This window comes from Paenibacillus timonensis (assembly GCF_022427145.1).
Lineage (GTDB): Bacteria > Bacillota > Bacilli > Paenibacillales > Paenibacillaceae > Fontibacillus > Fontibacillus timonensis.
On record NZ_JAKSXN010000005.1, the window covers coordinates 57,672 to 115,342 of the forward strand.

General features: G+C 53.3%; 55 protein-coding genes and 1 riboswitch (2 of these 56 cut by a window edge). Of the genes, 40 read left to right on the forward strand and 15 right to left on the reverse strand.

The window, feature by feature from the left end; translation table 11 throughout:
- The 5 genes in view from MJ257_RS03065 to MJ257_RS03085 are tightly spaced (at most 28 nt apart) and all read left to right on the forward strand, a layout consistent with a single transcriptional unit that may run on beyond the window.
- Window positions 1–1,159, forward strand: the 3' portion of a protein-coding gene (locus tag MJ257_RS03065; protein ID WP_240267847.1) for a hypothetical protein. 905 nt of this gene lie to the left of the window's left edge; the window shows 1,159 of its 2,064 coding nt (coding positions 906–2,064); its start codon lies beyond the left edge, outside the window; its stop codon occupies window positions 1,157–1,159.
- 22 nt (window positions 1,160–1,181) lie between these two features.
- A complete protein-coding gene (locus tag MJ257_RS03070) occupies window positions 1,182–1,673 on the forward strand; it encodes an ABC transporter permease (protein WP_178019380.1) in 492 nt (163 codons plus the stop codon).
- Between the two features lie 28 nt (window positions 1,674–1,701).
- Window positions 1,702–2,166, forward strand: a complete 465-nt coding sequence (locus MJ257_RS03075) for a hypothetical protein (protein ID WP_240267848.1) — start codon at window positions 1,702–1,704, stop codon at window positions 2,164–2,166.
- 10 nt (window positions 2,167–2,176) lie between these two features.
- On the forward strand, window positions 2,177–2,719 hold the full coding sequence (locus MJ257_RS03080) for a hypothetical protein (RefSeq protein ID WP_240267849.1): 543 nt from the start codon (window positions 2,177–2,179) through the stop codon (window positions 2,717–2,719).
- Window positions 2,706–3,698, forward strand: a complete 993-nt coding sequence (locus MJ257_RS03085) for a hypothetical protein (protein ID WP_240267850.1) — start codon at window positions 2,706–2,708, stop codon at window positions 3,696–3,698. The genes MJ257_RS03080 and MJ257_RS03085 overlap by 14 nt, the downstream gene beginning before the upstream one ends.
- Before the next feature lie 52 nt (window positions 3,699–3,750).
- Here MJ257_RS03085 and MJ257_RS03090 read toward each other — a convergent pair whose 3' ends face one another.
- Window positions 3,751–4,500 carry an SDR family NAD(P)-dependent oxidoreductase gene (locus MJ257_RS03090; protein WP_240267851.1) on the reverse strand — a complete coding sequence of 250 codons (750 nt, stop codon included), beginning with the start codon at window positions 4,498–4,500 and terminating at the stop codon, window positions 3,751–3,753.
- A 142-nt stretch (window positions 4,501–4,642) separates the two neighbouring features.
- On the opposite strand from MJ257_RS03090, the gene MJ257_RS03095 reads away from it, so the two are divergent.
- From MJ257_RS03095 to MJ257_RS03105, 3 genes are all read left to right on the forward strand, one after another.
- Entirely contained in the window at window positions 4,643–5,521 is an 879-nt protein-coding gene (locus MJ257_RS03095) for a LysR family transcriptional regulator (RefSeq protein ID WP_240267852.1), read from the forward strand.
- Between the two features lie 32 nt (window positions 5,522–5,553).
- Complete coding sequence (locus MJ257_RS03100) at window positions 5,554–6,606, forward strand: thiazole biosynthesis adenylyltransferase ThiF (protein ID WP_240267853.1); 1,053 nt, start codon at window positions 5,554–5,556, stop codon at window positions 6,604–6,606.
- 95 nt (window positions 6,607–6,701) lie between these two features.
- Window positions 6,702–7,379: a winged helix-turn-helix transcriptional regulator gene (locus MJ257_RS03105; RefSeq protein WP_240267854.1), complete on the forward strand. Its 678-nt coding sequence runs from the start codon at window positions 6,702–6,704 to the stop codon at window positions 7,377–7,379.
- 114 nt (window positions 7,380–7,493) lie between these two features.
- On the opposite strand, the gene MJ257_RS03110 is transcribed toward MJ257_RS03105, so the two are convergent.
- Both MJ257_RS03110 and MJ257_RS03115 read right to left on the reverse strand, forming a co-directional pair.
- Window positions 7,494–8,003, reverse strand: a complete 510-nt coding sequence (locus tag MJ257_RS03110; RefSeq protein ID WP_240267855.1) for a C40 family peptidase — start codon at window positions 8,001–8,003, stop codon at window positions 7,494–7,496.
- Between the two features lie 281 nt (window positions 8,004–8,284).
- Window positions 8,285–8,926 (reverse strand): thiamine diphosphokinase, encoded by a 642-nt coding sequence (locus tag MJ257_RS03115; protein ID WP_240267905.1) that lies wholly within the window; start codon window positions 8,924–8,926, stop codon window positions 8,285–8,287.
- 145 nt (window positions 8,927–9,071) lie between these two features.
- Between MJ257_RS03115 and MJ257_RS03120 the strand changes: the two genes are divergently transcribed.
- Window positions 9,072–9,758 (forward strand): trimeric intracellular cation channel family protein, encoded by a 687-nt coding sequence (locus MJ257_RS03120; RefSeq protein WP_240267856.1) that lies wholly within the window; start codon window positions 9,072–9,074, stop codon window positions 9,756–9,758.
- A 98-nt stretch (window positions 9,759–9,856) separates the two neighbouring features.
- Here MJ257_RS03120 and MJ257_RS03125 read toward each other — a convergent pair whose 3' ends face one another.
- Window positions 9,857–10,585 carry an alpha/beta hydrolase gene (locus tag MJ257_RS03125; protein WP_240267857.1) on the reverse strand — a complete coding sequence of 243 codons (729 nt, stop codon included), beginning with the start codon at window positions 10,583–10,585 and terminating at the stop codon, window positions 9,857–9,859.
- A gap of 257 nt (window positions 10,586–10,842) precedes the next feature.
- On the opposite strand from MJ257_RS03125, the gene pdhA reads away from it, so the two are divergent.
- The 5 genes from pdhA to MJ257_RS03155 all read left to right on the forward strand — a co-directional run bounded on the left by pdhA (window position 10,843) and on the right by MJ257_RS03155 (window position 17,017).
- Window positions 10,843–11,910, forward strand: a complete 1,068-nt coding sequence (gene pdhA / locus MJ257_RS03130) for a pyruvate dehydrogenase (acetyl-transferring) E1 component subunit alpha (protein ID WP_178019356.1) — start codon at window positions 10,843–10,845, stop codon at window positions 11,908–11,910.
- Between the two features lie 49 nt (window positions 11,911–11,959).
- On the forward strand, window positions 11,960–12,940 hold the full coding sequence (locus MJ257_RS03135; RefSeq protein WP_240267858.1) for an alpha-ketoacid dehydrogenase subunit beta: 981 nt from the start codon (window positions 11,960–11,962) through the stop codon (window positions 12,938–12,940).
- 90 nt (window positions 12,941–13,030) lie between these two features.
- Window positions 13,031–14,659 (forward strand): 2-oxo acid dehydrogenase subunit E2, encoded by a 1,629-nt coding sequence (locus MJ257_RS03145; protein WP_270406327.1) that lies wholly within the window; start codon window positions 13,031–13,033, stop codon window positions 14,657–14,659.
- 3 nt (window positions 14,660–14,662) lie between these two features.
- Window positions 14,663–16,078: a dihydrolipoyl dehydrogenase gene (gene lpdA / locus MJ257_RS03150; RefSeq protein WP_240267859.1), complete on the forward strand. Its 1,416-nt coding sequence runs from the start codon at window positions 14,663–14,665 to the stop codon at window positions 16,076–16,078.
- Window positions 16,079–16,261: 183 nt separating this feature from the next.
- Window positions 16,262–17,017, forward strand: a complete 756-nt coding sequence (locus MJ257_RS03155) for a carbonic anhydrase family protein (RefSeq protein ID WP_240267860.1) — start codon at window positions 16,262–16,264, stop codon at window positions 17,015–17,017.
- Between the two features lie 2 nt (window positions 17,018–17,019).
- On the opposite strand, the gene MJ257_RS03160 is transcribed toward MJ257_RS03155, so the two are convergent.
- The 5 genes from MJ257_RS03160 to MJ257_RS03175 all read right to left on the reverse strand — a co-directional run bounded on the left by MJ257_RS03160 (window position 17,020) and on the right by MJ257_RS03175 (window position 21,918).
- On the reverse strand, window positions 17,020–17,838 hold the full coding sequence (locus MJ257_RS03160; protein ID WP_240267861.1) for a class I SAM-dependent methyltransferase: 819 nt from the start codon (window positions 17,836–17,838) through the stop codon (window positions 17,020–17,022).
- 101 nt (window positions 17,839–17,939) lie between these two features.
- Entirely contained in the window at window positions 17,940–18,902 is a 963-nt protein-coding gene (locus MJ257_RS03165) for an ABC transporter substrate-binding protein (protein WP_240267862.1), read from the reverse strand.
- A gap of 211 nt (window positions 18,903–19,113) precedes the next feature.
- On the reverse strand, window positions 19,114–19,569 hold the full coding sequence (locus tag MJ257_RS24950; RefSeq protein ID WP_372489732.1) for a DsrE/DsrF/DrsH-like family protein: 456 nt from the start codon (window positions 19,567–19,569) through the stop codon (window positions 19,114–19,116).
- 9 nt (window positions 19,570–19,578) lie between these two features.
- Window positions 19,579–21,627, reverse strand: a complete 2,049-nt coding sequence (locus MJ257_RS03170) for an FAD-dependent oxidoreductase (RefSeq protein ID WP_372489733.1) — start codon at window positions 21,625–21,627, stop codon at window positions 19,579–19,581.
- Window positions 21,628–21,630: 3 nt separating this feature from the next.
- Window positions 21,631–21,918: an ArsR/SmtB family transcription factor gene (locus MJ257_RS03175; RefSeq protein WP_240267863.1), complete on the reverse strand. Its 288-nt coding sequence runs from the start codon at window positions 21,916–21,918 to the stop codon at window positions 21,631–21,633.
- 187 nt (window positions 21,919–22,105) lie between these two features.
- Here MJ257_RS03175 and MJ257_RS03180 point away from each other — a divergent pair, with 187 nt between their 5' ends.
- Complete coding sequence (locus tag MJ257_RS03180; RefSeq protein WP_240267864.1) at window positions 22,106–23,053, forward strand: hypothetical protein; 948 nt, start codon at window positions 22,106–22,108, stop codon at window positions 23,051–23,053.
- A gap of 16 nt (window positions 23,054–23,069) precedes the next feature.
- On the opposite strand, the gene MJ257_RS03185 is transcribed toward MJ257_RS03180, so the two are convergent.
- Complete coding sequence (locus MJ257_RS03185) at window positions 23,070–23,840, reverse strand: hypothetical protein (RefSeq protein ID WP_240267865.1); 771 nt, start codon at window positions 23,838–23,840, stop codon at window positions 23,070–23,072.
- Between the two features lie 260 nt (window positions 23,841–24,100).
- Here MJ257_RS03185 and MJ257_RS03190 point away from each other — a divergent pair, with 260 nt between their 5' ends.
- The 12 genes from MJ257_RS03190 to MJ257_RS03240 all read left to right on the forward strand — a co-directional run bounded on the left by MJ257_RS03190 (window position 24,101) and on the right by MJ257_RS03240 (window position 37,770).
- The gene (locus tag MJ257_RS03190) at window positions 24,101–25,252 is read left to right on the forward strand and encodes an alkaline phosphatase family protein (protein ID WP_308193149.1); all 1,152 of its coding nucleotides are present in this window, start codon (window positions 24,101–24,103) and stop codon (window positions 25,250–25,252) included.
- An 80-nt stretch (window positions 25,253–25,332) separates the two neighbouring features.
- Window positions 25,333–25,788 (forward strand): hypothetical protein, encoded by a 456-nt coding sequence (locus tag MJ257_RS24895; RefSeq protein WP_308193147.1) that lies wholly within the window; start codon window positions 25,333–25,335, stop codon window positions 25,786–25,788.
- Window positions 25,789–25,803: 15 nt separating this feature from the next.
- Complete coding sequence (thyA, locus tag MJ257_RS03195; protein WP_240267866.1) at window positions 25,804–26,598, forward strand: thymidylate synthase; 795 nt, start codon at window positions 25,804–25,806, stop codon at window positions 26,596–26,598.
- A 25-nt stretch (window positions 26,599–26,623) separates the two neighbouring features.
- Window positions 26,624–27,112, forward strand: a complete 489-nt coding sequence (locus tag MJ257_RS03200; RefSeq protein WP_240267867.1) for a dihydrofolate reductase — start codon at window positions 26,624–26,626, stop codon at window positions 27,110–27,112.
- A 162-nt stretch (window positions 27,113–27,274) separates the two neighbouring features.
- A complete protein-coding gene (locus MJ257_RS03205; protein ID WP_240267868.1) occupies window positions 27,275–28,762 on the forward strand; it encodes a glutamate synthase subunit beta in 1,488 nt (495 codons plus the stop codon).
- A gap of 135 nt (window positions 28,763–28,897) precedes the next feature.
- Window positions 28,898–31,192, forward strand: a complete 2,295-nt coding sequence (locus MJ257_RS03210; RefSeq protein ID WP_240267869.1) for a type IA DNA topoisomerase — start codon at window positions 28,898–28,900, stop codon at window positions 31,190–31,192.
- A gap of 156 nt (window positions 31,193–31,348) precedes the next feature.
- Window positions 31,349–32,026, forward strand: coding sequence for a response regulator transcription factor (locus MJ257_RS03215; protein WP_240267870.1), 678 nt, complete (start codon window positions 31,349–31,351; stop codon window positions 32,024–32,026).
- Complete coding sequence (locus MJ257_RS03220) at window positions 32,023–33,849, forward strand: sensor histidine kinase (protein WP_240267907.1); 1,827 nt, start codon at window positions 32,023–32,025, stop codon at window positions 33,847–33,849. Before MJ257_RS03215 ends, MJ257_RS03220 begins: the two co-directional genes overlap by 4 nt.
- Before the next feature lie 140 nt (window positions 33,850–33,989).
- Window positions 33,990–34,667, forward strand: coding sequence for a GDSL-type esterase/lipase family protein (locus tag MJ257_RS03225; RefSeq protein ID WP_240267871.1), 678 nt, complete (start codon window positions 33,990–33,992; stop codon window positions 34,665–34,667).
- Window positions 34,668–34,714: 47 nt separating this feature from the next.
- Window positions 34,715–36,121 (forward strand): MBOAT family O-acyltransferase, encoded by a 1,407-nt coding sequence (locus MJ257_RS03230; RefSeq protein WP_240267872.1) that lies wholly within the window; start codon window positions 34,715–34,717, stop codon window positions 36,119–36,121.
- A gap of 24 nt (window positions 36,122–36,145) precedes the next feature.
- Window positions 36,146–37,282: a DHHW family protein gene (locus MJ257_RS03235; RefSeq protein ID WP_308193148.1), complete on the forward strand. Its 1,137-nt coding sequence runs from the start codon at window positions 36,146–36,148 to the stop codon at window positions 37,280–37,282.
- On the forward strand, window positions 37,279–37,770 hold the full coding sequence (locus MJ257_RS03240; protein WP_240267873.1) for a DUF4358 domain-containing protein: 492 nt from the start codon (window positions 37,279–37,281) through the stop codon (window positions 37,768–37,770). Before MJ257_RS03235 ends, MJ257_RS03240 begins: the two co-directional genes overlap by 4 nt.
- 59 nt (window positions 37,771–37,829) lie before the next feature.
- On the opposite strand, the gene MJ257_RS03245 is transcribed toward MJ257_RS03240, so the two are convergent.
- On the reverse strand, window positions 37,830–38,597 hold the full coding sequence (locus tag MJ257_RS03245; RefSeq protein ID WP_240267874.1) for an HAD family hydrolase: 768 nt from the start codon (window positions 38,595–38,597) through the stop codon (window positions 37,830–37,832).
- Between the two features lie 106 nt (window positions 38,598–38,703).
- Window positions 38,704–39,621 (reverse strand): winged helix-turn-helix domain-containing protein, encoded by a 918-nt coding sequence (locus tag MJ257_RS03250; RefSeq protein ID WP_240267875.1) that lies wholly within the window; start codon window positions 39,619–39,621, stop codon window positions 38,704–38,706.
- A gap of 165 nt (window positions 39,622–39,786) precedes the next feature.
- On the opposite strand from MJ257_RS03250, the gene MJ257_RS03255 reads away from it, so the two are divergent.
- The 6 genes from MJ257_RS03255 to MJ257_RS03280 all read left to right on the forward strand — a co-directional run bounded on the left by MJ257_RS03255 (window position 39,787) and on the right by MJ257_RS03280 (window position 45,851).
- Window positions 39,787–40,983, forward strand: a complete 1,197-nt coding sequence (locus MJ257_RS03255; protein ID WP_240267909.1) for an MFS transporter — start codon at window positions 39,787–39,789, stop codon at window positions 40,981–40,983.
- A gap of 113 nt (window positions 40,984–41,096) precedes the next feature.
- A complete protein-coding gene (locus MJ257_RS03260) occupies window positions 41,097–41,831 on the forward strand; it encodes a phosphonate ABC transporter ATP-binding protein (protein ID WP_240267876.1) in 735 nt (244 codons plus the stop codon).
- 8 nt (window positions 41,832–41,839) lie between these two features.
- A complete protein-coding gene (locus tag MJ257_RS03265) occupies window positions 41,840–43,102 on the forward strand; it encodes a hypothetical protein (protein ID WP_240267877.1) in 1,263 nt (420 codons plus the stop codon).
- A gap of 29 nt (window positions 43,103–43,131) precedes the next feature.
- A complete protein-coding gene (locus MJ257_RS03270; protein WP_178019309.1) occupies window positions 43,132–43,830 on the forward strand; it encodes a response regulator transcription factor in 699 nt (232 codons plus the stop codon).
- Window positions 43,827–45,272, forward strand: coding sequence for a sensor histidine kinase (locus MJ257_RS03275; RefSeq protein ID WP_240267878.1), 1,446 nt, complete (start codon window positions 43,827–43,829; stop codon window positions 45,270–45,272). Before MJ257_RS03270 ends, MJ257_RS03275 begins: the two co-directional genes overlap by 4 nt.
- A 36-nt stretch (window positions 45,273–45,308) precedes the next feature.
- Window positions 45,309–45,851, forward strand: coding sequence for a GNAT family N-acetyltransferase (locus tag MJ257_RS03280; RefSeq protein WP_240267879.1), 543 nt, complete (start codon window positions 45,309–45,311; stop codon window positions 45,849–45,851).
- 82 nt (window positions 45,852–45,933) lie between these two features.
- Here the strand turns inward: MJ257_RS03280 and MJ257_RS03285 are convergent, their stop codons facing one another.
- The gene (locus MJ257_RS03285; RefSeq protein WP_240267880.1) at window positions 45,934–47,154 is read right to left on the reverse strand and encodes a glucose-1-phosphate adenylyltransferase; all 1,221 of its coding nucleotides are present in this window, start codon (window positions 47,152–47,154) and stop codon (window positions 45,934–45,936) included.
- 183 nt (window positions 47,155–47,337) lie between these two features.
- On the opposite strand from MJ257_RS03285, the gene glgB reads away from it, so the two are divergent.
- Both glgB and glgA read left to right on the forward strand, forming a co-directional pair.
- Window positions 47,338–49,269: a 1,4-alpha-glucan branching protein GlgB gene (gene glgB, locus MJ257_RS03290; protein WP_240267881.1), complete on the forward strand. Its 1,932-nt coding sequence runs from the start codon at window positions 47,338–47,340 to the stop codon at window positions 49,267–49,269.
- A complete protein-coding gene (gene glgA / locus MJ257_RS03295; RefSeq protein WP_240267882.1) occupies window positions 49,266–50,696 on the forward strand; it encodes a glycogen synthase GlgA in 1,431 nt (476 codons plus the stop codon). Before glgB ends, glgA begins: the two co-directional genes overlap by 4 nt.
- Before the next feature lie 30 nt (window positions 50,697–50,726).
- Here glgA and MJ257_RS03300 read toward each other — a convergent pair whose 3' ends face one another.
- The gene (locus tag MJ257_RS03300) at window positions 50,727–52,475 is read right to left on the reverse strand and encodes an alpha-glycosidase (RefSeq protein ID WP_240267883.1); all 1,749 of its coding nucleotides are present in this window, start codon (window positions 52,473–52,475) and stop codon (window positions 50,727–50,729) included.
- A 274-nt stretch (window positions 52,476–52,749) separates the two neighbouring features.
- On the opposite strand from MJ257_RS03300, the gene MJ257_RS03305 reads away from it, so the two are divergent.
- The 4 genes from MJ257_RS03305 to MJ257_RS03320 all read left to right on the forward strand — a co-directional run bounded on the left by MJ257_RS03305 (window position 52,750) and on the right by MJ257_RS03320 (window position 56,315).
- The gene (locus MJ257_RS03305; protein WP_240267884.1) at window positions 52,750–53,601 is read left to right on the forward strand and encodes a transporter substrate-binding domain-containing protein; all 852 of its coding nucleotides are present in this window, start codon (window positions 52,750–52,752) and stop codon (window positions 53,599–53,601) included.
- Between the two features lie 97 nt (window positions 53,602–53,698).
- The gene (locus tag MJ257_RS03310; RefSeq protein WP_240267885.1) at window positions 53,699–54,361 is read left to right on the forward strand and encodes an amino acid ABC transporter permease; all 663 of its coding nucleotides are present in this window, start codon (window positions 53,699–53,701) and stop codon (window positions 54,359–54,361) included.
- Window positions 54,348–55,070: an amino acid ABC transporter ATP-binding protein gene (locus MJ257_RS03315; RefSeq protein ID WP_240267886.1), complete on the forward strand. Its 723-nt coding sequence runs from the start codon at window positions 54,348–54,350 to the stop codon at window positions 55,068–55,070. Before MJ257_RS03310 ends, MJ257_RS03315 begins: the two co-directional genes overlap by 14 nt.
- Before the next feature lie 365 nt (window positions 55,071–55,435).
- Window positions 55,436–55,606, forward strand: a riboswitch (cyclic di-AMP (ydaO/yuaA leader).
- 7 nt (window positions 55,607–55,613) lie between these two features.
- A complete protein-coding gene (locus tag MJ257_RS03320) occupies window positions 55,614–56,315 on the forward strand; it encodes a 3D domain-containing protein (RefSeq protein ID WP_240267887.1) in 702 nt (233 codons plus the stop codon).
- A 44-nt stretch (window positions 56,316–56,359) separates the two neighbouring features.
- On the opposite strand, the gene MJ257_RS03325 is transcribed toward MJ257_RS03320, so the two are convergent.
- On the reverse strand, window positions 56,360–57,187 hold the full coding sequence (locus MJ257_RS03325) for a polysaccharide deacetylase family protein (RefSeq protein ID WP_240267888.1): 828 nt from the start codon (window positions 57,185–57,187) through the stop codon (window positions 56,360–56,362).
- Window positions 57,188–57,381: 194 nt separating this feature from the next.
- Between MJ257_RS03325 and MJ257_RS03330 the strand changes: the two genes are divergently transcribed.
- Window positions 57,382–57,671: the 5' portion of a dihydroorotate dehydrogenase electron transfer subunit gene (locus MJ257_RS03330; RefSeq protein ID WP_240267889.1), read on the forward strand. 406 nt of this gene lie beyond the right edge of the window; 290 of the gene's 696 nt are visible here — the first part of the coding sequence; its start codon is at window positions 57,382–57,384; its stop codon lies off the right edge, out of view.

Sequence of the window (57,671 nt, forward strand, 5' to 3'; positions counted from 1 at the left end):
GATCAAGGCCGGGCTTTTTCTGATCATTCTGTTCAGTTACGTGCTGCTGCAGAAGTTGAGGAGCGAAGAAGAATCGGCTTATCGGGCCAAACCGACGAAAATGCCGTGGGAGGCGAGGGTGTATGCCCATGAAGTACTTGGCCGTTTTTGCCGCCGCTTTGTTCCGTCGGCCGATTCCCTGGTTTATCATCGATGCTCCCAACTGCTAAAGGAGACGAATTGTCGGTTGCGGGTCGAATGGTTTCAGGTCCGACGGATCAGTGCCTTTGTCCTAAGCCTAACCATTACGCTTGGTGCGTTCCTTACGCTTCACCATCTTGTGCAACAGCGCATCCTAACCGAACCTCCCGCCGCGGCCTCTTTCTTCGGCGCTTTACCCAGCGATGCAGTCGAGGCCGGGCGCTTGGATGCCGAAAAAGATGCTGCGGTGATGCGGGAGTTAAACATGTCCGCTAACGCTGACTATGACGCGATTGCACATTCGGTATCCACGTTGCAGACGAATGCCGAGGGCGGGATTACCCATGAAGAAATATCCGAGGCGGCCCGCCGGATTATGGACAAGTTGGAGCGCTGGAACCGGGAGAATCTCAAATGGTGGGAGGTTGGCTTGGCTTTTTTAGCCGGGGTGATCGGTTACCAGCTGCCGCTGTGGACGCTGCAATTCCAACGTTGGATGCGGCTGATGGACATGCGCCACGAGGTGTATCAACTCCTGACGATGATTGCCATTTTGCGGGAGTTGGAACGGATCTCCGTGGAAGAAATCCTGGATTGGTTGGCTTCTTACGCCGTGATCTTTCGGTTGCCATTGCAAAAATGCCTGCTGAACTACGCACATAGCCCTGAAGATGCGTTGCTTGAACTGAAAAGGGAGGTTGTGCTGGAGGAATTCCAGCGATTGGCGGACAAGCTGCTGTTGGCTTCGGAGAAGCTTACGGTTGCCGACGCTTTCGACGACCTCGACAGCGACATGTCCTATCAATTCGAGCGGCGGCGGTTGGAATATGAGAAATCCCTGGATGTCAAAGCCGGATGGGGCCGGATGATCGGGTTTACCCCGATGTATGCTCTGGTGTTCGCCTATTTGGTCGTTCCGCTGATCTGGATGAGCTTCGAACAAATGAGCTTGTACTTTGAACAGCTTCAAAAACTGTGAAGATTAAGGGAGGTTTTTATCGATGAATAACGCTTCATCCGCTTTAAAAGTCGCAGCCGGTATTTTCTTGACGATCGCTTTGATCACGATTGTCGTCATTTTGTTCGTATCCGCGCAGGAAGCCACGAAAACGGCGCAGAACAGCTTTTCCGACATCCAGACCGAATTGTCCCAGGCTTCGTTTACCGTTTATGACGATACGACGGTCAGCGGCTCGCAGGTGACCAATGCGCTGCGAAAATTTAAGGATCGCGATCAGTTCGGGATCTTGGTGAAAACCGGGAAAAACAGCGGCGGGGAATGGTATGGGGATGTGCTCGTTATCAATGAGCCCGTATCCTCGGAACGTTACGGTTCCGTTAACGGACAAAGTTATGCCGCGATCAGCAACGCCTGGGACGAGCGGCTGAATGAATACGTCAATCCCAGCGGCAAATTTAAGGCGATGGTCGTCAAGGACAGTTCCAACGTGGTTCGAGGCTTGATCTTTACGCAAACGACGCTGATTCCTTAAGCCTTGCAGGATGGAGGCGCAGGCCAAGATGTTTAATCATGTGAAAAGCTTGATATGGCTGCTCGTTTCCGTCAGTTGTTTCCTGGCAGCCACCCTCTATACGCTTGAAATCGGGGCAGAGCAAAACGAATCCTACGATGGGGTAGCGGCACAGCTTCACGGCGTTGGGCGGAGCGTTTATGCCCGCGAGGGGATGGGGCGCTCTCCGGAAACGGCGGGAAGCCACGGCATTGACGATGTGCTGGAATTGGCGGGCGAAAGATATACGGGAAATGAAATCTTGCACCGTCTTCCGGATTGGATCGACCTCGGCGTAACTACCGAAGTGGAAGGAGAAATATTGAACGCCACCTCGATTGGCCCGCTGGAGGACGTATTGGAGCTAAGCCGAGAACGCGCTTTGGCCGTGCTGGATTTAAGGGCTGAATATCGAACTGAACACGTTTTTGATTCAACCGGAGAAGTGGTTCGCGTTATTTTTCGCAGAAAGTAGGTGGCAGCGGATGACGAATGCCTTGTCCAAAATCACAGCCGCCCTGCTTGCCGTGCTGCTCCTGTTCCTGTTTCCGGCCTTGCAGGCGGCGCAGCGGCAGGAGGATATCCGGTATTTGGCGGCGTATCGCGTTATGGTGCAGTTCACCGACGCTGTTCGGAACAAGGGGGTTGTGACGCCGACCATGTACGAGGATTTTATCCGCGAGTTGGAGACGACCGGGGGAGGGTATGAAGTTGAATTGGAGCATCGGCATAAAACCTATCATCCGGAATACGGCGATCCGGCCGATCCCGCTACCTTCCTGAATGGTTTTAGCGTCGTTTATGATTCGTATTATACCTCGGATATCCTGGAGGCGATGTTTCCAACCGGAGCAGGGCAGGAGGGAGAAGCCTACAAGCTTCAGGAAGGTGATTTCATCGCCGTTACGGCGCTTAATCATAACCGCAGCCCGTATGATATTCTATCGGAGTTTCTCTATCCCGGTGCGGACAAAGCGAATTCGTCTCTGCTCACGTATGGGGGGATGGTGTTAAATGAAGATTACTGACTGGGCGGTCATTTTTGTGTTGATCGTCGCCCCTATCCTATGGCTGAGCGGCCTGCGGGCGGAGAACCTACGGGAAGTGAATCGCCTCGAAACGCGGTATACCGCCGCGATGCGCACGGCAGTCCAAGATGCGGCGGTCGCGTTGAACCGGAACGAGCTGCAGCAATTCGAAAGCGGGTACGGATCCGAGAAATGGATGCGCGCCGATAAAGAGCAAGCGTTAGCCGCTCTGCTTCGGAGTTTGTACTTGAACTTTGGCGTCGCGGACGATCCGGCTGGGCAGCAGACGCTCCTGGGCTATATCCCGGCGGTTGTCGTCATGGATTACGACGGCTATTACCTCTATGCAGCGGACGTGGAACCCGGCAGCGATGCGTTCGCTTACCACTGGCAGGATAAAAAGCCCTATACATACGTTGATGCGAGCCGGAACAGCATTGCTTTTACCTTGGATAGCCAAGTGACGGCCTATGATGCGACGGCGAACCGCTGGGTTAGCGGACCGCAAAGCGAGATCCGATCGGAGGTTTCCATCCCGCTGCTGCAGAACGGGGAAGAATTTGACGCCGTACGGCGTGCTACGATCGTCCGCCGGATCGAAGAGGATCTGGCTCGGGCGATTCGTCTCCATAATCTGTTCGCGAAAAAACAAGGCGTGGATTACACGTTTACGCTGCCGACGATTCCGCAGGAGGCGTGGAATAACACGCTGGATGATGTAGGCATTCTAGTGTTTCTGCAAGGCATACCGGTGGGAGATCGCCATTACAACAATTATGCGTTAGGCGGGGGGAGGCTGGATCGAACGCCAAGCGTTCTGGGAACGGTGGATCCGTTGACGGGATTGAAATACGCTTACAGGGAGTCCTGTGCAAGGGCTCAAGGGTTTGGTTATCGCATCGAGGAAATTTTCGCGAATGAACGCGCTGCGGCCGAAAACGGGTATTTCCCGCTGGATTGTCGAACTAGCGGGCCTTAATAAAACGAAGAAGAGGCCGTTCAACGAACGGTCTCTTCTTTCGTGGGCGGGCTTATTTGAAGGAGGCATACCCTTCGTCGGCCATGACGACGCTGCCGTTAATGGCGCTGGCTTCGTCCAGCGTTAGCAGATAAACCGTATCGGCGACTTGTTCCGGTAAAGTTAATTTGTTGCCCATCACTTTGGATTTCATCGAATCGATCATCCCTTTGTCTTTGTACCCTTGGATAATCGGCGTATCGACGGCCCCTGGCGCCACGGCAATGACGCGGATGCCCAAGTCCGCCATTTCCAGAGCGGCGGATTTCGTCATCATGATCACCGCCCCTTTGGAAGCATGGTAAGCGAAGGTGCCGGGGGAGGCCAGGAAGCCGAACACCGAGGCGGTGTTGATGATCACGCCTTTGATCCCCAACTCGCGCATTTTTTTACCGGCGGCGATGATGCCATAAGCAACCCCGTGCTGGTTTACCTGAATCACGTTATGATAGTCGTTCAGATTCTGATCCAGCACCGGCGTGACCCTTCCGATCCCGGCATTATTGAACATGACGTCGATTCTTCCGAACGTGTCCACCGCTTTTTCAACCAATGCCTCTACATCCTCATATTTCGAGACGTCCGTCTTCACAAAAATCGCTTCGCCGCCATGGGCGACGATGTGGTCGACAACGGCTTGTCCGCCTTCCGCATTGAAGTCTGCCACAACGACGCGGTCTCCCTTGGAGGCAAACTTGTAAGCGGTTTCCTTTCCGATTCCGCTGGCTCCTCCGGTCACGACGGCTACTCTGTTTTGTTGCATGAGCGCTTCTCCTGCCTTTCTTTGATCTTTATTAAGTTCTGTACTATGATTGTATCAAATGTCATTGTTAAACAAAATTTATATATAATTATTATCAAATTAGAATTACTTAAGAAGTTGCTCGCCTCCGGGAGGGGATGCCATGAATCTCGAGCAGTTGGAGTATATAGTCGATGTAGCCAAAACACGATCCTTGACAAAAACGGCGCAAAATGCGCATGTGACTTTGTCTGCGGTCAGCCAGTCCATCTCTTTGCTGGAAGCGGAACTTGGGCTCGTCTTATTCAACCGTTCGCGGGGCGTCGGCGCCGTACCGACGCAAGAAGGCCAGGCGATCATTGGCCGGGCTGCGGAGATCTTGGCCAAACTGGATGCGCTTCGTTCAGAAGCGAATTCCTATAGTGACAGGTTGAGCGGCGAGCTAAACATTGCGACGATTCCCGGCCCGATGCATTTATTGATGGAGACGATTGCAGGCTTCAGAAGGGATTACCCCGATGTCAAGATCCGTATCTACGAGCAAGGCCCTAAAGAAATACTTGACGAGCTGCACCACGGCGGCATTGACCTCGGTTTTATTGCAATCACTGCGGATCTGCTCGCCCAAAATAAAACGCTGCAGTTTGAGAAGCTTTTGACAGGGAAAATGGTCGTCGGCGTGCCGAAAACTTCGCTGCTGGCCCTGGAGAAATCGATGAAACCGGAACAGCTTGCCGGCTACTCGCTCGTGTTGTATGACGATGCGTTGATTCGGGATTATTTGACAACTAAACTTGCGGAATACGGAGAGCCGGATATCTTATTCGCCACCAATAACGTGCAGGCGATTCAAAACGCGGTGAAGGAAGGGCTTGCGCTTACGGTCGGAGTGGATTATTCTTTCGAAAGCGGCAGGCAGGCGGAGATCGTGCCGGTTGAGCTGGAGCTTCCGGATTTTCACCCGGTCTATTACGGCTGGGCGATCCCTAGAGGCAAACAGGCTTCAGCGATCACGAAGAGCTTTGTTCGCCGATTACAGTAAAGCATAGATAGCAAGTCGGAAAGGAGACCAAAATGAAACTCGATTTGGAACAACATAAAGAACAACCCGACCGTTATTCACGGCAAAGGTTGTTTTCTCCCATAGGCAACGCCGGACAAGACAAGCTTGAGCAAGCGAAGGTACTGGTCGTCGGAGCGGGGGCCCTTGGCACCGGCATCGCTGAGACGCTGGTGCGCGCAGGCATCGGCCATCTCGTGATCGCCGATCGGGATTACGTGGAATGGAGTAATTTGCAGCGTCAGCAGCTGTTTTCCGAAGCGGATGCGGCAGGACGGGTACCGAAAGCGATCGCTGCGAAACGGCGATTAGCCGCTATCAACAGCCAGGTTCGGATCGATGCTCACGTGATGGATGTTGACCCGGAAGAGCTGGAGAGTTTAATTTCCGGAGTCAACCTGATTATGGATGCGACGGATAATTTCGATACGCGGCTGATGATTAACGATATTTCGCAAAAATACCGCATTCCCTGGATTTATGGCGGATGCGTCGGCAGTTACGGGATTACCTATACGATTTTGCCCGGTGTTACGCCTTGCCTGAACTGTTTGCTGGGTACCATTCCGCTCGGCGGAGATACCTGCGACACGGTAGGCGTGATTCCCCCGGCCGTGCAAATGATCGTGGCCCATCAAACAACGGAAGCGCTGAAGCTATTGACCGGGCATCCCGAGGCGCTGCGCGGCACATTGCTCACCTTTGACCTGTGGCGAAACGAACAAGCCTCGATCAAGGTGGGATCGGCCAAGCGGGACGACTGCCTTTCGTGCGGGAGCGGGGCGACCTACCCCTATTTGTCAACAGCCAACCATCGGAAAACGGAGGTGCTTTGCGGAAGGGATACGGTCCAGATCCGACCGGCGGCTAAACGGAAGATCCAGCTTCAAGAGATGGCGGAGAAGCTGGGACGATTGCAGGAAGGAACGGTCGAAGTAAATCCGTTTTTGCTTTCCTTTTCGCTCGGCGAACGCCGATTGGTCTTGTTTGCGGACGGAAGGGCGTTGATCCACGGCACGCAAGATCCGGCAGAGGCCAGAACCATGTATGATCGATATTTAGGGTAAGAGGAAGCAGGTTGAATCCGAAACGACCGAATGGTTTGCCGAAGGAATGACCATCTTAATAATGGATTGGTAGATGCAAGTAAGGTGGTCGCGCGATGAAAAGGTACATCATGTTGGTTTTGGAAGATCCCACAGAGGGCGAGCGGCTGAAAACCGGACTGGAGGAAGCCGGCTATCGGGTCAGCTGGAAGCGAAGCAGCGCTGGCGTGCTTCGGTTGCTGGAGGAAGAGCTTCCGGATTTGCTGCTGCTGGGGACGGATTTGCCGGGCGAAAACTCGCCGGTCCTTCAGGAGGAAATCGGGCGATTCGCTCCGTTTCCGATCCTCCTTCTGCTAAAGGAGTGGAGCTCGGAGGCGGTCGTCGCCGGCTTTGTTCGGGGAGCCAACGACGTGGTCCAGGTCACGATTCCCATGGCTGAACTATATGCCCGTGTCGGCCACTTGATTTCATTGTTTAAGCGGTTGGGGGACGGCTCTTTAACGGAGTTGTCCTTTGAGGATTTACGAATGGAGCTGCGCAGCCGCAAGGCGTGGAGAGACGGGGAACCCATCAAATTGACGCCGAAGGAATTCGATCTGCTGCTTTTTTTAATGAAACGGGCCGGGAAAGTGTGTGGGCGGGAGATGATCCTGCAGCAAGTCTGGGGGTATGATTTCGCGACAGGGACGAATGTGGTGGATGTTTATATCCGGCATTTGCGCAAAAAAATCGACAGCGGTCATTCGAAAAAGCTGCTTCATACCATCCGCGGCACCGGATACATGCTGGGTTAAACGACAAATATCCCGGTTTTAGTTATACCAGGGTTATCTTGGGGGGTCAAAAAGCCGCTGCGATCAGAGATCTAGGCAACGACTTCTTGATGAAATTGATTTCGGCTTGTCCGACTACAGGACGCGACGAGCCTTCAGATACGTTCTCTTCCAGTTGCCGGAGTTCAGATTGGAGATCGTAACTCCTGGTTTCCCGTAGGTGTGCAGAATTTTTCCGCTGCCCATGTAGATGGCCACGTGCGTTACGTTTCTCCCGTTTGCCCGGCTGCCGCTGGAGAAGAAGACCAGATCGCCGGCTTTCAGATTCGACTTCGATACGGCATATCCTACTTTAGCTTGTGCAGCGGAAGTGCGCGGCAAAGTGACGCCGTATTTTTTGAATACATATTTCGTAAACGAAGAGCAGTCGAAAACTCGGGTCGTGGATGTGGATGCTCCGAATTTGTAAGGCGTGCCCAAAAAATTCTTACCGTAGTTTACGACCTGCGTTCCTTTGGAAACGGCAGTGCTTGTTGCAGACTGGGCTTGTACAGGTTCAGCCCCGCTAGCAAGCAGCGTACTGAAACCGATGGCGGACACCAGTCCGACCGTCAATACTTTTTGGAAAATGGTGCGTTTATTCATGTTGTAGTACCTCCAAAGTTATTGTTTTTTGACCGGTTCGTAAATGAAGTATAACAGATCTGTAATCTCCTAAAACTTGGTATGATCTCCTAAAAACCATGTGTCCCAACGCTTTGAAGGTGATTATTAAAATCTCATTAAAGTTTACATTTTTTTAAGATATCGAGATTTTTCTTCAAAATTGAAATGTAAAAAACCCTTGAAAAATCAAGGGTTTTTGCATTTGTTTCACGTATCATCAAGGTATCAAAAAGGTTACAAAAATGAAATAAATATCGAAACTAATCCCGGCTTTGAATGACGAGCAGCCATCCCTCACCGACCTGCACCGATCCGACGGGGGCTGCTAATTGGTTGCTCACGGCCAGGGATTGTCCAATCCGTAGAGTCGCGTTATGTAAAGGGTACATGAATCCTTCCAGCGTAATGCCGGTGACGACGGGGGTGAGCGGGAGCAGGGAGACATAGGTATATCCGCGATCCTCGACCCGGCAGATAGATCCGCACAGCGTGACGTAATTAAATTCGTCCCAAATCGAGCAGGTGATCCCTTGTTCCGCCGCGCGCAGCAACATATGCAGATTGGCCAACGTATGGTCCAGACGGGTTCCGATCACACCGGTAAGCACGATTTCCGCCGGGCTTCTTCGCACGGCCAGATCAAAGGCCAGCTCCGTATCCGTCAGGTCTTTGTCGATCGGATCAAAGGCTAGAATCTCCTTACTATGTTTACGAATAAGAGCTAACTCCTCTTGGCTCACGGAATCGAAATCGCCTACTGCTAAATCCGGCTTAAATCCATGCTCCACCAGGAATAAGGCTCCGCGGTCAGCCCCGATCAGCACATCGTCCGAGCGGACCTCCCGAAGCATTCCCGGATCTAAACGCCCGCCGGCAAAAATGAGAACCCGGTTCACGGTCATTTCTACTTCTTCCTTTCGCGCCACAAAATCCTTTGCTCCAGTTAGTATAATTCAGATTTTAGGGTTGCACAATTTCACCTTGTGGGCCTAAAATGGGGATTGACGAATTATAGCTGACAGAGAAAGGCAGAGAAGGACGGAAGAGATGCATATCTTTGATATTTTTAGCATCATCGGGACTGTGGCTTTCGCGATGTCCGGCGCCTTCGTGGCCATGGAAGAGGAATACGACATCCTTGGCGTGCTGGTGCTGGGCCTAGTGACGGCGTTTGGCGGCGGGATCATCCGCAACGTATTGATCGGCGTCCCGGTTACGACGTTATGGGCGCAGGGGGATTTGATTTTGCTGGCCGTATTGTCCGTTTTTGTCGCCTTCGTGCTGCCGATGCCATGGGTTCGCCATTGGAAACGGACAGAGGTTTTGTTTGATGCCATCGGTTTGTCGGCTTTTGCTATTCAAGGAGCGTTATACGCGACGGAGATGAAGCATCCGATGAGCGCGGTGATCGTTGCGGCGGTGCTGACCGGCATCGGGGGAGGGATCATCCGCGATCTGCTGGCCGGGCGTAAACCCCTGGTGCTGCGGGACGAAATTTATGCGGTCTGGGCGATGCTGGCGGGTTTGGCGGTTGGCATGGGATGGTTCAAGTCGACGTTGGAATTGATTTTGCTGTTTGCAGCCGTCGTCTTCTTCCGGATGTTGTCCGTTCATTATAAATGGAAGCTGCCTAGACGGTCTTTGGCAACGGGAGATATTTACATCGGGACGGAACCGAAGAATCACCCGGAACCCAACGCCGAACGGGCCATCGTACAGGACCAGACTCCCTAACGCGCAGTCAGTCGGAATCGAAACGACACCAAGAGAGGCTGTCCGAAGTAGAGAAGCATCTACCAGGACAGCCTCTGATTTTCGACGAAATGAAAGCGCTATTTTAGAAAATGCACCAGCGCATCGGGCAGTTCTTGCTGCCAAAATCCCCATAAATGTTTGCCGTCCTTCTCGAAATAGGCGACTTGGGCACCGCGTTCCTCTAGCAGCGTTCTGGCTCTGCGGTTCAACTCGACGAAATTATAGGTACCTGTATCGGTGGTGTAATGATCCTCTTGCAATCCGACGATCATGAAGAGCGATAAATAGGAAAGATCGGTCTCTTCGGCTAGGATATTCAGGGACGGTTCATAGAAAGCGCCGGACAAGCTGATGATTTTGGAAAACAGTTCCGGGTTTTTCATAGCGAGATGAAGGGAGACGGTTGCCCCTAAAGAATCCCCGGCCAGCACCCTTTCCGAGGGTTCGCGGCGTACGGGATAATTGCGTTCGATAAAGGGAATAATTTCTTCCGTAAAACAGCGCGTATAGGCGTCAAAGCGGTTGCCAAAAGGGGCATATTCCTCTGTGCGAACCGCGGTGTTCACCTCCACGCCTACGATAATGAAGGGTTCGAGGCCTTCGTCCAGGATCAGGCGATTGGCGTGCGTCGCGATACGTCCGAAGTTGAAGAATTCCTCGCCGTCCTGGCAGTAAATGACGGGATAGCTGAGGATTTCGTTGTACCCGGGAGGAAGGTAAACGCGCAGATATCTTTTTTCCCCCAAGAACTGGCTTTGAATTTCCTCTTTAATGATGGTTCGTTTTAAATAGTTCGAATCCGTCATGGTTCTACACACACTCCCAGCTGGTTGATTTTGCTTTTGCTTTTCGAATCAAGTAACATTTACCATGAAATAGAGATAACGCTAGCTTACCACAATATGGGTTTGTGTTATACTATTTTTGAAAATCTGTTACATACACAAAAATAAAAATATAACACAATAAACCTTAATTCCTTTGACTTCTAGAATGAAACAGGAGTATAATAATTCTATAACAGAGGAACAAGTTAATCAAATTTTCAGTCGAGGTGAAAAAAATGAGCAAGATTCCTTATGAAGTATACACGGAAGAAGTTGAAGCTTTGACCGTGCTCTCGCCAGACGGTGAAATCGTTAACAAAGATAAAGTACCGGCGCTGTCCGACGATCAATTGAAAGAACTGATGTATCGCATGGTATTTACGCGTACTTGGGATGAACGTGCGATCAACTTGGGCCGCCAAGGCCGCCTCGGTTTCTATGCTCCGGTATCCGGACAAGAAGCAACCATGGTAGGCAGCGAGTTCGCGCTGGACAAAAACGACTTTGTTTGCCCGGGTTACCGCGATATGCCGCAGCTCGTATGGCATGGTCTTCCGCTGTACCAAGCTTTCCTGTATTCCCGCGGCCATCAGCATGGCGGACAAATTCCGGAAGGCGTCAACGTACTTATGCCTCAAATTATCATCGGCGCACAAGTGCTGCACGCGATGGGGATCGCGATGGGCTTCAAGCTCAAGAAGCAAAAACAAGTGGCCATTACTTATACCGGTGACGGTGGTTCCTCGGAAGGCGATTTCTACGAAGCGCTGAACTATGCCGGGGTATTCAAGCTGCCGGTCATCTTCTTTGTACAAAATAACGGTTATGCGATCACGACGCCGTTCGCGAAGCAAACCGCAGCTTTGTCGATCGCGCATAAAGCGGTCGCAGCCGGGATCCGCGGCGTGAAAATCGACGGCATGGACGTGTTCGCCGTCATCAGCGCCGTACAGGAAGCCGCTGAACGCGCTCGCAACGGCGAAGGCGCGACTTTGATCGAAGCGGTCACTTATCGTTTCCGTCCGCACTCCTTGTCTGACGATACTTCGAAATACCGGACAAAAGAAGAAGAAGGACAATGGAGCGAGAAAGACCCGATCGCTCGCTTGGCGAAATATTTGGAGAAGAAAGGTCTTTGGACCGAAGAAGATACCGCTCGCGTGAAAGAAGAAGCGAAAGCGAAAGTAAATGAGCAAATCAAAAAAGCGGAACAAACGGAGAAAATGACGATTCCAGGCCTGATCGACAGCATGTTTGAAAAAACACCGAAACACCTGGAAGAGCAAAAGGCCGATTTTCAATAATACGTACGTGTAAACTAGTCTGATCGTTCTATAGAGGAGGATACAAGCAATGGCACAAATGAATATGAAAGAAGCGATTCGCGACGCCATGCGCGTCGAGCTGCAACGCGATCCAAACGTTCTGATTTTCGGCGAAGACGTAGGTAATGTCGGCGGGGTGTTCCGCGTAACGGAAGGCCTGCAAAAAGAATTCGGGGAAGAGCGCGTCATGGATACGCCGCTGGCGGAATCGGCCATCGGCGGGATGGCGGTAGGCCTGGGGATTCAAGGATTCCGCCCGATCGCGGAAATCCAGTTTGTCGGCTTTATTTTTGAAGCCTTGGACCAAATTCTCGTACAAGCGGCCCGGATGCGTTACCGTTCCGGCGGACGTTACCACGCTCCGATCGTGTTCCGTACTCCTTTTGGCGGCGGCGTTAAAGCGGCCGAATTGCATACCGACGCCCTGGAAGGCCTCATCGCCCAAACTCCGGGGATCAAGCTGGTCGTTCCTTCGAACCCATACGACGCGAAAGGGCTGTTGATCTCTGCCATTCGCGATAACGATCCGGTCTTCTTCATGGAGCACTTGAACCTGTACCATGCTTTCCGCGACGAAGTGCCGGAAGGGGAATATACGGTTGAACTGGGCAAAGCCAACATCGTTCGCGAAGGTTCCGACGTAACGATTCTTGCCTATGGACTTATGGTTCATACCGCCGTTAAGGCAGCGGAAGAATTGGAGAAATCCAAAGGCATCAAGGCGGAAGTCATCGACCTGCGCACCCTCGTGCCGTTGGACATCGATACGATTGTTGCCTCGGTGAAGAAAACGAATCGTGCGATCATCGTTCAGGAAGCACAAAAATCGGCCGGCATCGCAGCGGAAGTGATCGCGCAAATCAACGAGAAGGCGATTTTGCACCTTGAAGCCCCCGTGCTTCGCATCGCTCCGCCGGATACCGTATATCCGTTTGCGCAAATCGAAGACCAATGGCTTCCGTCCCCGGCTCGCGTGATCGAGGGCGTTAACAAAGTGCTTGAATTCTAAATCGAAGAACAAAGCTTATGCTTCCGAAGCAAGTTTTGCTCGAAGTTGATTCAAGGCATGGGCTCACAAAACTTTTAGGAGGTCTTTCCTGTGGCTAAGTTTGAATATCGGTTCCCTGAACTGGGCGAAGGCTTGCATGAGGGTGAAATCATCAAAATGCATGTGAAGCCAGGGGACAAAGTAACGGATGAAGATATCATCATGGAGGTACAAAACGACAAAGCCGTCGTTGAAGTGCCATGTCCTGTGAACGGTGTAGTACAAGAAGTATTCGGCAAAGACGGCGCCGTGTTCCGCGTGGGCGATGTCGTTGCCGTGATCGATGCGGAAGGCGATCTGCCAGAACAAGAAGGAGCGCCAGCTACGGAGGCAAGCGCCCCTGTAGCTCCGGCAGCCGCTCCGGCTGCAGCACCGGCTCCTCAAGCGGCAGCTTCTTCATCCAAATTCGAATACCGGTTCCCTGAGCTCGGCGAAGGTTTACATGAAGGTGAAATCATCAAAATGCATGTGAAGCCGGGCGACAAAGTAACGGACGAAGACATCATTATGGAAGTGCAAAACGACAAAGCCGTCGTCGAAGTTCCTTGCCCGGTTAATGGTACGGTTCTTGAAGTGTTCGGCAAAGACGGCGCGGTGTTCCGCGTAGGCGACGTCGTAGCCGTCATCGATGCGGAAGGCGACCTGCCTGAACAAGCCGTAGCTCCGGAGCAAGCGAATGACGCGCCTAAGTCCGCAGCAAGTGCGCCGGCCGCAGCCGCAGCCCCGGTTGCTCCAAACCGTGAAATCCTCGCTACGCCTAGCGTACGCAAATATGCTCGTGAGCAAGGCGTGGACTTGTCACTGGTACCAGGGACAGGCAAAGCCGGTAAAATCACGAGAGAAGACGTGGATAACTTCAAGAATGGCGGAGCTACCGCCGCTGCACCTACGCAAGCCGCTGCACCTGCGCAAGCCGCCGCTCCTGCCGCAGCCGCCAAAGCACCGGCAGCCGCTGCACCAACCGCAATTTCTACGGATGGCGAAGAAGAACGCGTTCCATTCAAAGGCATTCGCAAAGCGATTTCCAATGCGATGGTTAAATCGGCTTACACTGCACCGCATGTAACCATCATGGACGAAGTGGATGTCACCGAATTGGTCGCTTTCCGTACGCGGATGAAACCGATCGCCGAGAAGAAAGGCATTAAAGTTACTTATCTTCCATTCATCGTTAAAGCGCTGGTGGCCGCTTCTCGTCAATTCCCGGCTCTGAATGCCTCGATTGATGAAGTGAACAACGAGATCGTTTATAAGAAGTTCTATAACATCGGGATTGCAACCGACACCGATAACGGTCTGATCGTTCCGGTTATTAAAGATGCGGATCGGAAGAGCATTTGGATGATCGCCGAAGCTATCAAAGACCTCGCAGCCCGCGGTCGTGAAGGCAAACTGGCAGCGAACGAGATGAGAGGCAGCACAATCTCGATTACAAACATCGGTTCTGCCGGCGGGATGTTCTTTACGCCAATCATCAACTACCCAGAAGTAGCGATCCTTGGCACCGGCCGCATCAGCGAGAAACCGGTTGTCAAAAACGGCGAAATCGTTGTCGCACCGGTAATGGCTCTGTCGCTCAGCTTCGACCACCGTCTGATTGACGGCGCAACCGCACAGAACTTTATGAACTATATCAAACAGCTGCTCGCGAACCCTGAGCTGCTCGTTATGGAGGTGTAATCAATGGTAGTAGGAGATGCTTCTCTTGATATTGATACATTAGTCGTCGGTGCAGGTCCCGGCGGATATGTGGCGGCCATTCGCGCCGCCCAGCTCGGGCAAAAAGTGCTGATCGTCGACAAATCGGAGCTTGGCGGCGTCTGCTTGAACCGCGGATGTATCCCGTCCAAAGCGCTGATCTCGGCAGCTCACCAATACGAATCCGCTCAACATGCCGATGCCTTCGGGATTACGGCGGAGAACGTGAAAGTGGACTTCAAGAAAACGCAAGAATTCAAAAGCGGTGTCGTCAAAAAGATGACCCAAGGCGTTAGCGGCCTGCTCAAAGGCAACAAAGTCGAGGTTTTCAGCGGTGAAGTGATGTTCATCAACGAAAACGAAGCTCGTGCCTTCAATGAGCATGAATCGCCTCGCTATCGCTTCAAGCACTGCATTCTGGCTACCGGCTCCCGCCCGATCGAGCTGAAACCTTTCCCGTTCGGCGGACGCATCTTGTCTTCGACGGAAGCGCTGGAGCTGCAAGAAATTCCTAGCAGCCTTGTGGTCATCGGCGGCGGTTACATCGGTGCCGAGCTCGGCCAAATGTTCTCCAAATTCGGCACGAAAGTGACGATCATCGAGGGCATGGATACCGTATTGCCTGGCTTCGATAAAGACATGACCCGTCTGGTTGCCAAAAACATGGCGAAAACCGGCATCGAAATCGTAACCAATGCGAAAGCCGAAAGCGCGGAACAAACCGATAAGAACGTTACGGTGAAATATTCCGTGAATGGCGAAAGCAAAGAAGTCACTGCCGATTACCTGCTGGTAACAGTAGGCCGTCGTCCAAACACGGATGGCGATTTGGGTCTGGATCTGGCTGGCGTGGAACTGACCGATCGTGGTCTGGTCAAAGTTGACCATCAAGGCCGCACCAGCAACCCGAACATCTTTGCGATCGGCGATATCGTGGCTGGCCCTGCGCTTGCGCACAAAGCTTCCTATGAAGGTAAAGTAGCGGCTGAAGCGATCGCGGGACTTCCTTCCGTGGTGGATTACAAAGCGATCCCGGCGGTCGTCTTTACCGATCCGGAATGCTCCAGCGTAGGTCTGACGGAGTCGGAAGCGAAAGACAAAGGCATCAAGGTTAAAGCCGGCAAATTCCCGTTCGCCGGTAACGGCCGCGCCACTTCCTTGAATCAACCTGAGGGCTTCATCAAAATCGTGGCAAATGCAGAAAACAATGTGGTGCTCGGCGCGCAAATCGTCGGGATTGAAGCTTCCAACTTGATCGCCGAGCTGGGTCTTGCGGTTGAAATGGGCGCTACACTCGAAGATATCTCGTTGACCATTCACGCTCACCCAACCCTGGGCGAAATCGTGATGGAAACGGCTGAGCTGGTTGAAGGTCATCCGATCCATATCATTGCTCGCTAATTTTTAACGTTGTACATCCCACTCCTCCTAAGAGTGGATCATCTCCTAAGCATGTTTAGGCAAGACCGATTTAGCGGTCTTGCCTTTTTTTTGTTTTGGTTTGCGTGGATACCGCTTGGCAATACTTCGTAAAGTAGGGCTAAAACGAATCATTTTAAGCGAGAAGGAGGGAATCAGATCAGGATGATCAGAAGATTCATCGTGTGTGGAGTGATGGCCTTTGTATTGCTTGCAGGGTCTTCAACAATACATGCAGTCGCACCTGCCAGCGGGAATGAAAAATTTCAACCGGACAAGCTCCACTTTTCGTATGAACGTCAAGATGAGTGGGAGTTCGTGTCCGGGAACATGCAATCCCCGATCAATATAGATACCTCAAAGGTTGTGGATTATCTCGGCTCCGGCTTAGAGCTAAGCTATGAACCGATCGGGACCTATGTCGAAGATAACGGGCATAGCATCCAGGTAGGGCTGCGCGGAAAGGCTGAGATCGATGACAGGGACTTCAGCGTATCCCAGGTTCATTTTCATGCGCCGAGCGAACATACCGTCGATGGCAAGCATTTCCCGCTCGAGGGCCATTTCGTTCATCAAGCTCAAGATGGCCGAATTGCGGTAATCGGCGTGATGTATGAGATTGGCCGCCCTAACGAAGCCTTTCAGCAAATATTGGATGCGGTAAAATCGATCCCAAAAGGGAGTAAAGAGAGCAAGATCGAACATCTTAAACCCACTCGTTTACTCCCCAATACATTAAGCTACTATCATTACTTGGGGTCTCTGACGACACCGCCTCTCACCGAAAACGTGGAGTGGTATGTTTTGACGGAGAGCGTCCAAATTTCACAAGAACAACTGAAAGAGTTCCATCGCTATTACGACCACAATAACCGTGACATCCAAAAACGGAATGGCCGGAAGGTTTTCTTATGGGATTAACTTTATTTAACGCCAAGCCGCATCCGGTAACCAAACAGGATGTTGCGGATCTCTGCGCCAAATGCCCGTTTCACCTGAGCGCGAAATTGCTCGGCCGCGGAAGCGATTTCGTCCGCTCCTAACTTCAAAGCCGTTTGAAGGCCGCCTTGACTGAGGGCCAGATTCGCAAAACGATCGGCATCGCAACACTCCCAGTGGTGAAAAACGATCTCACGGGAATATCGGAACAGGCCGCTTTGTTGGATTTGCTGCAAGTGCTGGTCTTTGGGCCATTTATAGGCCTCCTTGCCGTTTTCGATCCGTTCGTTTACCCGTTGGTCAGCCAGCTGGATGAGCTGTTCATAAGCCTGCTCAAGCTCTGGGGTTGAGACCGGTGGCCAGTCGCAGTCGTATGCGGCAAAGATGCCCCCGGGACGCAATACCCGGGCAAACTCCTGAAGCGTCGGCTGCGGGTCCATCCAGTGGAAGGATTGAGAGCAAGTGATCAGATCGACGGAGGAGGGTTCCAGCGGCAGCTCGTAGGACAAGCCTTTGACGAATTGAAGGTGCGCCGGACGACCACTTTCCTGCCAGCGGCTGTTCGCAACGGCTCGCATGTCATCGTTCGGTTCAATCCCGACAATGTGCTCTGCATGCTCAAGCCAGATAAAGGAAGAGAGACCGGTACCGCAGCCGACATCCGCGACGAGCTCCGGGGAGCGGCCTAAATACATCGTGAGGATGTCAATGAGGTCAACCGGTGCCTTTGGGCGGCTCTGATCATACAGATCGCCGAACCCACTGAAACGATCCACGTTATTTTGCCGGATCTTCTTGCTCATGAGAACTCACTCCTTAAGTTGAAAACGTATGATTCATCCATTATACGATATCGGAGGGAGCGAACAAAACCTAGTAGTGATACGATAATGTCGTCCGTTAATCACTTGGCGTCGTTCGTCATGATGTGAACCATTTCGTCCAGAAGCCGGTCCATCGTAATTGGGTCGTCGAAATTATATTTGCTGTCAATCGTATACACTCGGCCCTCTTGGACGGCAGGTATCGTCTTCCACAGGGGACTTTCCGTTAATTTCTTCTGAGCGGCAACCGTCTCGTCGGCGTTGTCGCTTAATATGAAGATGTGCGTTCCCGCAAAATCGGGCAGTACTTCATCGGAGATGTTCGCAAAGCGCTCGTTCTGATCCATCAGCTGTTGAACACCGTCGGAGGGTTTGAAACCTAGTTGGCCATAGAGCGTCGTGTTCATCCCTTGATTGCCCATAACGAACATATCTTTGCCCATCAACAGGAGGGATAAGGCGGACTCATTCCCAGAAAGGTTAAGCTTCTGTTTGACATCTGCAGCTTTGGCGTCGTAGGCGTCAAACCAAGCTGCGGCGTCATCGGATCGACCAAGGATATCCGCAATGCGGCCGATGCGTTCCCGGGTAGGGGTGACATCATCTGTTCCGACGACGACCGTGGGCGCGATCTTCTCCAAGGACGCAAGACCGTTGATGTCCCAGTCGTCGAAAAGGATAAGGTCGGGCGCTAAATAAAGCACCTTTTCCACAGAGTAGGGATAGCCGACATCTTCAATCCCGGTGATCATTTCGGGGTAGGCGATTTGGCTGGCGATTACGCTCAACGAGGCGCCGACCGGTTTCACGCCCAGAGCAAGCAGGTCACCAGGCGCGCTGCCTATATATACAATTTTTTGCGGATCAGCCGGTATAACGACCTCGCGGCCTTGAACGTCTATGTAATTTCGCTCTGCAGGTGCGCCACCTAGGGCAGCGGCAGTTTCTGCGGGATTTGCTTCCGATGCCGGCGTCCGGCCGCAAGCCGCCAAAATCATCATGCCGAACAGAATGAACGCAATTCCAATTCGGTTGTGTTTCATGTGCATAGAATAACCTCTTCCCATAAAAGATAATGATAATCATTATCAGTATTATACAAACGTCAATGGCGAATGACAATAGTCGGAATGAAAGTTGATTCGGAACAAAATATCGAAAAATAAGCGGACGTTTGGAGAAGGGCAACAAAAAGATCGCCGGAGCAAACCCGATTCGGGCTTAGCCGCAGCGATCTTCTTGTGAAAGGATCGATTAGATGAACAAATTAATGCCCGATTGATCCGCCTTGCCTAAATAATAGCCAACCCCGCCGATTTTGACGCCATCGATCAGCTCTTCCTGACGGATCCCCATGAGATCCATGGACATTTGGCATGCGACGATTTCCACGCCTTGATGAATGGCGCTGGCCATCAGTTCTTCCAAGGAAGAGACGTTATTATTATTCATCACGCCGCGGATCATTTTCGCCCCCATCCCCAGCATGTTCATGCGGGAAAGGGACAGTTTGCGGCTGCCGCGAGGCATCATCATGCCAAACATCTGGCCGATGAAAGTTTTGGCCACGGGTACCTTTTCCGATTTTCGTAGAATGTTCAACCCCCAGAAGGTGAAGAATAACGTTACTTTCTTGCCGCTAGCCGCTGCGCCGTTGGCGAGAATAAACGAGGCAATGGCCTTGTCCAAGTCTCCGCTGAAGACGATCATCGTGGAGCCTTACGGCGTGGCTGCCGGCTGAACCAAAGCGTCGCCAGGTTTGTGGGGATCTTCTTTGCATAAGTAGGCTTCGATCATCCCGTTTGCCTTCTTGGCAACTTCGATCATGCGGTGTTTGGACATGGTTGCCCATGCCTGCACATCTTCGTAGAACCCAGGATCCGAGGCGGTCACGTGCAGAATTTGCCCGACCTCCAACCGGTCCATGGCCTGTTTCACTTGAATCAGCGGGCCGGGACAACATAACCCGCAGGCGTCGAGCTCCGCGTCGGCATGCAGCTTGGAATCACCGGACGTCACCGTAGGGGGGACGGCCTGCGGTGCCACAGGCGCCGCCGAAGCAGCGGCGATTTCCGTTTTTGCCGCTTGGTCAACGGGACGATCCGATGAATTTGTCCGGCCAGGTTGGTAATTAGCCATTTGATAGAGCTTGTAACCGCCGGTTAGATTGCGGACCTTATAACCTTTATGCTGCAGAATTCGTGAAGCGGTATACCCGCGCAACCCGACTTGACAGTAGACCCAAATCTCCTTGTCGCGGTCCAGTTCGTTCAGGCGATCACGCAATTCGTCGACCGGGATCAGCAGGGAGCCGGGGATATGCCCGTTCGCATGCTCCATCTCAGAACGGACATCGACCAACAGGGTCTTTTGTTCGTCCCGTGTCGCCAAATCCTGAGGAACGAACACGTCAACGCGTCCGCTTAATACGTTCTCCGCAGTATAGGCGGCCATGTTGACCGGATCCTTAGCCGAAGAGTAGGGTGGGGCATAAGATAGCTCCAGCTCCGTCAGATCGGTTACTGAGCCGCGGAATCGAATGACTGTGGCGATATCGTCGATCCGTTTGTCCACCCCGTCATATCCGACAGCCTGCGCTCCTAGCACGGTACCGTCCGGCTTGAACAACAACTTGATCGAGAGCGGAGTAGCGCCGGGATAGTAGGAAGCATGAGAGTTAGGATGAACCACAGTGACATGGTAAGGGGTGCCCAAACGTTGGAGCGTTTTCTCGTTGTTCCCGGTTGCTGCTCCCGTAAGACCAAACACTTTGATAATGGACGTGCCCTGCGATCCCTTATATGAGGTTCCCAGACCACAGACGTTATCCGCTGCGATACGTCCCTGCTTGTTGGCAGGTCCAGCCAAGGGGATGGCTGTTTTGGAACCATTGACGAAATCAACGACTTCTACCGCATCCCCCACAGCATAAATGTCGGGAATGCTGGTTTCCAGTTTATCGCTTACTACAATATGACCTCGAGGTCCCAATTCAATGCCGGTCTCTTTCAGAAAAGCCGTATCCGGCGTAACCCCAATCGCCAGGATGACGATATCGGCAGCTAATTCAAGCCCGTCTGACGTATGCACTTTAATCTGGTTCCCTTGTTCCGTAAAGGAAGTTACGGTCTGTGACATGAGCAATCGAACGCCATGATCCTCCAGTTCCTTGGCAAGGACTCCAGACATCTCGGTGTCAAATGGCGCTAAAATTTGCGGACCGCCTTCGATCAACGTGACCTCAAGCCCGATTTCTCGCAGGTTCTCCGCCATTTCCACCCCGATAAATCCGCCGCCAATGACAATGGCGGAAGCGGCCTGTTCCTCAACAACCCGGCGCTTGATGCGATCGGTATCTGGGATATTCCGCAACGTATGGACCCGGTCGCTGTCGATGCCGGGAAGATTTGGCCGGATGGGTTTCGCACCGGGCGACAAAATCAACGAATCATAGCTCTCCCGGTATTCGCCGCGTTCTTTGCTGCGGACAAGCACGGTTTTGGTGGCCGGATCGATCCCGATCACTTCGCTTTCCGTACGGACATCGATGTTAAACCTGCGATGCATCGCTTCCGGCGTTTGAACCAAAAGTTTCGAGCGATCCTTGATCGAATCGCCGATATAGTAGGGAAGCCCGCAATTAGCAAACGAAATGTAGGGGTCGCGTTCAAACATGACGATATGGGCTTCCTCATCCAAGCGGCGAAGTCTTGCGGCCGCAGAAGCTCCGCCAGCAACGCCGCCGACTATTAATACCTTTTTACTCATCGTTTATTGTTCCTCCTCGAACAGATGGCGAACCAGCTTGATGACCCTGTCATTCGCCAGTTGGTAATTGACTTCCAACCCGCTGCGTTCCGCTTCGACGATGCCTAAGCTGCGCAGCTTTTGCAGATGCTGGGATACGGTCGATTGCGGCAGCTCCAAGCATTCTTGCATGTAGGTTACGTTACATTGCTTCTTATCCAGCAATCCGCGGACGATGCATAACCGGACCGGATGGGCCAAGGCTTTTAGCATTTCGGCCGCTTCCTGATAGGCTTTGAAATTGTTATCCATCATAGTTCACCTCGTTTTTCTAATTATCATTATAACGTAATATTACGATATTGCAATATAAATAATCGAGCCGTCCATTACCAATGTTCTCTAATCAATTCTCCATGTCTATAGAAACCGTGCGGGCATTCGGTGCGTTATATACAATAATCAGAATTGAGGTTAAATGGTCGGGAGGTCTTAGGTTATGCGAAAAGCAGGGGTATTCCTACTGATGATGCTTACGGTATCCGGTTGCTTCCAAAGGGATGATCAAGAAATAGCGTTCGATCGTGAGACTCCGGTTCAGCTCGAACCCGGTCAAAACATTAACAAAGAGGGAAAAGCCGTAGAGGGAAAGGGCGATGAGGCAAAGGGAGTGGAGCCGGCCGAACCGGCTGGAGAGGTCGATGTATCCCGACTCGGGCAGGCGTTCGGGTTTGCCGACGAAAACGGCCGACGGTTGTTGGTAGGCGCTTCAGAGGAACTGTCAAAGGATACGTTGCCAGGGATCACCCGGGCCATCGGCGAGAATGGGAGCTTGTTATCCGTCGCTTATGAGGCTTGGCAGGAAGGCGACGATGCCAGCAATGGCAGGGACACGTCTCCCAATCTCGCGCATTTGCCCGGGCATCTCTTTGCCGTGACCGAAGGAACGGCAAAGCCTAATGCCACCTATTATCTCTTTCGGGAGGAGGAGGTTCCGCTGGAATCCTTGCTTCCGATCACGATCGATGGCCAAACGATCACGGATTCGGACCTGGCACGGCAAATCGAAAACGAAAAAGACAGGGAGCTTCAGCAACTCTGGCGGCTTGCGGACGTAGGCGGCGAGGCGGATCTCTACTTGGCGTTGTTCCGTCCGGACGGCCCAAACCACTTGTTTTGCCTGATTCTCGAACAGGAAGATACCCTGGCCGTTCTGGATTTCCCTGCTACGACCGAGGATTCGTACAGCGTCTGGCGCGTGGATGATCAGGGGGAGATCGCCCCCGATCACTTTTCATATCTGTTCGCGGCCAGAACCAACGCCCCCGGCATCCTCCTCGGAATGGAGTGGCTTGGGACGGAAGGGAGCAACGCGCTCGTACTGCACGGTACGGGAGATCGTATGTCCCAGATAGAAACCCGCTATGGCCGCTACATGTCCCCGTGAGGAATTCCCAAATCGACTAAGGGAGCTTCGTGCTGGCTAGTGAGAGGGCTTGAGCGATTTTTTTCTCCCAATCATAAACTTTCGTTAATGAAGCATGGATGGCTTGGGTCTGATCATAAACCGTCTTTAGCTCCAGCGCCGCAACAATGGCGTCGCCTCGCTTCACGCTGGCTTTATACCGTTTATCCGCCGCCGAAAGGTGTTTTCGCGCGGCGGCGACGGATTTGTTTTCGGCGGTGATCTGCTTTTTTAACGTCTGAACCGGAATTAACGCGTCTTTGACCACTTTCGCTTTGGCGGCTTTCGTTTTCTTCGCAGCCGCGAGCGCCTCTTTCTTGGCTTTGATCTCCGCTGCGGCCGCCAGTGCCGAAGGTTTCAGCTGATTGCGTTTCAGTTCCAGCAAATCCGCCGATTTCTTATCCTTGCGTTTCTTGGCGGCCGTAACCTGCTTGCCCAATGACGCGTACTGCTCCAACAGAGAAGCATGCTTGCGCTGCAGCGAATCGCTCTCCTGGGTTAAGCGGGTAACTGCCGTCTGGTCGATGGCTTTGATCTTGGCATTCAACGCCGACAAAGCGTCATTGTTCTTCTTCCGCAGCGCCGAAATCTCGGCGCTTTCTTGCTTGACCAACGTTTGTACGACCGTAAGCCCGTCATATACCACATCGATCCCGTCCAAGGCCGCATCCCACGATCCTGCTGCATTCGCCGGGCGATTCACGCACAACACCAGCGAAGAAGCGATGACTGCGAACAACAGCAGTCTGACCGACTTTCTCCATTTCACAAACCGTCAACTCCCATCAACAATGGATTTGCCATCCTCATCGGAACGTAAAAAAGCACCTGCAAGAAAGGCGATCATCGCCTGCCTTGCGAGGTGCTTCACTCGCATTCGTTCCATTTGATTTTGGTATATTAACTATAAACTACCAACTCTCGAAAGTCAACCCGTTATGCGAACCTATGTTCTAGGTTTGGCGAATTACGGTATTTTCGCAGGGAGAAATGACATACTATGGTTAAACTTAAAGGCTGGTGAGCAGAATGCGTTGCACATTCGTGGGGTACGGGCGGTTATGCTTATGGCTTCCGCTCGTTGTCATTTGTCTGCTGGCGGGCGGATGCCAACAAGAACATAAAGAGCAGGATCTACTGCAAATCCGATCAACAAACGAACATTCCACAGGGAAGAAAAAGGTCATTTTCGTTCTGGTAGACTCCCTCATGGCCCAATCGATTGAACGCGGAATGGAGCAGAACGAGCTTCCTACGTTTCGATATTTGATTGAGCATGGCCAATATTATCCGGATATGGTCAGCTCTTTTCCGACGATGTCGGTCTCGATCGACAGCACCTTGCTTACCGGAAGCTATCCTGAGGGTCATCATCTGCCGGGTTTGACCTGGTACCCCAATAATGGAAAGAAAGTGATTGGTTACGGCTCCGGTCCCTTTGAAATTTTGCGCCGCGGGACGAAGCCGGTTTTGACTCATGCGTTAAGGGATTTGAACGGGAAGCATTTGAACCCCGATTTGCCGACATTGTATGAGGATTTGCACCGGTTAGGGATCACCTCCGGGGCGGTAAACGGATTGGTTTACCGCGGGATGACGGAGCACCAGTTAAACTTGCCGGCTCCGATCAGCGAGCTCTTTTCGCTGGCGCAGCCCATCGTTGTTAAAGGGCCGGACTTTCTGGCATTCGGGGCGTTGTCGAATCCTCTTGACGGGAAGACGGATTTGCCTGACGGGCCGACAGACCGGCTGGGCTTCAATGATCGATATGCCGTAGAAGTGGCAAAATACTTGATTCGAACCCATCAACTGCCGGACTTTTTGCTGATCTATTTGCCTGATCTGGACGGGAAATTACACAAACACGGTCCCTCGGATCGAAAAGGTATCCGGGAGACGGATCGTCGTCTGCGGGAGTTGTTGGAGGCTTACGATTCACACGAAAAGGCGCTCAACGATACGATTCTGATCGTTGCGGGAGATAGCGGGATGAGCAAAGTGTTGCCCAAAGACCAAAAGCCGGTGATCCATTTGCCCAAGCTTTTACAGCGGTATCGAGTACTGCCCGCAGGCGAAACGATCGATAAGTCTACTGAAATTGCGCTTGCGGTTAACGATACGATGGCTTACGTCTACAGCTTGAAACCGGAGGTCACGCTGGAGGGGTGGCCGATATTTTGAAAAGCGATCCGCGAATCGACATCATCTCCTGGCAAGAGGACGGCTGGATACATTGCCTAAAAGCAGGAGATGGGGCCTTCATGAAATTCAAGGCAGGCGGGGATCTGAAGGATAAGTACGGTCAATCCTGGACCGTCCAGGGGGCGGAACAGGTTCTCGATTTGACGCGGGGGAGCGAAGCCGGGCAAAAGGGGCCAACCCGGATCGCCTACGGCAAATATCCGGATCCGTTGCGCCGACTTCAAGGCGCCTTACTTTCACACGAAGGGCGATTTCTCGTAATCACCGCCAAACCGGGGTATGAGCTTGCGGAAGCCGGATCGCCAACACATATCGGAGGGGGGGCCCATGGGGGACTTGATGCATCGGCATCGCAAGTGCCTCTGATCATCTGCGGAACGAAGAAGAGACCGGAGTTTTTGCGTATCGTCGATTTGAAGCCTTTTTTGCTAGATCTGCTCCAGTCGGAAAATCGCGAACCCATTCAAATGCCGAGGAAGTCTGCTATAATAGGAGGGATAAGTAGACCAAAGTGACGGGGTGTTAGAACGATGAGAAATTACTTGGACTTACTGGAAGACGTTCTGAAGAACGGAACTCCCAAAGAGGATCGGACCGGTGTCGGGACGCGCTCTGTCTTCGGCCGGCAGCTGCGGTTTGACTTAAGCGAGGGCTTTCCGCTGGTGACGACCAAACGGATTCATTTGAAATCAGTGATTCACGAGCTGCTGTGGTTTTTGCGCGGCGATACGAATATAGCTTATCTCAAGGAACATGGCGTCCGCATCTGGGACGAATGGGCGGATGAGAACGGCGATCTGGGGCCGGTATACGGCTCGCAATGGCGTTCCTGGGAAGCCCCGGACGGCCGAAAAATCGATCAAATCGCGGGCGTCGTGGAAGCGATCAAGAAGAATCCCGATTCGCGCCGCCACCTGGTGAGCGCTTGGAACGTGGCCGAGGTGGATCAAATGAAGCTGCCGCCATGCCACTTCGTTTTCCAATTCTATGTCGCGGACGGCAAGCTGTCCTGCATGCTGACGATGCGTTCGGTTGACACGTTCCTCGGCCTGCCTTTTAATATTGCAAGCTATGCGCTTCTGACGCATATGATCGCCCAGCAATGCGATCTCGAGGTTGGCGAGTTTATTTGGTCCGGCGGAGACGTGCATATTTACAACAATCATGTCGAACAGGTGAAAACGCAACTGGAGCGCGAGCCTTATCCGCTGCCGAAGTTGGTGATCAAACGTAAGCCGGACTCCATTTTCGATTATGTATACGAGGATTTCGAATTCGTGGATTACCAATACCATCCGACGATTAAAGCGACAGTTGCCGTATAAAAAAGCGAGAAAGGGGCGGTATCCCATGGCGATTACACTCATATGGGCGATGTCCCGGAATGGGGCGATCGGTCGGAACAATCAGCTGCCCTGGAGGCTGCGGGCCGATCTGAAGTTCTTCAAGGCGCAAACGACAGGGAAAACGATGCTTATGGGCCGTAAAACCTGGGAATCGATGGGCAGCAAACCGTTGCCGAACCGACACAGCGTCGTGATCACGGCGGATGCCTCTTACGAAGCGGAGGGGGCGGATGTCGTTCATTCGGTCGATGAAGCGCTAACCTACGCGGAGCGCGGTGATCTGATGGTCATCGGCGGCGCCGGGGTGTTCCAGCACTTCCTGCCGCTGGCGGATCGATTGCTAGTAACCCGGATCGAAGAAGACATCGAAGGAGACGTGTTTTTCCCTCACTTTTCGTGGGAAGATTTTGAATTAGTCCATGAAGAGCAGGGGGTACGTGACGAGAAGAATCCCTATGATTACCGTTTTCTGACTTATGAACGCCGCAAATGATGTGATAATAAGTACAAATTATCATATCATTAATCCATTAATAACAGTTCCCCCGAAATGCTAACATCAAGATACACTAATGACGGCGTATAAAAAGTCACATTTCGTCCGGCTTGGGCGATCTGACTTCTTAATAAGATAAACGGATGGGGGAACTTTTAGATGTCTACACCAACAGGATTTATGGAGTTCAAACGCGAACTTCCCGGGGACCGGAGCCCGTCCGAACGGGTGAAGGACTGGGAGGAATTTCATAAGCACATGTCCGACGAGGAGCTGCGCACCCAAGGCGCGCGCTGCATGGATTGCGGCACGCCGTATTGCCACACGGGAATCGACATGGTCGGCGGGACGGCGGGATGCCCCGTGCACAACTTGATTCCGGAATGGAATAACCTGGTTTACCGCGATCTGTGGAAAGAGGCGCTCGATCGTTTGCATAAAACGAATAATTTTCCGGAATTCACGGGCCGGGTATGCCCTGCGCCATGCGAAGGCTCTTGTACGGTGGGCCTGATCGGGCAACCGGTGACCATCAAGACGATCGAGCAGGCGATTATCGATAAAGGATTTGAGGAAGGCTGGGTCGTACCTGAACCTCCGGAGAAGCGGACAGGCCGTAAAGTCGCAGTCGTCGGCTCCGGACCAGCCGGTCTGGCCTGTGCAGCCCAATTGAATAAAGCGGGCCACGAGGTCACCGTCTACGAGCGTTCGGACCGGATCGGCGGCCTCTTGATGTACGGCATCCCGACGATGAAGCTGGACAAATCGGTGGTGCAGCGCCGCGCTGACCTGTTGGCGGCGGAAGGCGTCAAATTCGTCACCAACACGGAGATTGGCAAAGACATCCAAGCGCAGCAGCTCGTTGATGAATTCGACGCCGTGGTGCTGTGCGGCGGGGCCACGAAACCTCGCGAATTCAACATCGAAGGCAGCAACCTGAACGGGGTGCATTACGCAATGCCGTTCTTGAACGGTACGATTAAGAGCTACTTGGACTCCGGCTTAACCGACGGGCAATATTTGTCTGCGGAAGGGAAGGATGTCATCGTGATCGGCGGCGGCGACACGGGCTCCGACTGCGTAGCGACGGCGTTGCGCCACGGCTGCCGCAGCATTACGCAATTCGGCACGCATGGCAAAGCCCCGCTCGAACGCGATCCGATCAACAACCCTTGGCCGCAGTTCCCGAACGTCTACACGTTAGACTATGCCCAGGAAGAGGCCAAAGCGTTGTTCGGCAGCGATCCGCGTGAATTTTCGATCATGACGACGCGCTTTGTCGGCGACGAGAACGGCAACCTGAAGGAGCTGCACACCGTGCAAATCCAGCGGATGGTCGACGAGAGCGGGCGTAAAATCTATCAGCCGATCCCGGGTACGGAACGCGTCTTCCCGGCGCAAATGGCGCTTATTGCGATCGGTTTCGACGGTCCGGAATCGACGCTGGCCGACCAGTTGGGTCTGGAAAGAGACCGCCGCACGAACGTCAAGGCGAAATACGGCCAATTCAAAACGAATGTCGACAAAGTGTTTGCTGCCGGCGACATGCGCCGCGGCCAAAGCTTGGTCGTTTGGGCCATCAACGAAGGCCGGGAGGCGGCCCGCGAAGTGGATAAATACCTGATGGGTTCGACGGTGCTGGTGTAACGTTCATTATCCGGACACTACAATTTTTGCAGGACGATCCTGGGTCCATATGCTATAATAGGTACTAGCTTACTAGAGCTGCGCGTAGCGCGGCTCTTTTTGATTCGAGAGACAGAGGAAGAGGGGCGCTTAAGCATGAAAACGCTCGTAATAGCCGAAAAACCGGATATGGGACGGACGATCGCCGCGGTGATTGAGCCGAAAGCGAAGAACAACCGGTCCTATCTGGAGGGAGAGCGCTATATCATTACTTGGGCGATAGGTCATTTGCTAGGTCTGGCCGAGCCGGATGCCTATGACGAAAAATACAAACGCTGGAATTTCGGCGACCTGCCGATTCTGCCGGATCAATTCAAGATCGTGCCGAATCCGCGGACGAAAGATCAGTTGAAAACGATCGGTGAGCTGGCGAAACGCTGCGACGCGATCGTGAATGCCTGCGACGCCGCGCGCGAGGGGCAGTATATTTTTGCGCTAATTCAGCAGCAGTTGAAGTTAACCCAGCCCGTCAAGCGTCTGTGGATCTCCGATTTGACCAGCGAGAGCATCGCCAAAGGGTTTGCCGAGCTGTATGACGCCTCCGAGTTCGAGAACTTGACGATGGCCGCACGGGCCCGCAGCGAAGCGGACTGGCTGATCGGAATGAACGCCACGCGGGCGTTTACGACCAAGCATCGGGAGCTACTCTCGGTTGGCCGGGTGCAAACCCCGGTGCTGGCGCTGATTTACGACCGTCAGAAGGAAATCGAGAACTTTGATTCGCTGACCTACTATGAGATCAAGGCCGAATTCGAACAGGATGCCCGCAAGTATACGGGAAGCTGGCAGGGCGACCGGCTCACGGACGGGGAGAAAGCGGCAGCTATCGCCGAGAAGGTTCGCGGCAAGGAAGGGCGGATCACCGAATACGAGGTCAAAGAGACGAAGGAGTATCCCTACAAGCTATACGATCTGACCTTGCTGCAGCGGGAAGCCAATGCGAAGTTCGGCTATTCCGCCAAAAAGACGCTGGACATCGCTCAAGCGCTGTATGAACGCCATAAGGTGATCTCCTATCCGCGGACGAGCTCCAACTATGTAACCGAACAAAATATAGACGGCATGCACAAGGTCTTGCATATGTTGAAAACGTCGAGCTACAAGGAGCTGGCGGAAGGCGGCCGGCCGAGCCTGGTCCATGTCGGCAACAAAGCGGTCTGCAATCCGACGCGGGTGGAGGATCACCATGCGATCTTGCCGACGCTTCGGCGGCCGGGCACGTTAAGCAAGGAAGAGCAGAACGTTTACGATCTTGTGATCCGGCGGTTCTTGTCGCATTTCTATCCTGCGGCGGAATATAAGCAGCACACCGTGCTGACCGAAGTGGAAGGCGAAACGTTCAAGACGAACGTGAAGGAGCTGCTCTCCCTCGGGTGGAAGGTATGTTTGCCGGGGGATGACGGGGCGAAATCCGCAAGCGGACGCGGGAAGAAAAAAGACGAAGAAGAAGAAACCGAGGATCTGGTCAGCGAGCCGTTTCAGATTGACAAGGAACGCCCGGTGCAATGCACTGGCGCAGAGGCGAAAGAGAAGGCCACGCAGCCGCCGAAGCACTATACGGAAGGTACGCTGCTGAAAGCGATGGAGAGCGCCGGGAAGCAGTTGGAGAATGAAGAGCTGCGCGAGGCGATGAAGGATGCCGGCCTAGGCACTCCAGCCACGCGGGCGGCGACGATCGAGCGGCTGAAGAACGTAGGATACATTACGATGCAGGGCAAAAAGATCACCGTAACGCAGAAAGGCCGGACAGCCGTGGAGTTGATCCGGCGCGCCGGCGTCGAGTTGCTGACTTCGCCGGAGATGACGGGGCAATGGGAGCGGCGGTTGTATCAAATTTCCAAAGGCGAAGCGGCCCGGGAAAAGTTTATGGATAACGTGCGGCGTTTCACGATCTCGATCATCGAGAAGGTGCGGACGCAGCAGAAAGCGGACGCCTCCATGTTCGGAACGGAGGAGGCGGACAAGGGCGGCCGGCGCGGCGGAAGCCGCAGCGGCACCGGCGGCGGCAAAGCAGGCGGACCCGGCGCCGCTACCGCGACGGGCGAGCGCCGCTCCGCTGCAACAGCCGCCGCGAAGCCGGCGCCAGGCTCCCTGCAGCCGCTTGCGCCTTGCCCGCGCGAAGGCTGCGGCGGCCAGCTGATTGAAGGCCGCAAGGGCTACGGCTGCACGCACTACAAGCAGGGCTGCGGCTTCGTGATTTGGAAGGAATTCAGCGGCAAGAAGATCTCGCCGGCGATGCTCAACGCGCTACTGACCAAAGGCCAGACACAGATGTTGTCGTTCAAGCGAGACGGCGGAGAAGTAAAAGGGCGCATTTTGTTGGCAGACCGCAATACCGGGAAGCTTACTCTGGAGCAGGCCGATAGTACGGTTGCCTCATCTAATTCATAAGTTCGAATCTATTTCATTAATGATATTAACTAAGAAGCAGCCGGCTACCTAAACCGGCTGCTTCTTAGTTATAACTCACCGTTTCGGTTGATGTTTGGGGTAAAAACGTTTAGTGTAGGCTTGGGAATATTCAACACGTAATAGAGAGGTAGAACCATGTCCAAAACGATTCTAATTGTCGAAGACAAGCTCCTTTTGCGAGAGATTATCAGAGATTATATGGTGAACGAAGGATACGGCGTGCTGGAGGCCGGCGACGGGAAGCAAGCATTGGCTTTGTTCGGGCGGCATCCGGTCGATTTGATCCTCCTTGACATCATGCTGCCGGAACTGGACGGATGGTCGGTGTGCCAACGGATCCGCAAGGTGTCGGACGTCCCGATCATCATGCTGACGGCCCGTTCGGACGAAGACGACACCTTGCTCGGATTCGAGCTGGGCGCGGACGATTACGTCGTCAAGCCGTGCAGTCCGCCGATATTGATGGCGCGGGCCAGACGTTTTTTGGAACCCCGGAGCAACCCCGGCCAGGAGAAGGACCTGCTGTCGGGCGCAGGGATCGCGATCCAGCTCGCTTCCCGTTCCGTTACGATCGACGGGGAAGAATGCAGCCTTACGTACACCGAATTCGAAATTTTGGCCTATCTCATGAAGAACAAAGGAATGATCGTAACCCGGGAGCAATTGATGACGAAAATCTGGGGTTATGATTTTCCCGGCGACGAACGGACGATCAACAGCCATATGCGCAATTTGCGGGCGAAATTAGGCGACAAAGCCAAATGCATCGTGACCGTCATGCGGGCGGGTTACAAATTCGAGGAGCGGCCATGATCCGGGGGATCGTTCTCAAGCTGTTTTTGTTGACGACGGCGCTCTGCCTGTTGATCGTGGCGCTGATTTTCACCGGGCAAACCGTGTTTTTTAAACAGTTTTATGTGCATCAGAAGGTGGAAGAGGTCAAGGCCGCCGTTCATACCTTTCAGCAGGATTACATGAAAACGAACGGGGAACCGAAGGCGGTGGCCGAACTGGAACAGGAGTTCTACCGTGAGCATGGCACTTGGATCGCGATGTTGGACGAAATGGGGAGTTTGCTGTATTCCGGCGATTTTGAGATGGAGGTCCGATTGGAACAGGCGGACGGCTTCCCGACGCTTGCCGGCCAAACGCTGAAGATTCCGCTTTACACCGTGGCGAATGTGGACGATTTCAGCACCGACAATCCGCTGTACGCTTTCGGAGGCACCTGGGTTCAGGAAGGCCAGCCGATCGCCATCGAGGGCCTCATCATGAATCATCGTTTGGTTCCCCAGCGGATGGCCAGGAACGATTCCGGTTTGCGGGAGGAAGGGCGCTTGGAAAATGCGCTTTTGACCCAGAAGGAATATGAGGTTGTTCCTCGCTTCGAGAGTCCGGTGCAATACTTTGAAAAGTACCCTTCGGCGTTGGTCCGGGGAACCATCACGAACCTTCGGCTTCCGGATGGAGCTGACGTTACCCGCTATACAAACGGTCTGTTTCTGGAACGGATCAAAGCTTTTCAGGCGGACCTGCTGTACGGGGATTACGACGACGCAAATGGCGAGATGAAGGATTTTGCGGAAAACGGGGTGAACTACAAAATCTTTTTGGAACGCACCCAAAACCGGAACGGCAAGCCGTCTTACCTCTTCGCCATGACGTCGCTTCAGCCCGTAAGCGAGGCCGCAGAAGTCATGCGGAGCTACTATGGCTATATCGTGATCGCCGCATTGCTGCTGGCAGTGGTGGCCTCGCTTTACTTTTCCCGCCGGATTGCCCGGCCGTTGCTGCGAATCAACCGGACCACCAGGCAGATCGCCCGGCTGGACTTCTCCGAGAAATTGCCGGTGCGCAGCCGGGATGAATTGGGACAGCTGTCCGGCAGCATCAATGAACTATCCGACCGGCTGCATTCCCACATTCTGCAGCTTACGCGGGACATCGAAAAGGAAAAGCAGCTGGAGCATACGCGAAAGGAATTCATCGCCGGCGTTTCGCATGAGCTGAAGACGCCGCTGAGCGTCATTCAAAGCGGTTTGGCCGTGCTCAAGGACGGAGTTGCCGGCCATAAGCGGGATTATTACTTTGCGGCCATGGAAGAAGAAGTGAACGGCATGATTTTGCTGATCACGGATATGCTGGAGCTGGCGAAATTCGAGTCGGGTACGTACGCTATGCACACGGAACCGTTCGAAATCGTCTCGGTCGTCGAGCGGGTCTGCGGGAAGCTGGCGCCGGACATGGTGGCCAAGCGGCTCAAACTGTCCACCCTGCTGACATCGGCGGAAGTCGTGGCGAACCGGCATCGCATCGAACAAGTGTTGGTCAATTTTCTCACCAATGCGATTCGCTATACGCCGGAAGGGGAAACCATCCTCGTCACCACGGCCGATGAAGGGGATACCCTAAGAGTCGGCGTCGAAAATCGCGGAGTTCATCTTCCGGAGGAGCAGTTGGGAAAAGTGTGGGATCGCTTTTACCGCGGGGATCCTTCGCGAAATGCGGCGACCGGCGGAACCGGCTTGGGCCTGGCGATCGCCAAAAATATTTTGGAGCTGCACGGCTCGTCCTACGGCGTAATGAATACGGCGGAGGGAGTATTGTTTTATTTCGATTTGCGCAAAAAAGCGTAGAACTTCGGTTCTGCGCTTTTTTTGTCCTCGGATCGGCCAAATTTTTAGATCATATTGACCCGGTCTGCACCCGATCTGCATTTCTTTTCGCTATCCTATCCAGGTGAAATAGAAAACTGCTAGAGAGGAAAGTGAAGAGAATGAAAAAGATGCTGGAAATCGGGCTGACCGGAATGATTCTTTGTTCGCTCGCGGCCTGCGGAGGGCAGAACGCGGGAAGGGAACCGTCGACCAGCCAACCGGCTTCCGCCGGTCAAACACAGGAGGCCTTCACAGGAACACCGCAAACCAACCTGGCTTCGCTGTTTCAGAACAGCGTTTTTCTGGGGGATTCCATTACGGAAGGCTTGTCGTATCACGATGTGCTGGACGAAAAAAACGTGCTGGCCGGAGCGGGAAAAACAGCGGAATTCGCAATGGAAGATATGGAGGAGCTGTCCAAGCGAAATCCCAAGCACATTTTCATCCAATTAGGTTCGGATGATCTTTTATGGCCGACGGATAACCCGCAGGAATACGCGATCAACCATTACACTGCCTTGATCGAAGCGATCCAACAGAAGCTGCCGCAGGCCGAAATCACGATATTGTCGGTTACTCCCGTCACGGAGGAGGCGCTCGGAAAAGAGCCGCGTTATCAAAACATCCCCGCCTATAACGAGAAGCTAAAGGAAATGGCCGCCAAGGAGCAGATCGCGTTTGCTGATTTATCCGCAATGATCGCTGGCCATCCGGATCTCTTCGATACGGACGGCATTCATTTTAAGCCGGAGTTTTATCCGCTCCTGTTGAATGCCTTGAAGGAACGGGTCAAGTGACGAGTGTATCGGTGCCTGCGGTCCGGCGGAGCAGGGAGGGATAAGCGTTGGTATTTAGCAGCTTGATCTTCCTGTTTCAATTTTTCCCGGCGACCTTGATCGTCTATTATTTATCGCCCCCGAAGCTTCGAAATGCCGTCCTGCTCGCGGCCAGCCTGGTGTTTTACGCTTGGGGCGAGCCGTTCTATGTGTTCGTCATGCTGTTCTCCACTTTATTCAATTATGCGGTCGGGTTGATGGTTGAGAAGCATCGGGAGCGACCCGGAATTGCCAACGGCCTATTGATCGGTTCCCTCATCGTCAATCTAGGCGTATTGTTCTTCTTCAAGTACGCCGGGTTTGTCGCGGAGAATCTGAACAGGTTATTGCATCTACACCTGCAGACGGCGGATCTTCCGCTGCCGCTCGGCATTTCCTTTTATGCGTTTCAAACGATGTCCTACGTGATCGACGTTTACCGGCGCAAAGTGACCGCGCAGCGCAATCTGATCTCGTTCGGCACTTACGTGGCGATGTTCCCCCAGCTTGTGGCCGGTCCCATCGTCAAATACGGCGACATCGCCCGCCAGCTTATTGCCCGGCACATGACGCTTGAACGGTTCGGCAGAGGGGCCGAGCTGTTTATCCGCGGCCTCGCCAAAAAAGCGCTGCTGGCCAACCAGATCGGCTTGTTGTGGACGAACGTCAAAGCGACGCCGCCGGGAGAACTCAGCGTACTTTCCGCCTGGCTCGGAATTTTGGCGTTCACGCTGCAAATTTACTTCGACTTCAGCGGATACTCCGACATGGCCCGCGGTCTCGGGAAGATGTTCGGGTTTGATTTAATGAAAAACTTCAACTACCCGTATGTATCCCGGAGCGTGACGGAATTTTGGCGCAGATGGCATATTTCCTTGGGCTCCTGGTTTCGGGAGTACGTCTATATCCCGCTTGGCGGCAACCGGAAAGGACTCGCGAAGCAACTGCGCAATCTGCTGATCGTCTGGTTCTTAACCGGGTTATGGCATGGGGCGAGCTGGAACTTTATCGTGTGGGGGCTTTATTTCGGGTTCCTGGTTACCGCTGAAAAGTTGTTTTGGCTGAAAGGACTGAGCCGCCTCCCGCGTTTTGTCGCGCATGGGTACACGCTTGCAGCCGTCATGATCGGATGGGTGTTTTTCGAATACGAAAACCTGGGGAACGCCGTCCAGTTCATCGGTACGTTGATCGGGTACGGTTCGAATGGTTTCGCCGATCGGCAGGCGCTATACGATCTGTCGGTTTACGCTGGTTGGTTGACTTTGCTAGCCGTATGCGCGACGCCGCTTCCGCGCAGGCTTCTGTTACGTATTCGGAAGAGATGGGCGATCGCGGGATCCGCCCTGGCGTTGGGCCTTTACTTGCTGCTGTTGTTCGTGTCGACGGCGAATCTCGTCCATGAAACTTATAATCCGTTTTTATACTTTCGTTTTTGACGCGGGGAAAGGAGGCGGCGAAATTTGAAAAACGTTCAAAAGGCGATGGCCGTTTTACTGCTGCTATTTTTAGGCGTGCTGCCGACTGCGGGTTGGTTGACGCCGGACCGCAAGTTTTCCCCGGAGGAAAACCGGATGCTGGAACCGAAGCCGAAATATTCGCTGCATGCTCTGACTTCAGGGGAGTTTACAGCCGATTACGAGAAATACGTGTCCGACCAATTTCCTTACCGCAATTTCTGGATCGGCGTCAATTCCGATATGGGACGGGCACTGGGGCAAAAAGAAAGCAACGGGGTTTACCTGGGCGAAGCCGGCTATCTGATTCAGCAGTTTCAACCGCCGTCGAAAGAACAGGTGGAGGAGAACGCGGAGGCGATCCGGAGGTTTGCCGCCGCGGCGCCCAACCTGCAAATCTATCTCATGCTGGCGCCCACTTCATTAACGATTAACAAGGAGAAGCTTCCGGCTTATGCGCCTGTGGGCGATGAACTTGGTTCTTTGATGCAAATGCGGGATGCCCTTGGCAATGCGATTAAGTTTGTCGATGTTTACCCGGCCCTGTCCGCCAACCGCCGGGAATACCTCTACTACAGGACGGACCACCATTGGACGACCTTAGGGGCTTATTACGCATACCGCGAGTTATGCAAGCAAATGGGAATCGTCCCGCAAGCAAAAAACGAGTACGAACTTCGGCAAGTCACGGATCAATTCTACGGATCGCTGTATTCAACAAGCGGGTTCAGGCATCTGCGGCCGGATCAAATCGAACTCTGGCTGCCGAAGGACGAAGAGCGTGTTTCCGTAGAGTATTCCGGCGAGCAACAACCAGCCGATTCTTTATACGCGATGGAGAACTTGAACGGGAAGGACAAGTACGCCGTCTTCTTGAACGGCAACCCTGCCCAGGTGAAGATCACTTCGGATCAAGCGAACGGGAGAAGGCTGCTGATCGTGAAAGATTCGTACGCCAACAGCCTGATTCCGTTTTTGACAAAGCATTTCAGCGAAATCGATATCGTGGACCTTCGTTATTACGACGGCGATTTGTCGGCCCTGGTTCGGGACCGGGAAATTCACGATCTGCTGGTACTTTATAATATCAACACGTTTTTTGCGGATCCATCCATTCAGAATTTATCGGAGATGATTGAATGAAGCGATTAGTTATATGGAAAAGAAGGCCGATCCTTGCGATGCTGGCGTTATCCTTAATGATCGGTTTGCTGGCCGGATGCACCGGGAGGGAAGGGGGGAGCGGCAACCTATCGGCGGTCGAGGTCGCCAAGCGGATCGAAAAATCGGCGAACCTGGGCAACATGGAGCAGGGTGACGAGGAGAGGCTGAAAAAGCTCTATCATCTCTCAAGCGGCGATGTGGCGAGTTTCGTGCTTTATACGGCATCATCCAATGTGAAAGCGGACGAATTGCTGGTGATCCAGCTTAAGGAAGAAAGCGAGAAAGACCGCATAATGGCGAAAATCGAAGGGAGAATCGCGGCGCAAACCGCCAAATTCAAGAATTATCGTCCAGAAGAGTATGATCTGATCGAAAAGCGCGTATTAAAAACGCATGGCCTATTCATTCTGTTTGCGGTCTCGGCTGAGGCGGACTCTATGGAGCGGGTGTTTGACGAGACATTCTAATGATCGGGTTTTAAGCGAGTAGCACCTCAAACCGCCGCATGAACCAAAAAACGGACCTTTTACAAGGTCCGTTTTTGCCGTTCCGCATGATGAATTTGATTGAAGATCACCCGCGGCACTTCCTCGAGCGAAGTGACCGTGTGCATTTCCGCATCTCCGTCATGCTGGAGCTCCACGATGTTGTACAGCCACTCGTTGGGAATTTTGATATAGATCGCTTTGATCCCGGCGGAAAGGGCCGGCATGACATCGGTGCGCAGACTGTTGCCGATCATCCAGGTACGGGAACGGTCAAACCGCCGCGTGAGCAAAATGTCTTCTAAAGCTTCGGCATTCTTGTGCTGGCGAATGTAAATCCGGTCCTGAAAGTAATCGGCCAGCCGCATCTGCTCGATCTTCCTCTGTTGAATCACGGTTTCGCCGCCGGTGTACAAATGGAGCTCATGGCCCTGGCTGCGCAGCAGATTTAACGTTTCGACCATCCCGGGATACGGCTCGATCGGCTGCTCATACACGCTCAGCCCCAGCTTCATCAGCCGGTCTTCCTCTTCGGGAAGCAGCTTCCGTCCCGTCAGCCGGGTGTAATATCGGTAGGTGTCAACCAGCGATTCGGGAAAATGCGAGCTGGCAAATCCGATTTGATGGACGCCGGCAACGTCGATTTCCGTTTGTTTCCCGCGGATTTCTTCCGTAGCGATGCCGAACGGCTTGAACCAGTCGGTAAGCAGGTCGGCAAATTGATCCAGAATCAAATCGAAATACTTATTGCAATGGACCAGCGTATCGTCCAAATCAAACAGGATTTGTTGATGCAAAGCGTTATTCATTAGCGGGTCACTCCTTTATCCAAGAAACGCTTGTCTCTACGTATAATTCTATCCTAACACATGGGGAAGCGTCCCGCCAAAAGCAACCAGTCCTCCTTCTGCACTACTACAGCCGGATGTAGGATTCAAGAAACATCTGCAGCTCCGCCGCGCCGTCCGGACGGATACTGAACTTCTCCGTGTCCTGGGCGAGCAGATGGATGCGCAGCAAGCCGGCGACCCGAAGGCGCATCAAATCGTGCATCAGCTGTTCCTTGGGCTCGCCCAGATCCCGCAGCATCTCCTGCATCGACTTCGGCTCGTCGGCGACGTAGCGGAGGAGGCGCAAACGCTGCGGTTCGGCCAGCGCCCGGGTCAGACGTTTGAGCACCATCGGCGGCTCGTCCTCGTCGAGTTCCGGTATATCCAAAGGATACTGGATAAACAACACATTTTCGTAGAAGACGTATGTATTGATCGGACGAAAATGGATCGAAGGGGTCAGCACGACCTGCGTGATCGGCTTTAGGGGCTCCAGCACCAAACCGCCGGAGGCGTATTCGATCAGGGCGTCGGTGTCCATCTTTTGCAGCAACGTGTGTTTCTCGGCAGCATCTTCCTCCAGCAGCGAGAGAAACTGGTTTTCAATCGGGCCGAAATAAAGGCGCTGCCAGCTTCTCAGCAACGGGATGTAGCTGCTGCGAATCCGTTCTATTGTCTCATTATTCACAGTGGGAATGTAGGATTTTGTGCGGTGGCAAAGGGTGTCGACGGGAGTCTCCGCCATCTCGTTCAGAAAACGCGATACCTCGCCAGCTCCGTTTCGCTCCAATGCCCAAACGAACAACACGTCGTAGTCGGTAAACGGATACTGGGCCGCATCGGCGAATTGCCGCCGTTCTTCCGGCGTCAGCCGGGCATCGATTTCGGCGATCCAATCCGCCCCGACATCCAGATTGTTCACCCATTTTTGCGTCGCATATATCATAAAGCTGCTGATCAGTTCGTAGACCAAGGAATGGTCCACTTTCACATCATAGGCCATGATAGAACAAACCTCCCAGAGATCTTAGCATTCAGATTCATTATGGCTTGTTAGGGAGGGGATTGTCTACTATAATGTTTAAGGATTATTCGCAAAAGATCATTTGGGGAAAAGTCGTCGAATTTTCGACGATTTTCTTTGTTTTATAAAGGAGTGCTTCGTTTGATTACATGGACAACAAGAACCCATCGATTATTCTCGCCAACCTTCATTCTGATCGCCGTCATTATCATCGCCGGACTCAGCCAAGGGCTGCTGCTGCCGGTGTTGTCTATTTTTATGGAAGAAAGGGGAATCTCCTCCTCCATTAACGGACTGCATGCCGCAGCTTTATACGTTGGTTCGTTTGGCATGTCGCTGGTCGCCGAGAAGCTGCTGCGGCGCACCGGATTTAAGCTACTGCTGCTGAGCGGCGTCGTGCTCGTCATGCTCGCCTTGCCGGTATTTCCGCTGGTCTCGGATTTGCGGCTGTGGTTCATTCTGCGGCTGCTGGTCGGGATCGGGGACAGCGCGATTCATTTTACTTCGCAGCTCTGGATCATTTTAGTGTCGCCGCCGGAAAAAAGAGGGCGAAACATCTCGCTCTACGGGATGTCCTATGGGCTAGGCTTCAGCATCGGACCGCTTGGCATCCGTCTCTTGGAATTCGGGCATGCCGTACCGTTCGTGATGTTATCCATCTTGTTTTTGGCCATCGTGATCCTTGCCGCCGTATATTTGCCCGATCGTGCGCCTGAACCGGTTCGCCAGGAGGAAGCTGGCGCTCCGCGCAAAATTCCGCACATCTACCGGCTCGCCTGGTTTGCCTTGTTGCCATCGCTGCTTTACGGCTATATGGAAGCTTCCATGAACAGCAATTTTCCGATCTACGGCTTGCGGTCAGGCCTTAGTGCAGCGGATATCGCGGCGTTGCTGCCGTTTTTCGGCATCGGCGGGTTGATCCTCCAGCTCCCGCTTGGCATGCTCAGCGACCGGTACGGCCGCAAAAAAGTGCTGATGATCGCTGGATTGACCGGCGGTCTCCTGTTTTTGGCCGTTCCTCTGGCCGGCAATCACTTTATGGCGCTGTTGCTCTTGTTCATGGGGGCGGGCGGCCTGGTGGGTTCGTTCTTCTCACTGGGCTTGGCGTATGCCGCGGACTTGCTTCCGCGCCACCTGCTGCCGGTGGCCAACGTGATCGCTTCCTTCCATTTCAACTTGGGGAGCATCGTGGGCCCGAATCTAGGCGGAGCAGCGATGCAACTGGGGGCAGCACCGCTGTTATTCATTCTTCTGGGCTCGGCGTATTTGCTGTTTTCCGCGTCCGGGTTGGCATTCAGGTTGCAATCAGGCAAAAAAAGCGCAAATATGAACAGGCTGTAATGGATTTTCGCCGGTTTTTCCAATACACTAAAGGGTAAAGAAAAAGCATCGTAAATTAAGCGTTTGTTCAGAACGTTTTGAACAACCTCTTAGAGCAAAAGGAGAAATCGGACATGATCAGAGTCAACCACTTGCAGAAATCGGTGGATGGGAATAAGAAGAAAGTGCTCCGCGACGTGACCGTCCAGTTTGGGGCCGGGGAAATGATCGGCGTGGTCGGGGCGAGCGGCAGCGGTAAAAGCATGCTTCTTCGCTGCCTGGCGCTGCGTGAACGCTGGAACCGGGGAGATTATACCTGGAACGGGGATAAGGTGATCGAGGGCAGCGGGCGCGGTTCGCAGAAATATCGCTCCCAATGCGCTTATCTCGAACAAAATCCCTCCCTGTATCCCGAAAAAACCGCGCTAAAGAACGTCTTGATCGGACAAGCCGGGCAAACGCCGCTGCTGCGCCGCCTTACCGGGATGGTTCGTTCGGACGATTACATGGGAGCGATGGACGAGCTGGAGAAATACGGCCTGCTGGACAAGGCTCACGTGAATGCCGGCAAGCTGAGCGGCGGCGAACGCCAGCGCGTGGCGATCTGCCGGGCATTGGTGCACGGGGCGAGCTTCCTTTGCGCGGACGAGCCGGTCGTCGGTCTCGATCCCAGATCGGCGGAACGCGTACTGGATACGTTAAAAGAGCTCTGCACGCAGCAGAATATGATCGTGATTGCAGCATTGCCGCTGGAATTGGCGGAGCGTTACTGCACGCGGATATGGGGTCTCCATGAAGGAGAACTTAAACTTGACGTATCCGGACGGCGGTTGACGATGGAAGATAAACGTTTGATTGATATGGTATGAAACGAGTGATGAGGATGTTTACCAAAAGGAGGTTCGCCGCTTGGGCAAGTGCTTGCTTGCTCCTGATCCTGAGCGGCTGCAGTTTTATAAGCGATCCGAAATCCTTAATGCAGACGCCGCAGCTCTCCACCGATCGCGCCTCGCTGATCAGCGTCATCAAGGCCGAGCTGAAGGGCGGGGAAATCGTGTCGCCGCGGGATGTCCGGAATATCAGTTCCATCCGCACGCCCGATTTGAATAACGACGGGATCAAAGAGGCGGTCGTGTTCTATGAGACACCGGATGAAGCGGTGCGGATTCATGGGATGATTTTGGAGCATCAGGGGAACTCCTGGGCGTTAAAGGTGCGATTCGACGGAGAAGGACAGGTGCTGGAAACGTTCGATCTTCTGGATCTGAACGGCGACGGTAACCTGGAGATCATCGCCGGCTTCTCGAGCGGATCCGAGGAACTCCAAAAAGGGTTAACCGTATATACTTACGATGGGACCAAAGTCGAGAAGGCGATCGCGCTGCCGTATCATTATTTTATGGTAGACGACCTGAACAAGGACGAGATCCCGGACATTACGGTCGTCAATTTAAAGCGCGAGCAATTTGCGACGGTGACGACTTATCAATATGACGGATCTTTTAAGGAATTAAGCCATCTGGAACTCGACGACCCGATCAGCGAGTATTATAATGCGGTCAGCGGTAATATTACGCCAAACCTTAAGGGGATCATACTCGACGCAACAGTAGGAACCCACTCCGCTTTTTCGACGGTCATCGTCATGAAAGACGGGGAGCTCATCAACCTGCTGCCTTCACAGGACATGACGCTAAAAGGGTATCCGATCCTAAGCGGCGACGTCAATAACGACGGCTTGCTCGAAATCGGCATGCTGGAGAAGCCGAAGGGCTGGGAATATATTTCGTTCGATGAAATTCCTTGGCTGTTTTCGTATTATCAGTGGGATGAGAAGGATGGACTTAAATTCGTGATGCAGCAGTACATGGATATGGCCGGACGTTTCTACTTCAACTTCCCGAAAGAATGGCAAGGAAATGTGACGATCGATACGAAATCGGACAAAAACGAGCACCTGATTTTCGTCAAAATCGATACGAACGAACCGGTAGCCGAGATCCGCTTCTTTACGCTGTCGGAGTGGGAGCGGAACAAGTCGGATTGGGAACTGCTCGCTAGAGATGCGGATAAAGTGATCGGGTTCCTCAGCCATACGGATTTGAAAGTCAACAAAGGCGAGACGGAAATCAAGCGTTAAGCCGTTTTTTTGAAGAGGGGGCAACTAAATTGAGTAAAGTGTTGATTTTGGAGGACGAAGAGTCCATCCGTAGTTTTATCGTCATTAACTTGAAACGCAACGGCTTCGATGTCGTCGAAGCAGCGGACGGCAATGAAGCGTTAAGCAAGTTGCAGAGCATTCCGGACATCGACATTGCGCTCCTCGACGTGATGGTTCCGGGAATCGACGGTTTTGAGGTATGCCGCCGGATTCGCGAGACGAACGAACGGATCGGGATTATTTTCCTAACCGCCAAAGTACAGGAGCAGGATAAGGTCTACGCCTTGTCCGTCGGCGCGGACGATCATGTCAGCAAGCCGTTCAGTCCGACCGAGCTGATCGCCCGGATCCAGTCGCTGCTGCGCCGCGTGAACGTCTACCGCGAGAGCAGCGCGAAGGTGACGTTTACTTCGGGACCGTTTACCCTGGATTTGATCTCCAAGCAATTCAAGAAGAACGGTCAGCTCATCGAACTGACCCCAACGGAGTTTTCATTGATCCAGTTTTTCCTGGAGAAGGAGAACACGCCGCTTAGCCGCGATTTGCTTCTGGATCACGTCTGGGGCAAGGAATATATGGGCGATCCGAAGATTGTGGACGTCAATATTCGCCGATTGCGGCAGAAAATCGAAACCAATCCGTCCGAACCGGCTTTCCTGCAAACCGTGTGGGGGCACGGTTATAAGTGGAAAGGCGAGGGACAATGATCAAGAAAGGGATTGGACGGCAAATCGTCTTACATTATTTCATCGTTGTATTCGTAACCTTGTTTATGGTCGAGATCATTTTTACGCTGGCCATTCGCATGTATTATTACGATACGATCTATAACCATATGTCCAATCACTCCATGTGGGCCTCCGATTACTTCCAGAAGTTCGTCCGCTTGAACGCGGAAGGGGACCCGGACTATTTTACGGAGATGCTGCGCACCTTTGAACTCGATAACACCGAGCTGATGATCCTGGATCGCAGCGGCGAAGTTAAGGCAAGCACGAACGCGTTCCAGGCGGACAAAGCGATTCAGACCAGCGATGTTCCGCAAGCGTTGGCCGGCAGCGTCGGCAAGTGGATCGGCCGGCAGCCGGCGACCGGCGAACTGGTGATGGCCGTGTCCAGGCCGCTGCAGATTCAAGGCCAGACGCAATATATCGTCCGCTACGTCACCTCGATGGAGTCAGTCAATTCGAAACTGCTAAATCTGACGTTTATGTCGATTGCCGTTTCGGTAGCCGTACTGGCCCTGGTTACGCTGTTCAGCATCGGTTTGGCCAACTCGATCGTTAAGCCCATTAATAATATACGTGCCGTGTCGGCGCAAATGGCTCGGGGGAAATTCGATGCGCGGATCAAGGGGAATTACCGGTACGAGTTGGGTGAGCTGGCTGCAACTCTGAACTATATGGCCGAGGAGATTGTCCGAAGTAATCAGATCAAGGATGATTTCATCTCCTCCATTTCGCACGAGCTGCGCACGCCGCTTACCGGGATCAAGGGCTGGAGCGAAACGTTAACCTCCGGAGGCTTCGATCCCGAGGAGACGAAAATCGGAATGGGGATTATCGCCAAGGAGACCGATCGCTTGATTGGACTCGTCGAGGAAATCCTTGATTTCTCCAAGCTGCAATCCAATGAGATGAAGCTGGTGATCGGCGAGGTGAATCTGAAGGAGCTGCTGCAGGAGACGATGTTAAACGTCTGGGCCAAGGCCGAACAAAAGCAAATTCAGTTAAAGCTCGAAGACCAAACCGAAGGCAGCGCCATCATCAGGGGGGACGGCAACCGTTTGAAGCAGGTGTTCCTGAACGTCGTGGACAATGCGATCAAGTTCTCCCATGAACAAAGCTGGATTCATCTGGTCATCAAGCGGTTGGAAGACGAACGCGTGCGGGTTGAAGTTATCGATACCGGCATTGGCATCAGTGAAGAGTACTTGAACAAAGTCAAGGATCGTTTCTTCCAGGTGAATCATCAGGGAGGCGGTACCGGATTGGGACTGGCGATTAGCCAGCAGCTGGTCGAACTGCATCAGGGAGAAATGGAAATTCAAAGCGAGCTTGGCGTTGGGACGACCGTTTCCGTGACGCTGCCGCTCTTAAGCGATACTCCAGGAGCTGGCTCTACGGACGAGGCGCAGACCAAGCTATAAAAGAGAGAAGAAAGCCAAGGAAAGAGGGGACCTGGGGTGAAGCAGCCGATGGATGCCGTGGAAACGGCTCAGGGGACGTTAACCGTTACGTTAGCGGGAGAAAACGATTTGGATGAGGTGCGGCAACTGCTGGTAGAAGCCGCAAACTGGATGCAGGAGAACGGCGTTAAACAGTGGAATCCGCAGCAATTTACGCCGGAATTGATCCGGTCGTATTATGAGGAACGGGAAATCTATTTGCTGCATGACGCGGGCAAAAGGGCCGCGATGTTTACGCTGCAGGACTCCGACCCGGACTACTGGGGAGAACGCAATATTCCCGGTTACAGTTATCTGCATCGGCTGACGATCCGGTTGCCGTATCGCGGCCGCGGGCTGGGCGGCGATATTTTGCGTTATGCGGCAAAACGTTCCAAAGCGTTGCAGCGAACCGGCCTGCGGTTGGATTGCTGGAATCAGAATTTGAAGCTGAACCGGCTGTACCAAAGCTTAGGGTTTCAGCCCCAGGGAACGGGCAGCTTAAACGGCCGCGAATTCAATCTGTACCAGTTGGATTCAAGCTTGTATCAACAAAGCTAAGCAAGCGTATCGGTTTATAGGTATGCCAAAAGGGGCCGCCTCGAAAGATCATCCATGTCTTTCGAAGCGGCCCCTTTTTCGGTTACGAGAGCAAACCTTCGGCCCGAAGCCGCGGGGCGTTGTCATAAACCTCCTGTAGCAGACGCGAGGGCTGCGGCCGGTTCATCGGTTTGGCGAACACGGTCTCGAAGGGGGCGACGACGCTGATGTCTGCAGGGCCCGCTTTGATGACGGCACCGTCTTTGATGACGGCTCCTTCGCCGATGATGGCTCGCTCGATCTGGACGTTGCGGCCAATTTTGGCACCCGGCATGATGACGCTGTCCTTGATCCGGGAATACCGGCCGATTTCCGTACCGCTGAAGATCACCGATCGTTCGGCAAATCCTTCTAGCGAGCAGAAATCATGAACGAGGGAGGAGGGGGCATGGTGGTTCCGTTTTTTTACCAACCCTTGCAGGACCGGGCGTTCCCGCGTGAACATCGGCCAATCTTCCCGTTGAAGCTTCCATTCGGATGATTCGGCGAGCAAATCCATATGCGCTTCCCACAGGCTTTGTACGGTCCCCACATCCCGCCAATAGCCCTTGAATTCGTAAGCGTGCAATGGCTCGCTTCCCGCCAGCATTTTCGGAATCAGATCCTTGCCGAAGTCATGGCTGGAGTTAGGATTGACCGCATCTTCCTCCAACTGTCGCTTCAGGAACTCCCACTCGAACAAATAGATGCCCATGGACGCGAGGTTGCTGGTTGGTTGCGGCGGTTTTTCCGCGAATTCGGTAATGCGGTTCCGTTCATCCCTGGACATGACCCCAAAACGGTGGGCTTCTTCCCAAGGTACTGGCATCACCGAAATCGTCGCTTTCGCTTGGTGACTAAGGTGGAAATCCAGCATGTGACGGTAGTCCATATGGTAAATATGGTCTCCCGAAAGGATAAGGACGTATTTGGGCGAATGGCCGTCGACGAATGCCATGTTTTTGTAAATGGCGTCCGCCGTCCCCGCATATTCCTCTACGCCTTCCCGGAATGCGGGCAGCAGCGTGATCCCGCCATCCTCCGAGTGAGTCAACTTCCAGGGTTCGCCTTCGCCGATGTGCTCATGGAGCGAGGCCGCTTCGTATTGCGTAAGAACGCCAATCGTGTCGATCCCGGAATTGACGCAGTTGCTGAGAGGAAAATCGATGATCCGGTATTGTCCGCCAAAGTGCACGGCCGGTTTCGCCTGCTTGGTGGTCAGCGGAGACAATCTTCGTCCTTCCCCGCCGGCAAGAAGCATAGCAATACAGTCCTTTTTCCTCATTTCATTTCCCTCCCGTATGTTTTTGTCTGTGTAGCACATACATTAAAGGATATAATGTAGTTGGAATAAATTATGGAAATCGAACGAAAATATTACATCATTTTATTGTAAATACTGAAATTTTTTTAGGATTGCTAAATTTTCTTGAAATTCATTTCTGATCGTGTAAGGGTGGTGGCATAATTGTTCGATTCCAGCTCCGAATCAACTTGGGCTTCCTCCGTATCCCCGGCGGATATCTATTTGTTCCGCGAAGGGACGTTGTATCAAAGCTACCGCACCTTTGGCGCCCATCCCGTAACCGAAGGGGGAAGACGCGGCGTCCGCTTTACCGTTTGGGCCCCGAATGCATGCCAAGTCGCCGTTGTCGCCGACTGGAACGGTTGGAAGGGGACGCGTGATGTACTATATAAGATACCCGAATCGGGAATTTGGACTCGTTTTTTTCCGGATATTCAGGTTGGAAGTTTTTACAAATTCGCCTTGACGGGGCCGGATGGAGAGACTCGGTTCAAAGCGGATCCCTATGCTTTTTACGCTGAAGTGAGACCAAAAACCGCTTCGATCGTCACCCGGCTGGACGACTACGTCTGGGGAGACGGGGAGTGGATTCAAGGCCGTAGCGCACCGTATGCACAGCCGATGAACATTTACGAGCTGCATTTCGGTACTTGGCGGCAACGGCCGGACGGAACGTTCTACACCTACCGAGAGATGGCGGATTTGTTAATCCCTTACGTGAAGGAGATGGGCTACACCCATATCGAAATCATGCCGCTTTGCGAACATCCGTATGATTTGTCTTGGGGATATCAGGCCACCGGGTATTTTGCGCCGACCAGCCGCTATGGGGAGCCGCAGGACTTGATGCATTTCGTGGATAGGTGTCATCAGGCCGGTATCGGAGTGCTGCTCGACTGGGTGCCGGGCCATTTTACGAAAGACGATCACGGGCTGCGCCTTTTTGACGGGACGCCGCAATACGAATATGCCGATCCGGCCAAAGCGGAAAAACCGGGGTGGGGGACGCTCAGCTTTGATTTCGGTAAACCTGAGGTTCGTTCTTTTTTGATCTCCAGTGCGATATATTGGCTTGAAAAGTACCATTTCGACGGGCTCCGGGTCGACGCGGTCACCAGCATGATTCGGTTTGACTTCGAGAAGCCTTCCTGGGCGGCAGCCCACAATAAACAAGGCGGCACCGAAAATCTGGAGGCGATCGATTTCCTGAGACAGTTAAATACTGCAGTTTTTCGCTATTTCCCGCATGCCTTGATGATGGCGGAGGAGTCCAGCGCTTGGCCGATGGTGACCGCGCCCGTAGACGATGGGGGGCTCGGGTTTAATTACAAGTGGAATATGGGCTGGATGAACGATACGCTGGACTACGTCGAAACCCCGTTTGGGGAACGCCCCCATCGCCATGGCTTGCTCACGTTCCCGATCTGGTATGCCTATTCGGAGAACTTTACGCTCCCGCTATCCCATGACGAGGTGGTGCATGGCAAAAAATCGCTGCTGGATAAAATGCCGGGCACGTACGATCAAAAATTCGCCGGACTGCGTCTGCTGCTTGGGTATCAGCTGACGACTCCGGGGAAAAAACTGATATTTATGGGCGGGGAATTCGGCCAATTCATCGAATGGCGGGATCAAGGCGAGCTGGATTGGTTTCTGCTCGATTATGAGGCGCATCAACGCATTCATGGGTATTGCCAGGCGCTTAACCGCTTTTACCTGCAAGAGCCGGCATTGTGGGAGCTGGATCATGCGCCCGAGGGTTACCGGTGGATGATCCCGGACGACGACAAGCAAAGCGTGATTGCGTATGTGCGAAAAGGAAAGCAGCCGGAAGATTTACTGCTGGTCCTGCTGAATTTTCTGCCTGAGGAAAGAGACGAGTATCGCGTCGGCGTTCCGTTGCCTGGACGGTACGAACTCGCGTTCAACAGCGATGACGTTCGTTTCGGCGGCTCGGGAAAACATCAGCCAAAAGTGATTCCGGCTGAAAAAAAGGCTTGGAACGGTCAATCGCAAAGTCTAACCGTTACGCTTCCTCCGCTGAGCATGACGGTATGGAAGCGTCAAGCGCCAAGAAGGAGGGCGAAAGGATGAAGATCTTATTTGCTGCGGCGGAAGTCGCGCCGTTTATCAAAACCGGAGGGTTAGCCGATGTGATCGGCGCGCTGCCGAAGGCGTTGATCGAAGCCGGACACGACGTGCGGATCGTCATGCCGAGATATCGCGAGCTGCCGTCCGTTTACCGGGATCGCCTGGAGCATTTGGGCACCGGCATGGTTCCGGTCGGATGGCGGAATAAGTACGGGGGCATCTCCCACCTGAACTGGGAAGGCATTCCGGTATATATGATCGATAACGAAGATTATTTCGGCAGGGAAGGGGTCTATGGGCATTGGGATGACGGGGAGCGGTTTGCTTTTTTGGACCGGGCCGTGCTGGAGCTGCTTCCGCTTACCGGGTTCATGCCGGACATCATCCATTGCCATGATTGGCATACGGCGATGGTTCCGTTGCTGCTGCGGGAGCATTACCGCGATCGGCCGGACTACAAGAGCATTCGAACCGTTTATACGGTACATAATCTGCTGTATCAGGGGATTTTCCCGGAAGAGGTGCTGGGAGATTTGTTAGGTTTGCCTTGGGACTACTTCACGCCGGAAGGAGTAGAGTACTACGGCAACGTCAGCTTCATGAAAGCCGGTTTAGTCTACGCCGATCATGTGACGACGGTCAGCCCGACTTATGCCGAGGAGATCAAGACGGAGCATTACGGCTACGGGCTGGACGGCTTGCTACGCTCGCTAGGTCGGCGGTTGTCGGGAATCGTAAACGGAATCGACGCCCGGGCTTACGACCCGGAGACCGACCTGGAGCTGTTTGCCCGTTACGGCCGCAGCCTGGAGCAGAAGCGCGCCAATAAACCGGTGCTCCAGCGGGAGTTGGGGTTGCCGGAAGCCCCCGATACGCCGCTCGTCTCGATGGTCACCCGTCTGGTCGAGCCGAAGGGGCTGGATTTAGTGACACGGGTACTGGATGAATGGCTGGGCGAAGACGAGGTGCAATTCGTGCTGCTGGGCACGGGGGATCCGGCTTACGAAGACTGGTTCCGGGAAGCGGCATCGCGTCATCCGGAAAAGCTCGCCGTTCAAATTAAATTCAGCGATGCGTTGTCCCGGCGCATCTACGCCGGCAGCGACATGTTCCTCATGCCTTCGCGGTTCGAGCCGTGCGGCATCAGCCAGTTGCTGGCGCTGCGCTACGGCACAATTCCCGTCGTGAGGGAAACCGGAGGCTTAAACGATACGGTGCACTCCTACAACGAGTTTTCGGGCGAAGGCAACGGCTTCACGTTTCGCAATTACAACGCCCATGACATGCTGTACACGCTGCGCCGGGCTATGTCTTTCTACCGCCGGCCCGAGCATTGGAACCGGATAACGTCGAATGCCTTCGCCGGCGATTACGGATGGGAGGCCTCGGCAAGGCAATATCTCAAGATCTACGAAAGCCTAAAGAAATAGCGGACGCCTGTCGTCCGCTTTTCCTTTTTGTTAACGTTGAATGTGCCGGTACAAGATTCGAAAGCCGTAGGCGTCCAGCGAGATGTTCATTACCCCGTTCGCCGGCGCTACCGCTTCTTCGGTCAGGGCGTCCCGCCAATCGCTGGTCTGCATCGGGTGCGTTAACGTCACCGCTTTAGACGTATTGTTCATCCATACCGTAAAATGCATTTGCTCGTCCATCCGTTCATAAACGATGCACGGATCGCCCGGTTCCGCATGTAAAAATCGAAATCGGCCATGGCGAAGCGCCGGATGCCGTTTGCGCAACCCGATCATCAGCTTGTAGAAATCGTAGAGCTCACGATCCTGTTTGCTGCGGTCCCACTCCATGCATTTGCGGCAGTCCGGGTCACCGTCCCCGGTGAGTCCGACCTCATCGCCGTAAAACACGCAAGGCGTTCCGATGTAGGTAAACAGAAACACGACGCACAGCTTGAGCCTTCGTTTATCGCCGCCGACCCGGGTGAGGAGGCGAGGGGTATCGTGACTCCCCAGCATGTTAAAGACCACTTCATTCGTTTGATGCGGATAACGCATGATCAGCGACCCCATTTCGTCGGAGAAGGCCGCTCCATCCACGCCGCCGGTGAAGAACTCCAGCACCTTGTCGGCGAACGGATAGTTCATGACCGAATCAAATTGATCTCCCAGCAGCCAATTCAGCGAATCGCTCCACACTTCCCCGATCAGATAGGCTTCCGGATTCGCTTGCTTCACGACCTGCCGAAATTCGCGCCAAAACGGATGATCGACTTCATTGGCCACGTCCAGCCGCCAGCCGTCCAATTTGATTTCCTTGATCCAGTATTCGGCGACCCCAAGCAAATATTTGCGCAAATCGGGGTTGGCCGTATTAAATTTTGGCATATTAGGAAAAAAACCAAACGTATCATAAGTAGGAACCCCATTCGCCACTTTGGCGGGGAAAGCATTCACGTGAAACCAGCCGGCATAAGGGGAGGCTTCTCCATTTTTCAGGACGTCCTGAAACGGAGGGAAATGCTCGCCGCAATGGTTGAATACGGCATCCAGCACGACCCGGATCCCTCGGTCATGGCAGCGCTCCACCAAGGTCTTCAGCAGATCGTTGTCGCCGAAGTGAGGATCGACCTGCTTGTAATCCACAATATCGTATTTATGGTTGGACGGGGCCGTAAACAAGGGCGTTAAATAAAGCGCCGTAATGCCTAAATCGGTTAAGTCGTCCAAGTGGTCGATGATCCCCTGCAAATCGCCGCCGAAGTAATTTTCGCGCGTCGGCTTGCCGCCCCAAGCTTCGACCGGCTGAGGGTCGTTAGATGGGTCTCCATTGGCGAACCGCTCCGGCATGATCTGATAAAACACGGCTTGTTTGGCCCATTCCGGCACCCGGACCACTTCGATTTCGTGGATGTACGGAAACTCAAAGCATTCGCCGGGCGGATGCGGCGCTTCCGATTGAATCCCCGCATCCAGCAGGTAGACCGATTCCGTTCCCGCGGTGAGTTTAAACGCATAAGAGAGGCGTTTGAATTTGGGACGCACGGCTACCTCCCAATAATCGAACATGCGGTCATGGGCTGCTTTCTCCATCGGCAGCTCCTGGTAGGTCCCCGCCCAGTCGTATTTGTCCCCGGTCATCGCGTAGACCTGTTCCACATCGTCCCGTTTGGTCCGGATGCGAAGATGGATCGTGGACGGATCGTAAGCATAAGCCCATTTGTCCCGGGGGACATGGTAGAGCGCTTCAAGCAACACGGATCGGCGCCTCCTTTCGCGTATTCGCTAGTGTCGTTATGAAGCTTATTATTCCCCAAGGCAGGCCGGAGCATGAACCGGAAACAAAACATAAATATTCGCCGAATTGACCAAAGTATGATAAACGGGGTTTTGCCTCGCTTGATTAAGTCGGAACTGTGAAAATATCATGAATGCTATGAAAATTGTTTTGCATATATATGCATTCTGATTTATAATTAGCCCAGTAATCATCTTAGAATGAAAATAACGAAGCAGAACAGGAGAGAGATCCATGAAAAAATGGGGCATGTTATTGATAGCCGTCATGATGGTAACTTTGGTGCTGGCCGCTTGCGGACAGGAAAAAAATAACAGCGGAAACGCGGCAAACAACGCCGGCCAAGCCGCGAACCAAAATGAAACCCAAGCGGGCGGAGAACAAACCGAACCGGCCAAGAAGCTGATCGTCGGCATGAGCGCGGACTTCCCGCCGTACGAGTTCCACATCAAGAACGACAAAGGCGAAGACGAAATCGTTGGTTTCGACGTCGAGATCGCCAAAGAAATCGCCAAGGATCTGGGTGCCGAGCTGGAGATCAAGGACTTGAAATTCGATACGCTGCTGAACGAATTGTCGAGCGGACGCGTAGATCTCGTCATTTCGGGGCTGAGCCCGACTCCGGAGCGTGCCGAACAAATCGATATGTCGAAAATTTACTACAAAGCCGAGCAGGCCGTCGTGACCCGCGAAGCGGACAAAGACAAATTCAGCACGATGGAATCGCTGGAAGGCGCTAAAATCGGCGTTCAACAAGGTTCCATTCAAGAAGACATGGCCAAGGGAATCCCGAACGCTCAATTGACTTCGCTGGGCAAAATCAACGATATCATTATGCAGTTGAACACGAACCGCGTAGATGCAGCTATTCTGGAAGGTCCGGTCGCAGAATCGTTCGTGAAGAACGTGAAAGGCTTGGTGATCACCGATGCGAAGCCGGTAACTGAAGATGAAGGCTACGTAATCGGCATCAAGAAAGGCAACCAGGAGCTGCTGGATCAAGTGAATACGACGCTGGACCGCCTGATTGGCGCAGGCAGCATCGATCAATTCGTTGCCGAAGCCAGCGCGTTGGCCGAGAAATAATCACGGTATCCATCTACAGAAAATAGCGAAGTCGATCTCGCTATTTTCTGTTTTTTTGCGTAAGGGTTTGAGGTAAAGGAGGAGGAAAGAGGTCGTTATGGATTTAATATCGATGTTTATGGAATACCGCAGTTACTTCTTGGCCGGCGTGCAGTATACGCTGCTCTTGGCGGCGATCAGCGTGTTTTGCGGCTTTATCCTTGGATTGTTGATCGCGTTGCTGCGCATGTCGCCTTGGGGAATCGTGCGTTTTCTCGGGCATGCCTGGGTCGAATTTCTGCGCGGCACACCGATGATGGTCCAGCTCTTGATTATTCACTACGGGTTCGCTTTTATGTTCGACGTCAACTTCACGCCGATCCAATCCGGGGCCATTACGTTGTCGATCAACAGCTCGGCTTATTTGGCGGAAATTTTCCGCGCCGGCATTCAGGGCGTCGACCGGGGACAGGGAGAAGCGGCCCGTTCCTTGGGGATGACCAAAGGGATGGCCATGCGCCACATTATCATCCCGCAAGCGATCAAATCGGTGCTTCCCGCCATCGGCAACGAGTTCATCACCATCATCAAAGAATCGTCGATCGTTTCGATCATCGGTACGGCCGAGCTGATCTATCAAGCGCAATCGGTCGTGACGATTACGTACGACGGGATGACGCCGTATCTGATCATCGCCATCATGTACTTTATTTTGACATTCACCTTGTCCCGTATTTTGGGCGTGTTCGAAAGGAAGTTGAAGACCAGTGATCACCGTTAAAGGTTTGCATAAAAAATTCGGCCAACTGCATATTCTGCGCGGCATCGACCTGGAAATCTCCAAAGGCGAAGTCGTCGTCGTCATCGGGCCGAGCGGATCGGGGAAAAGTACGTTTCTTCGCTGCCTGAACCTGTTGGAAGTCCCAACGGAAGGCGAGATCACGTTCGAAGGCGCTTCGATCACCGGCAAGGGGCATGACATCAATAAAACCCGCGAGAAAATGGGAATGGTGTTTCAGCATTTCAACCTATTCCCGCACAAGACGGTCATCGACAACATTACGCTCGCGCCGATTCGCGTGAGAAAGCTCGACAAAGGCAAGGCGGAAGCGATCGCCATGGACCTGCTCCGCACGGTCGGCCTGGAGGATAAGCGGGATGCCTATCCGGCCCAACTGTCCGGGGGACAGAAGCAGCGGATCGCGATTGCCCGCGCGCTGGCCATGGAACCCCATGTCATGCTGTTTGACGAGCCGACGTCGGCGCTGGATCCGGAAATGGTCGGGGAGGTGCTCGACGTTATGAAGAGCTTGGCGGAACGGGGCATGACTATGGTTATCGTGACGCACGAAATGGGGTTTGCCCGCGAAGTCGGCGACCGCATCCTGTTTATGGATCAAGGCGTCATCCTCGAGCAGGGAACGCCGCAAGAGGTATTTGGCGCGCCGAAGCATCAGCGGACAAAGGATTTCCTGAGCAAGGTATTATAAGCGGTTGAAGAGGTTGTTCAAAAAGTCATCTTTCCATGACGAAGCAGAGCTTGTGTAGTGGACTCGACATCGAATCTTGAATTCAGCCGGGACCTCCGTTGCTCACGTACCCAAAACGTACGCTCCGCTACTCAGTCCCTAGCTTCATCCAACCTTCTCGGTCCTGAAAACCTGATTTTTTGAACTTGTATTATATAGACCGTTCGAAACGATAAGTTCGGGCAGTTTTTTTTGCCTTATTCTGCCGAACGCATGATCTAATTTAATATTCAGTTTACGTATGGACACAAAAATGTAACCCGTCCCATCAAGGTTTTTCGCCACTTGGTTGGAATTACCTGAACAACTGGTTACAAAATTGTGATATATTCAATGAGCCGAAACCTGATCTTTAGGTGCGGGGGACGAAAGACGAAAACGAACCGTGATGAACGAAATTCGTTTTCTTGGGGTGAAGCGCATCAACGGGATGCGCCGGGAATGTTCCTTTTTTCCGAATCCGACAACTAACTCCGCAGGCGCAGTCAAAAGGAGGGCAATCCATTGAAAAGTCGCATTTGGTCTAAAATTGCAGCATCGGCGTTGATCGCCGCAAGTTTGACGATTACCTTGCAGACGGCTTCCGTCCATGCAGACGCGGTACATAAAGCCGTGGAAGGAGACACGTTTTATCTTCTTGCCAAACGGTACGGCGTGGATTTGAAGAAGCTTATGGCCGCAAACCCATCCGTAAATCCACAAAATATATACGATGGCTTGAACATCATCATTCCGGGGGCTGAAACCCGCGCGATGGCAATCGCTTCCGCCGCGCCGGTTAAACAGGAGTCCGCTCCGGCCGCTGCCCCAATAACGGCTTCCGCTTCTAAGCTGAAGGTCATGTCCACCGACAATGTCGTCGAGGCTTGGGGGAAAACCTTTAATTACTCGCAAACCATCAACGTGAAAGCGTCGGCGTATACGGCGTCGGCAAGCGAAAATGGGAAATGGGGCGCGGTGGACTACTTCGGCAATCCGTTGAAGCTTGGCACCATCGCCGTTGACCCGAAGGTCATTCCGATGGGCACGAAGGTGCTGGTGACCGGACACAGCCATGACGGTTTGCCGGATCAGGCATTTGTGGCTACGGCCTCCGACCAGGGGGGCGCGATTAAAGGCAACCGCATCGACATCTTCATTCCCGGCAGCGCCGCGGCCGCGAAGTCTTTCGGCTATCAAGACGTTACCCTTTACGTATTGAAATAGGACCAGCAGAACAAGAGCTCCCTCGATGAGGGAGCTCTTGTTCGTTAGCGGTATCTGGCAGTTTGCAACAGCTCGGCCAGGTCGACGAAATGATACCCTTGCGCCTGCAGGGAATCGATAATCTCCGGCAAAGCTTGTATGGTTCCCGTGAGGTTGGAGCCGACACCTCCGCCCGAATGATGGAGGATGATCGAGCCGGGTCCCGCCGCGCCGATCACGTTGGATTTGACCTTATCCTTGTTAAGCCCTTTCCAATCCTGCGAGTCCACGTTCCAGTTGACGAGGGTATAGCCGTTTTTCTTTGCCCATTGCACCTGTACCTCGGTGATCTCCCCGTAAGGCGGGCGGATCAGCTTGGGGCGGTATCCGACGGTGCGCTGAATGATTTTCTCCGTGCGCAGGATTTCGTTCTGGAACTGTTTCACGGAGCGTTTGCGGAAATTCGGATGACTGAAGGAGTGATTGCCGATCAAATGACCTTCTCGATGCATCCGCTGCATGATGGCGGGGAATTTCTTGGCCCGCGCTCCGACGACGAAGAAGGTCGCCTTGATTCCTTTGCGATGAAGCGCATCCAGAATTTGCGGCGTGAACCGCGGATCGGGGCCATCATCAAAGGTCAGCGCAATCTGCTTCACTTCCGGACCTCGGAATTTGAAGGTCTCCGAATATTTGCGCCGCAGCTCACCAAGATCCACGGGTTTGCCGACAGGTACTGCCTTGTTCTGGTTCAAGTCTCCCTGCGATCCCGGCCCCCGCGTTTCGTGAACGACGGAGGAGGCATCCACAGGATGCGGTTCGAAGCCGCAGCTTAGCACCAACAATGAAACAGCCATGAACAAGACCCATGCTTTCTTAGCCAGGATAAGCAATTTAAGTCCTCCTTCATCCCAATACTTCACCTGATGCGTTCTAGTATTCCCTAACTTTTGCAGAAAATGAATGAAAAACAAGAAAAAAGCCGCGCCCCCCGTTTCACGCCTGTTGTTGTGAGGAATATCACAGACGATCCTCGCGAAAAATTGCATCCTTTGATGAAGCATAAACGAAGGGATGAGGTGGATTCATGGCAACGGTAGTGGCCAACCAAGAAGTCGCGCAAGGGGTATTCAAGCTTACGGTACATGGACGGTTTTCGGGGAAAATGGGGCAGTTCTACATGCTGCGCGCCGGGGATCGTTATCCATTGCTGTCCCGGCCGATCAGCATCTATGATATCACTGAGGACCACATTGATTTTCTGGTCCTGGTCGCGGGGGAAGGGACCGCGCTGCTATCGGGACTCAAGGCAGGCGACTCGTTGACGCTGGACGGACCGTTTGGGAACGGGTTCCCGCAGCCGGAAGGGAAGACGGC

What these genes read in the sequence shown, in the direction of transcription:
- MJ257_RS03070 (WP_178019380.1), top strand. Translation starts at nt 1,182, where the DNA reads ATGAATAACGCTTCATCCGCTTTAAAAGTCGCAGCCGGTATTTTCTTG.
- MJ257_RS03075 (WP_240267848.1), top strand. Translation starts at nt 1,702, where the DNA reads ATGTTTAATCATGTGAAAAGCTTGATATGGCTGCTCGTTTCCGTCAGT.
- MJ257_RS03080 (WP_240267849.1), top strand. Translation starts at nt 2,177, where the DNA reads ATGACGAATGCCTTGTCCAAAATCACAGCCGCCCTGCTTGCCGTGCTG.
- MJ257_RS03085 (WP_240267850.1), top strand. Translation starts at nt 2,706, where the DNA reads ATGAAGATTACTGACTGGGCGGTCATTTTTGTGTTGATCGTCGCCCCT.
- MJ257_RS03090 (WP_240267851.1), bottom strand. Translation starts at nt 4,500, where the DNA reads ATGCAACAAAACAGAGTAGCCGTCGTGACCGGAGGAGCCAGCGGAATC.
- MJ257_RS03095 (WP_240267852.1), top strand. Translation starts at nt 4,643, where the DNA reads ATGAATCTCGAGCAGTTGGAGTATATAGTCGATGTAGCCAAAACACGA.
- MJ257_RS03100 (WP_240267853.1), top strand. Translation starts at nt 5,554, where the DNA reads ATGAAACTCGATTTGGAACAACATAAAGAACAACCCGACCGTTATTCA.
- MJ257_RS03105 (WP_240267854.1), top strand. Translation starts at nt 6,702, where the DNA reads ATGAAAAGGTACATCATGTTGGTTTTGGAAGATCCCACAGAGGGCGAG.
- MJ257_RS03110 (WP_240267855.1), bottom strand. Translation starts at nt 8,003, where the DNA reads ATGAATAAACGCACCATTTTCCAAAAAGTATTGACGGTCGGACTGGTG.
- MJ257_RS03115 (WP_240267905.1), bottom strand. Translation starts at nt 8,926, where the DNA reads ATGACCGTGAACCGGGTTCTCATTTTTGCCGGCGGGCGTTTAGATCCG.
- MJ257_RS03120 (WP_240267856.1), top strand. Translation starts at nt 9,072, where the DNA reads ATGCATATCTTTGATATTTTTAGCATCATCGGGACTGTGGCTTTCGCG.
- MJ257_RS03125 (WP_240267857.1), bottom strand. Translation starts at nt 10,585, where the DNA reads ATGACGGATTCGAACTATTTAAAACGAACCATCATTAAAGAGGAAATT.
- pdhA (WP_178019356.1), top strand. Translation starts at nt 10,843, where the DNA reads ATGAGCAAGATTCCTTATGAAGTATACACGGAAGAAGTTGAAGCTTTG.
- MJ257_RS03135 (WP_240267858.1), top strand. Translation starts at nt 11,960, where the DNA reads ATGGCACAAATGAATATGAAAGAAGCGATTCGCGACGCCATGCGCGTC.
- lpdA (WP_240267859.1), top strand. Translation starts at nt 14,663, where the DNA reads ATGGTAGTAGGAGATGCTTCTCTTGATATTGATACATTAGTCGTCGGT.
- MJ257_RS03155 (WP_240267860.1), top strand. Translation starts at nt 16,262, where the DNA reads ATGATCAGAAGATTCATCGTGTGTGGAGTGATGGCCTTTGTATTGCTT.
- MJ257_RS03160 (WP_240267861.1), bottom strand. Translation starts at nt 17,838, where the DNA reads ATGAGCAAGAAGATCCGGCAAAATAACGTGGATCGTTTCAGTGGGTTC.
- MJ257_RS03165 (WP_240267862.1), bottom strand. Translation starts at nt 18,902, where the DNA reads ATGAAACACAACCGAATTGGAATTGCGTTCATTCTGTTCGGCATGATG.
- MJ257_RS24950 (WP_372489732.1), bottom strand. Translation starts at nt 19,569, where the DNA reads ATGATCGTCTTCAGCGGAGACTTGGACAAGGCCATTGCCTCGTTTATT.
- MJ257_RS03170 (WP_372489733.1), bottom strand. Translation starts at nt 21,627, where the DNA reads ATGAGTAAAAAGGTATTAATAGTCGGCGGCGTTGCTGGCGGAGCTTCT.
- MJ257_RS03175 (WP_240267863.1), bottom strand. Translation starts at nt 21,918, where the DNA reads ATGGATAACAATTTCAAAGCCTATCAGGAAGCGGCCGAAATGCTAAAA.
- MJ257_RS03180 (WP_240267864.1), top strand. Translation starts at nt 22,106, where the DNA reads ATGCGAAAAGCAGGGGTATTCCTACTGATGATGCTTACGGTATCCGGT.
- MJ257_RS03190 (WP_308193149.1), top strand. Translation starts at nt 24,101, where the DNA reads ATGCGTTGCACATTCGTGGGGTACGGGCGGTTATGCTTATGGCTTCCG.
- MJ257_RS24895 (WP_308193147.1), top strand. Translation starts at nt 25,333, where the DNA reads ATGAAATTCAAGGCAGGCGGGGATCTGAAGGATAAGTACGGTCAATCC.
- thyA (WP_240267866.1), top strand. Translation starts at nt 25,804, where the DNA reads ATGAGAAATTACTTGGACTTACTGGAAGACGTTCTGAAGAACGGAACT.
- MJ257_RS03200 (WP_240267867.1), top strand. Translation starts at nt 26,624, where the DNA reads ATGGCGATTACACTCATATGGGCGATGTCCCGGAATGGGGCGATCGGT.
- MJ257_RS03205 (WP_240267868.1), top strand. Translation starts at nt 27,275, where the DNA reads ATGTCTACACCAACAGGATTTATGGAGTTCAAACGCGAACTTCCCGGG.
- MJ257_RS03210 (WP_240267869.1), top strand. Translation starts at nt 28,898, where the DNA reads ATGAAAACGCTCGTAATAGCCGAAAAACCGGATATGGGACGGACGATC.
- MJ257_RS03215 (WP_240267870.1), top strand. Translation starts at nt 31,349, where the DNA reads ATGTCCAAAACGATTCTAATTGTCGAAGACAAGCTCCTTTTGCGAGAG.
- MJ257_RS03220 (WP_240267907.1), top strand. Translation starts at nt 32,023, where the DNA reads ATGATCCGGGGGATCGTTCTCAAGCTGTTTTTGTTGACGACGGCGCTC.
- MJ257_RS03225 (WP_240267871.1), top strand. Translation starts at nt 33,990, where the DNA reads ATGAAAAAGATGCTGGAAATCGGGCTGACCGGAATGATTCTTTGTTCG.
- MJ257_RS03240 (WP_240267873.1), top strand. Translation starts at nt 37,279, where the DNA reads ATGAAGCGATTAGTTATATGGAAAAGAAGGCCGATCCTTGCGATGCTG.
- MJ257_RS03245 (WP_240267874.1), bottom strand. Translation starts at nt 38,597, where the DNA reads ATGAATAACGCTTTGCATCAACAAATCCTGTTTGATTTGGACGATACG.
- MJ257_RS03250 (WP_240267875.1), bottom strand. Translation starts at nt 39,621, where the DNA reads ATGGCCTATGATGTGAAAGTGGACCATTCCTTGGTCTACGAACTGATC.
- MJ257_RS03260 (WP_240267876.1), top strand. Translation starts at nt 41,097, where the DNA reads ATGATCAGAGTCAACCACTTGCAGAAATCGGTGGATGGGAATAAGAAG.
- MJ257_RS03265 (WP_240267877.1), top strand. Translation starts at nt 41,840, where the DNA reads ATGAGGATGTTTACCAAAAGGAGGTTCGCCGCTTGGGCAAGTGCTTGC.
- MJ257_RS03275 (WP_240267878.1), top strand. Translation starts at nt 43,827, where the DNA reads ATGATCAAGAAAGGGATTGGACGGCAAATCGTCTTACATTATTTCATC.
- MJ257_RS03285 (WP_240267880.1), bottom strand. Translation starts at nt 47,154, where the DNA reads ATGAGGAAAAAGGACTGTATTGCTATGCTTCTTGCCGGCGGGGAAGGA.
- glgA (WP_240267882.1), top strand. Translation starts at nt 49,266, where the DNA reads ATGAAGATCTTATTTGCTGCGGCGGAAGTCGCGCCGTTTATCAAAACC.
- MJ257_RS03305 (WP_240267884.1), top strand. Translation starts at nt 52,750, where the DNA reads ATGAAAAAATGGGGCATGTTATTGATAGCCGTCATGATGGTAACTTTG.
- MJ257_RS03310 (WP_240267885.1), top strand. Translation starts at nt 53,699, where the DNA reads ATGGATTTAATATCGATGTTTATGGAATACCGCAGTTACTTCTTGGCC.